Annotated in this window: 31 protein-coding genes and 1 pseudogene; 22 read left to right on the top strand and 10 right to left on the bottom strand. The window is 69.5% G+C overall.

The annotated features are described in order from the left end of the window. Window positions 1–1,638: TonB-dependent receptor (locus tag AAG801_RS13715; RefSeq protein WP_341888874.1), on the top strand; the 1,638-nt coding region annotated here is incomplete at its 5' end. After that, window positions 1,638–5,444 (top strand): response regulator, encoded by a 3,807-nt coding sequence (locus AAG801_RS13710; RefSeq protein WP_341888873.1) that lies wholly within the window; start codon window positions 1,638–1,640, stop codon window positions 5,442–5,444. The genes AAG801_RS13715 and AAG801_RS13710, both read left to right, overlap by 1 nt. Here AAG801_RS13710 and AAG801_RS13705 read toward each other — a convergent pair. The 6 genes from AAG801_RS13705 to AAG801_RS13680 are packed head-to-tail and all read right to left on the bottom strand — an operon-like array spanning window position 5,436 to window position 11,023. After that, window positions 5,436–5,642, bottom strand: coding sequence for a cysteine-rich CWC family protein (locus AAG801_RS13705; RefSeq protein WP_341888872.1), 207 nt, complete (start codon window positions 5,640–5,642; stop codon window positions 5,436–5,438). The two genes, AAG801_RS13710 and AAG801_RS13705, sit on opposite strands and share 9 nt — an antisense overlap. Window positions 5,643–5,652: 10 nt before the next feature. Beyond that, complete coding sequence (locus AAG801_RS13700) at window positions 5,653–7,197, bottom strand: malonyl-CoA synthase (RefSeq protein WP_341888871.1); 1,545 nt, start codon at window positions 7,195–7,197, stop codon at window positions 5,653–5,655. Window positions 7,198–7,217: 20 nt separating this feature from the next. Beyond that, entirely contained in the window at window positions 7,218–8,009 is a 792-nt protein-coding gene (locus AAG801_RS13695) for an enoyl-CoA hydratase/isomerase family protein (RefSeq protein ID WP_341888870.1), read from the bottom strand. A gap of 7 nt (window positions 8,010–8,016) precedes the next feature. Further along, window positions 8,017–9,009 (bottom strand): tripartite tricarboxylate transporter substrate binding protein, encoded by a 993-nt coding sequence (locus AAG801_RS13690; protein WP_341888869.1) that lies wholly within the window; start codon window positions 9,007–9,009, stop codon window positions 8,017–8,019. Between the two features lie 36 nt (window positions 9,010–9,045). Beyond that, complete coding sequence (locus AAG801_RS13685) at window positions 9,046–10,344, bottom strand: malonyl-CoA decarboxylase (RefSeq protein WP_341888868.1); 1,299 nt, start codon at window positions 10,342–10,344, stop codon at window positions 9,046–9,048. Next, on the bottom strand, window positions 10,334–11,023 hold the full coding sequence (locus AAG801_RS13680; protein ID WP_341888867.1) for a GntR family transcriptional regulator: 690 nt from the start codon (window positions 11,021–11,023) through the stop codon (window positions 10,334–10,336). The genes AAG801_RS13685 and AAG801_RS13680 overlap by 11 nt, the downstream gene beginning before the upstream one ends. Window positions 11,024–11,170: 147 nt before the next feature. Between AAG801_RS13680 and AAG801_RS13675 the strand changes: the two genes are divergently transcribed. The 10 genes from AAG801_RS13675 to AAG801_RS13630 all read left to right on the top strand — a co-directional run bounded on the left by AAG801_RS13675 (window position 11,171) and on the right by AAG801_RS13630 (window position 23,193). Next, complete coding sequence (locus AAG801_RS13675; RefSeq protein WP_341888866.1) at window positions 11,171–12,643, top strand: sigma 54-interacting transcriptional regulator; 1,473 nt, start codon at window positions 11,171–11,173, stop codon at window positions 12,641–12,643. Between the two features lie 74 nt (window positions 12,644–12,717). Beyond that, a complete protein-coding gene (locus AAG801_RS13670) occupies window positions 12,718–13,623 on the top strand; it encodes a transglycosylase SLT domain-containing protein (RefSeq protein ID WP_341888865.1) in 906 nt (301 codons plus the stop codon). Between the two features lie 104 nt (window positions 13,624–13,727). Next, the gene (locus tag AAG801_RS13665; protein WP_341888864.1) at window positions 13,728–14,927 is read left to right on the top strand and encodes a substrate-binding domain-containing protein; all 1,200 of its coding nucleotides are present in this window, start codon (window positions 13,728–13,730) and stop codon (window positions 14,925–14,927) included. A gap of 92 nt (window positions 14,928–15,019) precedes the next feature. After that, window positions 15,020–16,522, top strand: a complete 1,503-nt coding sequence (locus AAG801_RS13660; protein ID WP_341888863.1) for a hypothetical protein — start codon at window positions 15,020–15,022, stop codon at window positions 16,520–16,522. Window positions 16,523–16,530: 8 nt separating this feature from the next. Continuing rightward, window positions 16,531–17,289 (top strand): ABC transporter ATP-binding protein, encoded by a 759-nt coding sequence (locus AAG801_RS13655; protein ID WP_341888862.1) that lies wholly within the window; start codon window positions 16,531–16,533, stop codon window positions 17,287–17,289. Beyond that, window positions 17,286–18,020, top strand: coding sequence for an ABC transporter ATP-binding protein (locus AAG801_RS13650; RefSeq protein WP_341888861.1), 735 nt, complete (start codon window positions 17,286–17,288; stop codon window positions 18,018–18,020). The genes AAG801_RS13655 and AAG801_RS13650 overlap by 4 nt, the downstream gene beginning before the upstream one ends. Then, the gene (locus tag AAG801_RS13645) at window positions 18,017–19,042 is read left to right on the top strand and encodes a branched-chain amino acid ABC transporter permease (protein ID WP_341888860.1); all 1,026 of its coding nucleotides are present in this window, start codon (window positions 18,017–18,019) and stop codon (window positions 19,040–19,042) included. The genes AAG801_RS13650 and AAG801_RS13645 overlap by 4 nt, the downstream gene beginning before the upstream one ends. 5 nt (window positions 19,043–19,047) lie before the next feature. Next, on the top strand, window positions 19,048–20,133 hold the full coding sequence (locus AAG801_RS13640) for a branched-chain amino acid ABC transporter permease (protein ID WP_341888859.1): 1,086 nt from the start codon (window positions 19,048–19,050) through the stop codon (window positions 20,131–20,133). Beyond that, entirely contained in the window at window positions 20,130–22,343 is a 2,214-nt protein-coding gene (locus AAG801_RS13635) for a D-(-)-3-hydroxybutyrate oligomer hydrolase (protein ID WP_341888858.1), read from the top strand. The genes AAG801_RS13640 and AAG801_RS13635 overlap by 4 nt, the downstream gene beginning before the upstream one ends. 13 nt (window positions 22,344–22,356) lie before the next feature. Then, complete coding sequence (locus AAG801_RS13630; protein ID WP_341888857.1) at window positions 22,357–23,193, top strand: alpha/beta hydrolase; 837 nt, start codon at window positions 22,357–22,359, stop codon at window positions 23,191–23,193. 580 nt (window positions 23,194–23,773) lie between these two features. Here the strand turns inward: AAG801_RS13630 and AAG801_RS13625 are convergent. Then, a complete protein-coding gene (locus tag AAG801_RS13625) occupies window positions 23,774–24,886 on the bottom strand; it encodes an ABC transporter substrate-binding protein (protein WP_341888856.1) in 1,113 nt (370 codons plus the stop codon). 165 nt (window positions 24,887–25,051) lie between these two features. Between AAG801_RS13625 and uvrA the strand changes: the two genes are divergently transcribed. Continuing rightward, window positions 25,052–30,760 carry an excinuclease ABC subunit UvrA gene (gene uvrA / locus AAG801_RS13620; RefSeq protein WP_341888855.1) on the top strand — a complete coding sequence of 1,903 codons (5,709 nt, stop codon included), beginning with the start codon at window positions 25,052–25,054 and terminating at the stop codon, window positions 30,758–30,760. On the opposite strand, the gene AAG801_RS13615 is transcribed toward uvrA, so the two are convergent. The 3 genes from AAG801_RS13615 to zwf all read right to left on the bottom strand — a co-directional run bounded on the left by AAG801_RS13615 (window position 30,738) and on the right by zwf (window position 34,045). Beyond that, a complete protein-coding gene (locus AAG801_RS13615) occupies window positions 30,738–31,538 on the bottom strand; it encodes a cytochrome c (RefSeq protein WP_341888854.1) in 801 nt (266 codons plus the stop codon). The two genes, uvrA and AAG801_RS13615, sit on opposite strands and share 23 nt — an antisense overlap. A gap of 97 nt (window positions 31,539–31,635) precedes the next feature. Then, window positions 31,636–32,505: a MurR/RpiR family transcriptional regulator gene (locus AAG801_RS13610; RefSeq protein WP_341888853.1), complete on the bottom strand. Its 870-nt coding sequence runs from the start codon at window positions 32,503–32,505 to the stop codon at window positions 31,636–31,638. A 94-nt stretch (window positions 32,506–32,599) separates the two neighbouring features. Then, window positions 32,600–34,045, bottom strand: coding sequence for a glucose-6-phosphate dehydrogenase (zwf, locus tag AAG801_RS13605; protein ID WP_341888852.1), 1,446 nt, complete (start codon window positions 34,043–34,045; stop codon window positions 32,600–32,602). Window positions 34,046–34,352: 307 nt separating this feature from the next. Between zwf and AAG801_RS13600 the strand changes: the two genes are divergently transcribed. The 9 genes and pseudogenes from AAG801_RS13600 to AAG801_RS13560 all read left to right on the top strand — a co-directional run. Next, entirely contained in the window at window positions 34,353–35,657 is a 1,305-nt protein-coding gene (locus AAG801_RS13600) for a sugar ABC transporter substrate-binding protein (RefSeq protein ID WP_341888851.1), read from the top strand. A gap of 99 nt (window positions 35,658–35,756) precedes the next feature. Next, window positions 35,757–36,614 (top strand): sugar ABC transporter permease, encoded by an 858-nt coding sequence (locus AAG801_RS13595; protein WP_341888850.1) that lies wholly within the window; start codon window positions 35,757–35,759, stop codon window positions 36,612–36,614. Window positions 36,615–36,624: 10 nt separating this feature from the next. Beyond that, window positions 36,625–37,440 (top strand): carbohydrate ABC transporter permease, encoded by an 816-nt coding sequence (locus AAG801_RS13590; protein WP_341888849.1) that lies wholly within the window; start codon window positions 36,625–36,627, stop codon window positions 37,438–37,440. A gap of 19 nt (window positions 37,441–37,459) precedes the next feature. Next, complete coding sequence (locus tag AAG801_RS13585; protein WP_341888848.1) at window positions 37,460–38,521, top strand: ABC transporter ATP-binding protein; 1,062 nt, start codon at window positions 37,460–37,462, stop codon at window positions 38,519–38,521. A gap of 2 nt (window positions 38,522–38,523) precedes the next feature. Further along, entirely contained in the window at window positions 38,524–39,252 is a 729-nt protein-coding gene (locus AAG801_RS13580; RefSeq protein ID WP_341888847.1) for an SDR family oxidoreductase, read from the top strand. A 10-nt stretch (window positions 39,253–39,262) separates the two neighbouring features. Further along, window positions 39,263–40,648: a D-arabinitol 4-dehydrogenase gene (gene dalD, locus AAG801_RS13575; protein WP_341888846.1), complete on the top strand. Its 1,386-nt coding sequence runs from the start codon at window positions 39,263–39,265 to the stop codon at window positions 40,646–40,648. Between the two features lie 46 nt (window positions 40,649–40,694). Continuing rightward, entirely contained in the window at window positions 40,695–41,615 is a 921-nt protein-coding gene (locus AAG801_RS13570; RefSeq protein WP_341888845.1) for an AraC family transcriptional regulator, read from the top strand. Between the two features lie 85 nt (window positions 41,616–41,700). Continuing rightward, window positions 41,701–42,648 (top strand): transaldolase, encoded by a 948-nt coding sequence (gene tal / locus AAG801_RS13565; protein ID WP_341888844.1) that lies wholly within the window; start codon window positions 41,701–41,703, stop codon window positions 42,646–42,648. Next, window positions 42,648–43,408 (top strand): annotated as a pseudogene (locus AAG801_RS13560) (glucose-6-phosphate isomerase); the annotation flags it as partial. The gene tal and the pseudogene AAG801_RS13560, both read left to right, overlap by 1 nt.

Raw genomic sequence — 43,408 nt, 5'->3', positions numbered from 1 at the left:
ATCACCTGGACGAATGCGCCGGTGTCCCTGCTGAGCTTCGCGCGCGACACGCTCGACCGCACGCGGCAGATGGCCGTGGGTGGCGCGCACGAGGGTGAGCGCTGGCGCTGGAGTGCCGACCTGAGCCACACGAAGAGCATCAACCGGTTGTTCTTCTCCGGCCCGATCCACGCGGCCACGGCGGCCGAGTTCCGCCATGACCTGTCGGGCAGCGTGCCGTCCACCGGCGTGGCGGGAAGCGAACTGCTCGATCCGGCCAACCTGCGTGTCGCATCGCTCGCCTACCGCGTGCGCCCCTTCGAGGGCTCGCTCACGGCGACGCGGGTGGATGGCCACTGGGATGCCGGCCCCGGCGAGCTCGAAGGTGTTGCGATGGGCTGGCGGCGCGCCGACCGCCGTGCCGGCAATGCGCCGGGTCTGATCTTCGGCGACGTGCCGGTGGCCGGCCTGACGGCGGCCGACACCCCCGGACGAATGCAGCCTTCGCCCTTCGGCGACTTCCTCGACGGGCGCGCGCCCAGCGTCGGCGGCGTCCTGATCGCCGATCTCGGCGACGCGCGTGACCCCGACGCGCTGCGCCGTGCCTACGGGGTGACGGCGCCGCTGCCGACTGCCGGCGACCCGCTGGGGGTCTGGCACATCCGCGAGCGCAGCGACGCGATCTACCTGCGCAGCGACTGGGTGGTGCCGGCGCGTCGCATCGACGCCCAGCTGGGCCTGCGTGCAGTGCACACGCGCATGCAGCTCGACGGCTACCGCACGCTGCCCGCGAGCGGCGGCGTGGCGCCGCTGCAGGACGACACCGCCGCCACCGACTGGCTGCCCAGCGCCACGCTGCGGCAGGCGCTCGCGCAGGGCTGGCAGTGGCGCGCGGCGGCCTCGCGCAGCATCACCCGGCCGAACTTCGACCAGCTCTCGCCCTCGCTGCGCCTGCTGCGCAACCCGGTGGACCCGACGCTCAACCAGGGCGCCTCCGGCAATCCGGAGCTGCGGCCGGTGCGCTCGCACAACCTCGACCTGGCCATCGAGCGGCTCGCCGACACCGCGGATGCGATCGCGCTGACGCTGTTCTGGAAACAGGTCGACGGCTTCATCGCCAACGCCAGCCAGCCCGAGACCTACGAGGGCCAGACCTACCTGGTCAGCCGCCCGTACAACAGCGACCCGGCCCGGGTGCGCGGCGCAGAGCTTGCCTGGCTGCATTTCCTCGACGGCCTGGGAGGCGCCTGGCGCGGCCTCGGCGTGCAGGCCAACTACACCTTCGTCGACAGCAGCACGCCCGACCGGCGGCTCGCGCGCGAGGTGCCGCTGCAGAACCTCTCGCGCCACAGCCTCAACCTGATCGGCCTGTACGAGCGCGGCCCGTGGAGCGCCCGCCTGGCATGGAACTGGCGCAGCCGCTTCCTGTCCGGCGTGAGCAGCGTGGTGGGGCTCGGCGCGCTGCCGGTGTATACCCGTGCGCATGGATGGGTGGACGGGACGATTGCATGGAAGGCGAGCGAGCGGGTGACCCTGGCGCTGGAAGGCAGCAACCTCACGCGCACGCTGCGGCGCGCCGACCTCGGCACGCCGACGAGGCCGCAAGGGGCCTGGGTCAACGATCGGCAGCTGGGCGTGAGCCTGAGCGTGCAGCTCTGATGCGGGCCGCGCTCGCGCTGCTGCTGGCGGCGTGGATGTGGACGCCGGCCGCGCTCGCCGCGACGCTCGAGCAGTGGCGACGCGATGCCGCCGCGGTGCGCGTCCTCGCCGAGAACGACGTGCCGGCTGCGCGCGAGCGCGCACTCGCACTGCAGGCCGAGTTGCCAGCCGACGCGCTGCCGGCCGACCGCGTGCTGGCGATCAACCTGCTGGTGCGCATCGACACCTACCTTGGCGAGACCGAGGCGGCGGCGGCCGGCGCCGAGCGGGCCATCGAGATGGCACGCGCCGCCGGCGACCGGATCGGCGAGGCCGAGGCCGAGCTGAGCATGACCATCATCGCCGTCAACCAGGGGAACATCGAGCGCCTCGTGCAGGCGGCCACGCAGAGCGTGTCGCTGCTGCAGGGAGCCGGCCGCCCCGAGCTGCTCAGCGAGGCGCTGCTGCGCCTGGGCACGATGTACGGCCGCTTCGGCCAGCTCGACGACCAGGTCGCCTTCGCGGTGCAGGCCATGGATTTCGCGCAGCGCGAGGCGCATCCGATGGCGCAGGCCTACGCGCACCAGGCCATGGCCATCGCGTTCGACTTCACCGGGCGGCCTGACGAGGCCCGGCCGCACTACGAGCAGATGCTTCAGAGGGCCGCCGCCGGACACTCGCGACTGCTCGAAGCCTTCGGCATGCTCGGCGTGTCCGGCCAGCACCGGCTGAGGCAGGAGTACGCCGCCTCGCAGCGGCTGGCCGAGCAGGCCATCGAGATCTTCCGCGAGGTCGGTTCTCCGTTCGCCTACAACCACGCCGTCTTCAGCCTGGCCGATCTGCACCAGCAGCGCGGCGACCATGCCCGGGCGATCGATCTGTTCGACCAGATCATCCGCAGCTACGCCACGCGCCCGAACCGCATCGCGCAGTGGTATGCGCTGAACGCCCGCAGCGTCAGCCTCCAGGCCCTCGGCCGTCAGGAACCGGCGCGCGAGGATGCCGAGCGCGCCTACGCGCTGGCGCGCGAGGTCGGCTTCCCGCTCTACCTCAGCGAGAGCGCGCGCCGCATGGCGGCCATCGAGGCGCAGCAGGGCAACCACCAGCGTGCCTACCGCCTCTCGACCGAGGCCGCCGAGATGACCGCGAAGGCCTCGCGCGAACGCTCCAGCGTGCGCATCATGCAGCTGCTGCAGCGCTACCGCGACGAGAGCCGCGCGCGCGAGCTCGCGGAGCTGACGCGCCGCAGCGAGCAGCAGGGCGCCGAGATCGCGCGCCGGGAGCTGCAGCAGCGCTGGCTGTGGACCGTGCTCGGGGCCATCGGCGTGGTGCTGGCCGCGACCCTCGTGTTCACCGTGCGCCTGCGCAGCAAGCGCGAAGAGCTGGCCCGGCAGACGCGCATCCTGCGCTCGGTGCTCGACGGCATCGGCGACTCGGTGCTGGTGGCCGACGAACGCGGCGAGCTGCTGATGTACAACCCGGCGGCTGAGGCACTGGCCGGGCCCGGCCTGACGCTTGGCAAGAATGGCAACTGGCCGCAGCGCTTCGGCCTGTACCTGCCGGACCGCGTCACGCCGGTGCCGCTGCCGGACCTGCCGCTCGGGCGCGCGCGGCGCGGCGAGAACGTCGACAAGTTCGAGGTCTACATGCGGCGCGCCGGCGAGTCGGTCGACGAGGGGCACTGGCTGTCGGCGACGGCACGGCCCTTGCGCGACGAATCCGGCGCCGTGCGTGGTGCCGTGGCGATGTTCACCGATGTGACGGCGCGCCGCCAGGCCGAGGAGGCCGTGCGTGCCCTGGCCGCCGGGCTCGAGCGGCGCGTGCAGGAACGCACCGAGGCGCTGGAGCGCGCGCAGCGCACCGCGGAGGCTGCCACGCAGGCCAAGAGCGAGTTCCTCGCCACCATGAGCCACGAGATCCGCACGCCGATGAACGCCATTCTCGGCATGTCGTGGCTGGCGCTGCAGAGCGACCTCGACGCCCAGCAGCGCAACTACGTCGACAAGGTGCACCGCGCCGCCGAGTCGCTGCTGGTCATCATCAACGACATCCTCGACTTCTCGAAGATCGAGGCCGGCCGGCTGGAGATGGAGCGCATCCCGTTCCGGCTCGGCGAGGTGATGGACCAGTTCGCCAGCCTGGTGGGCATGCGCGCCGAGGAAAAGGGGCTGGAGCTGCTGTTCGAGCTGCCGCCAGCCCTGCCCGCGCTGGTGGGCGACCCGTCCCGACTCGGCCAGGTGCTGCTCAACCTCGGCAACAACGCCGTCAAGTTCACCGAGCGGGGCGAGGTGCGCGTGGTGGTCTCCGAGCTGTCGCGCGAGGCCGATGCCGTGACGCTGCGTTTCGAGGTGCACGACACCGGCATCGGCATCGACGACGCGCAGCGCGAGCGGCTGTTCCAGCCCTTCAGCCAGGCCGACGCATCGACCAGCCGCCGCTTCGGCGGCTCCGGGCTGGGCCTGGCGATCTGCCGCCACCTGGTCGGCATGATGGGCGGCGAGATCGGCGTCACCAGCACGCCGGGGCGTGGCAGCTGCTTCCACTTCAGCGCGCGCTTCGGGCTGGATGCGCAGCCGCAGCCCAGCCTGCCGCGCCTGAAGGCGCTGGACGGCGCGCGTGTGCTGGTCGTCGACGACCACCCCGGCGCCCGCGAGTTGCTGTGCGCGCTGGCCGAATCGCTGGGCATGCGGGCCGAGGCGCTGAGTGACGGGGTGCAGGCACTGCAGGCGGTGGTGCGTGCCGATGCCGCCGACCAGCCCTATCTGCTGCTGCTGCTCGACTGGCGCATGCCCGGCGTGGACGGCATCGACTGCGTGGCCCAGCTCGGCCGCACGGCGCTGCGCCACCGCGCGCCCACCGTGCTGATGGTGACGGCGTTCAGCCGCCACGAGGTGCAGCGCCGACTGGCCGCGCAGGATCTGAGTGTCGACGCGCTGCTCACCAAGCCGGTGACGGCCTCGGCGCTGTTCGATGCCTGCGCCGATGCACTCGGCGAGAGGATGCCGCACGTCAGCCGCGACGAGCGTCGCCACGACGAACTGCTCGCCCACCAGGCCGCGCTGGCCGGGGTGCACGTGCTGCTGGTGGAGGACAACACCATCAACCAGGAACTGGCGCGTGACCTGCTCGGCCGGGCCGGCGTGGTGGTCAGCGTGGCTGCCGACGGGCGCGAGGCATTGGCGGCGCTGGGGCGCGAACGCTACGACGCCGTGCTCATGGACTGCCAGATGCCGGTGCTCGACGGCTATGCCGCGACGCGGGAGTTGCGCCGCCGCCCCGAGCTGGACGACCTGCCGGTGATCGCCATGACCGCCAACGCGATGGCCGGCGACCGCGACAAGGTGCTGGAAGCCGGCATGAACGACCACGTGGCCAAGCCGATCCGCGTCGACGAGCTGTACGCCACGCTGGCGCGCTGGGTGCGGCCGGCCGCCGCATTGCCGGCCGCCGGCCCTGCGGACGTTTCCGAGTTCCCGGTTCTGCCGGGGCTGGACACACGCGCCGGGCTGGCCGGCGTGATGGGCAACCCGAGCCTGTACCGCCGGCTGCTGGTGATGTTCCGCGACCGCGAACGGGACTTCGGCAGCCGCTTCGCCATGGCGCGCCAGCAGGGTGACGGCGCTGCCTGCACACGCTTCGCCCATGACCTGAAGAGCGTCTCGGGCACGCTGGGCATGCCGGCGTTGCAGCGCGCCGCTGCGGCGCTGGAAGCCGCCTGCGACCACGACGCACCGGCGGAGGACGTCGAGCGCCTGCTCGACACCGCGATCCGCCAGCTCGAGCCCTTGCTCGAGGGCCTGGGCTCGCTCGAGTCCGCCTCAGCCTGAGGGCGTGGCGGCCGGCGCCTCGCCGGCCGCCAGGGCGCGCAGGCAGGCCAGGCACAGGCAGCCGTGGAACCGGGCCGCCAGTTCGGCTCGCAGCGCCGGTGTCAGGGCGAGCGTGGTGCAGGCGCAGGGCCCGGCGTCGCTCGCGTCGCCGATGCCGCAGTGGAACTCGCCGCCGCAGCGCGGGCAGCGTGACTCCATCTGCGGCCGATCAGGCACCGAACAGCCCCTTGTGCTGATCGCGCAGCAGGTTCTTCTGCACCTTGCCCATGGTGTTGCGCGGCAGCGCGTCGACCACGAAGCAGTGCTTGGGCACCTTGAAGTTGGCGATCCGGCCCTTGAGCTCGGCGACCAGTGCCGCCGCCTCGGGCTTCGCGCCGGGCCGGGCGACCACCACCGCCACCACGCCCTCGCCGAAGTCGGGGTGCGGCACGCCGATCACCGCGCTCTCGGCCACGCCATCCATCTCGTTGAGGTAGCCCTCGATCTCGGCCGGGTAGACGTTGTAGCCGCCGGTGATGATCAGGTCCTTGCTGCGGCCGACGATGGTGACGTAGCCGCGTTCGTCGATCTTGCCGACGTCGCCGGTCTTGAACCAGCCGTCCGCGGTGAACTCTTCCTTCGTCTTCTCCGGCATGCGCCAGTAGCCCTTGAAGACGTTCGGGCCCCTGACCTCGATGCCGCCGATCTCGCCGGTCGGGCAGGGCAGGCCCTTGTCGTCGCTGACGCGCACGCCCACGCCGGGCAGCGGGAAGCCGACCGTGCCGCCGCGGCGCTCGCCGTCCTGCGCGCGGTACGGGTTGGAGGTCAGCATCACTGTCTCGCTCATGCCGTAGCGCTCGACGATGGTGTGGCCGCTGCGCTCGCGGAACTGGTTGAAGGTCTCGATCAGCAGTGGCGCCGAACCGGCGACGAACAGGCGCATGTTGCGGCAGGCTTCGCGGCCGAAGCCGGGCTCGGCGAGCAGGCGCACGTAGAGCGTCGGCACGCCCATGAAGACGGTGGCCTCGGGCAGGCGGCGCACCACCGCGGCGGGGTCGAACTTCGAGAACCAGATCATCCTGCTTCCGTTGAGCAGCGCGCCATGCGAGGCGACGAACAGGCCGTGCACGTGGAAGATCGGCAGCACGTGGATCAGCACGTCGCCCTCGGTCCAGCCCCAGTAGTCCTTCAGCACCCGCGCGTTCGACAGCAGGTTGCCATGCGTCAGCATCGCGCCCTTGCTGCGCCCGGTGGTGCCGCTGGTGTAGAGGATGGCGGCCAGGTCGTCGGCCGCCTTCAGCGCCGGCACGTGGGTGTCGGCATGGTGCGCGGCGCGATCGAGCAGGGTGCCGCTGCGGTCTTCGTTGAGCGTGAAGACATGCTTCGTGCCGGCCTGGAAGGCGATCTTCGACACCCAGCCGAAGTTCCTGCCCGAGCACACCACCACGCCCGGCTCGGCATTGCCGACGAAGTACTCGATCTCGGCGGCCTGGTAGGCGGTGTTCAGCGGCAGGTACACGTAGCCGGCGCGCAGCACCGCGAGGTACAGCAGCAGGCCTTCGACCGATTTCTCGGTCTGCACCGCGACCCGGGTGCCCTCGGGCAGCTCCAGCGAGGCCAGCAGGTTGGCGATCTTCGCCGTGGCGCGCTCGAGGTCACCCCAGCTGTAGCACAGCGGCGCATCCGGGCCGTCGGCGGTCTCGATCGCGGTGCGATCCAGGTCGCGGGGGAAGGCGTCGCGCAGCGCGACGAACAGGTTCTGGTTGGTGCTCATCTCACGTCCCTCCGGCCGCGTCAGCCTCTCTGGAAGCGCGGCGTCCTCTTCTCGATGAAGGCCATCACGCCTTCGCGATGTTCTTCGCTGTCGGCATAGGCGTAGTGGGCCAGGCGCTCGGCCTCGAGCGGCCCGCCGGCGGCGATCTGCCGCAGCGTGCGCTTGTTGATGCGCGCCGCCTGCGGCGACAGCGCAGCCAGCGACTTCGCGCGCGCCAGCGTGTGCGCGGCGACCTCGGCATCCGGCACGACGGCATGCACGATGCCGTGCTGCAGCGCCGCGGCGGCGTTGAACAGCCGCGCCTCGAGCAGCATCTCGCGCAGCACCGCCATCGGTGCGACGCGCGACACCACCTGCAGCTCCTGCGGCGCCATCGGGAAGCCCAGCCGCGCGATAGGCGCGCCGAAGCGGCTGCCGTCGCCGCAGACGCGGATGTCGCAGCAGGCCGCGATCTCCAGCCCGCCGCCGATGCAGTTGCCCTCGATCTGCGCGTACAGCGGGATGTCGCAGTCGAGCATCGCGTGCAGCGCCGGCGCGACCACGTTCTCGTGGAAGTCGCGCAGCGACTCCTCCTCGAAGCGGAAGCTGGCGAACTCGACGATGTCGCCGCCGGCCGCGAAGTGCCCGTCGGCGCCGCGCACGATCACCGCGTGCGGCGCCTCGTCGGGCGGCAGGTCCTGCAGGTGCAGCATCAGCGCGTGCAGCTCGCGCCACATCGCGATGTCGATCGCGTTGAGCTTGGCCGGGTTGGCCAGCGTCAGGTGGGCGACGCCTTCGGCGTCGCCGCGCTCCAGCGTGATCGAGCCTGGCATGGGCGCACTAGTCCAGCTTGGCGCCGGAGGCCTTGACCACCTCGGCCCAGCGCTTGACCTCGTTGCCGACGAACTTGCCGAAGGCATCACCGTACAGGTTGGGAGTGTCGGCGCCCAGGCTGGTCCAGCTGGCCTTCAGCTCCTCGGAGTTCAGCGCCTTCTTCATCTCGGCCTGCATGGCATCGAGGGCCTCCTTCGGCGTGCCCTTGGGCGCCCACAGGCCATACCAGGTGGCAACCTGGTAGGTCGGCACGCCGCTCTCCTTCGCCGTGGGTACGGCGGGGAATCCGGGCGCGCGCTTGTCGCTGGCCACCGCGATGGCCTTGATTCGCCCGCCCTTGATGTGCGTGGCCGACGAGCCCAGCCCGTCGAACATCAAGTCGACCTGGCCGGCGATCAGGTCCTGCAGCGCCGGACCGGCGCCGCGGTAGGGAATGTGGGTGACGAAGGTCTTGGTCTGCAGCTTGAACAGCTCGCCGGCCAGGTGGTGCGAAGTGCCGTTGCCCGCCGAGGCGTAGTTCAGCTTGCCCGGGTTCTTGCGCATGTAGTCGAGCAGTCCCGGCAGGTCGCTGGCGGTCACGCGCTGCGGGTTGACCACGATCACCTGCGGAACGCTGGAGATCAGGCCGACCGGCACGAAGTCGGTCTCGATGCTGTAGTCGAGCCTGGGGTACATCGACGGAGCGATGGTGTGGTGCACTGCACCCATGAAGAAGGTGTAGCCGTCCGGCGCCGCCTTGGCCGCCACGCTCGCGCCCACCGTGCCGCCGGCGCCGCCCTTGTTGTCGATGACGAACTGCTTGCCCAGGTTCTTCGTCATCTGCGCGAACAGCGGCCGCGCGAAGGCGTCGGTGCCGCCGCCGGCGGGGAAGGGCACGACGATGGTCACCGGCTTGGTCGGCCAGGCCTGGGCAGCCGCCCAGGGCGAGGCGCCCAGGGCCCCGAGCGCGGCGAGTACCAGCGTGGCGCGGCGCAGGCGCGAGGTGAACGGTCGGGTCATGGTGTCTCCTTGCTTGTGGTGATGTGTGAGCGGGATTCAGAGCAGCGAGCTCAGGAGGCGTGACTGTGCCACTTCTCCCTGGACGAACTTCTCGTGATGCGTTTCGACCTTGTCGAGGTCGTACAGGTAGTTGACCATCATGCCGAAGGACTGGCGCAGCCCCTTGGCGGACAGGTCGCCGAGCGGGTCGAGGCGCTCGAGCCGCGCGCCGTTGTCGAGGTGGAAGCGGGCCACCGGATCGCCGCCGCCGGCGGTGGCGTGCCAGCCGAGGTAGTAGGCGGCCAGGCGCAGCAGCGCCTGCGCAGACTCCGGCGCCAGTGCGCGCAGCGTGGTGGCATGCGTGAGGCGGTCGAACTCGCCGTTGCAGGCGGCCGTGACCATGGCCAGTGCCTCCGTCAGGCGCTGCGCACGAGCCTTCGCCAGCCCCTCGCACGGCGCACCGGCGCGCACCCAGCGCGCGAAGCCGGGGATCGGCGACAGCGTGCAGAAGGTCTTGAGCTGCGGCAGTTCGCGCTTGAGTTCCTCGGCCACGCGCTTGATCAGGAAGTTGCCCAGCGACACACCCTTCAGCCCCGGCTGGCAGTTGCTGATCGAGTAGAACGCGGCGACCTTGAACTGGCTCGGCGGCAGCGGCGTCGAGGCCTTGTCGATCAGCGGCGCGATCGCCTCGGGCATCGTCGGCAGCAGCGCCACCTCGACGAAGATCAGCGGCTCGTCGGGCAGCTGCGGGTGGAAGAAGGCGAAGCAGCGGCGGTCGGGTTGCAGGCGGCGGCGCAGGTCGTCCCAGCCGTCGATCTGGTGCACCGCCTCGTGGTGGATGATCTGCTCGAGCAGCTGCGCCGGCGAGTTCCAGTCGACCCGCTTGAGCTGCAGGAAGCCGGGGTTGAACCAGCTCGACAGCAGGTGCAGGAAGTCGGCCTCGACGGCTTGCAGCTCGGGCTGCCTGTTCACGCGGGCGAGCAGGGCGCGGCGCATCGCGACGATGCTGCCGGTGCCGCCGGGCGTGCGGTTGATGCGGCGCAACAGTTCCTGCCGCGGCGGCTCGGCGAGCTGCGTCAGGCGCTGCAGGTTGGCGGCGCTGGGCGACTCGGCATAGGCCTGTGCGCTTTGCAGCACCGCCTTCGGGTCGGGGCTGAAGTCGCGCGACAGGCGCTCGAAGAAGGTCGACTGTGCGTCTTCCGGCAGCTCGCGGAAGCGCGCCACCAGGTCGCGCGCGATCGCCACGCTGTTGGCCTCGCCGCGCTCGGACAGCAGCCGCCGGCAGTCGATCAGCAGGCCGCGCAGATGGCGCGCGCCGTTGACCTTGCGTGCGGCGCTCTTCAGTTCATCCAGCATGGGGCGTCCCTTCCGTCTTCTCGTGCAGGCGCAGCGCCTTCAGCGCGGCGAGCTGGGCCATCAGGTGATCGTGCATGACACGCTCGGCGCGCGCGGCGTCGCGCTGCACGATGGCGTCGAGCAGCACGCGGTGCTCGTTGATCGAGGCCTCGATGCGCCCCGGCCAGTGCAGCTGGCGGCCGCGCAGCAGGCGCACGAAGCGGCGCAGGTCGCCGGTGGCCCGGTCCAGCCAGCGGTTGCCGGCCATCGCCTGCACGGTGCTGTGGAACTCGTGGTTGGCGCGGTAGTAGGCCTCGATGTCCCGGGCGGCGGCATGCTTCTCGAGCTGCTCGTGCAGGCGCTGCAGGCGGCGGATGTCGGCCTCGCTGGCCTTGCGGACGGCTTCGTAGGCGCAGCGGCCTTCGAGCAGCGCCATCACCGGCAGCAGCTCGTTGGCGTCGTCCTCGGACATTTCGGCGACCCGGCAGCCCTGGCGCGGCACCGGCACCACCAGCCCTTCCGCGGCCAGCACCTTCAGCGCCTCGCGCAGCGGCGTGCGGCTGATCTGCCAGTCGCGCGCCAGCGCCAGCTCGTCGATCCACTGCCCCGGGGCGAGCTGGCGCTCGAACACCATGCTCCGAAGGCGAGTGGCCACTTCCTCGTGAAGCGAGGAAGGGCGAAGAGGGATCGGATCGGCCATGTTGTGTGCCTCGACACCGGAAGAGATCACTCTACAATTACTAATTCATAATTACAACCACGGAAGAACCCGTGCAGTCCCTGGCCTGGGGGGTGTTGCCGCTGTCGGCTGCGGCTACAGTGTCCGACTTTCCGACAGCGAGTCCGCATGCCCGTCTCCCTGCCCGCACTCCCGCTCGATGCCGACAGCCTGCTGCGGCTTGCCGCGCAATCGATGTTCGACACCTTCGCGCAGACGGCGATGGGCATGATGGTGGTCGACCGGGCGCACCGCATCGTCTGGATCAGCGAGGGCTATAAGCGCTTTCTGCCGGCGCTCGGCCATGCCGAGGACGACTTCGTCGGCCGGCGTGTCGAGGAGGTGGTGCCGAACACGCTGATGGCGCAGGTCATCGAGAGCGGCCAGCCCATCCTCGTCGACCTGCTGACCAACCAGGCCGGCACCTTCCTGGTCAGCCGGCTGCCGCTGCGCGATGCGGGCGGAGAGGTGATCGGCGCGATGGGCATGGTGCTGCTTGACCACCCCGAGACCACGATGCAGCCGCTGATCGGCAAGTTCAGCCGCCTGCAGCGCGACCTCGACAACGCCCGCCAGCAGCTCGCCGAGCACCTCACGCGCGAGCGCCGGCCCAAGCACACCATTGCCAGCTTCATCGGTGCCAGCGCGCCGGCGATGGAGGTCAAGCGGCAGGCGCGCCGCGTCGCGCAGACCGACAGCACGGTGCTGCTGCTGGGTGAGACGGGCACCGGCAAGGAACTGCTCGCCCACGCCATCCACGCCGCCAGCGCACGCGCCGCCAGGCCCTTCGTCGGCGTCAACATCGCCGCGGTGCCCGACACGCTGCTCGAGGCCGAGTTCTTCGGCGTCGCCGCCGGCGCCTTCACCGGCGCCGACCGCAAGGGCCGCGACGGCAAGTTCAGGCTGGCCCATGGCGGCACGCTGTTCCTCGACGAGATCGGCGACATGCCGCTGCCGCTGCAGGCCAAGCTGCTGCGCGTGCTGCAGGAGCAGGAGGTCGAGCCGCTGGGCAGCAACCAGGTGCAGCACGTCGACGTGCGCGTGATCGCCGCGACCAGCCGCGACCTCGCGGCGATGGTGCGCGCCGGCAGCTTCCGCGCCGACCTGTTCTACCGCCTCAACGTGCTGCCGATCCGCCTGCCGCCGCTGCGCGATCGGCTGACCGACCTGGAGTCGCTGGCCGACGCGCTGGCCGACGACATCGCGCGGCGCAGCGGCATGCCGCACAAGGGCCTCGCGCCCGACGCGCTCGAGCTGCTGGCGCGCCAGCCCTGGCCGGGCAACATCCGCGAGCTGCGCAATGCGCTGGAGCAGGCCAGCCTGATGACCGACGACCCGGTGCTCGGCGCGCGGCACTTCGAGGCCGTGCTCGGCGCCGATGGCGCCGTGGTGGCCCTGCCGCCGGCGTCCGCGCCGGCGCCGGCCCCCGCCCTCGCCGCCGAGCCGCCGCGGGTGGCCGGCGTCAAGTCGCTGCCGCAGGCGGTGGCCGAGCTGGAGGCGCAGGCGATCCGCGAGGCGCTGGCCGCCACCGGCGGCAACAAGCTGGCCGCTTCGCGCATGCTCGGCATCTCGCGCGCGACCCTCTACGAGAAGCTGGCGTGATGAGCGGCGCACGCTTTCGGGCCGGGTACTGTCTGCAATTCATGCAGAAATGCCGGCGGATGTGTCCGGCGATCATGCAATCCGCAGCCTTGTTGATGGGCGCCGTGCTCTGGTCGGGCAACGCGCTGGCCGTGATCGCCTCGCCCGAGAGTGTCGAGGAGCGCAGCGTGCGCGCCCTGCTGCGCCGCGAGGCGCTGGGCTACGAGAACGGCGAGGGTGTCGAGCGCGACCCCATCAAGGCCGCCGAGTTGTACTGCCAGGCCGCCCGGCTGGGCGACGCCGAGGCGCAGTTCAACCTCGGCTGGATGTACGCCAACGGCCGCGGCGTCGAGCGCAGCGACGCCAATGCCGCCTTCTTCTTCCACGCTGCTGCCGAGCAGGGCCTGGAGCAGGCGGTGCGCATGCTCGCCAATGTGGGTGGGCCGCCGAACTACGTGCCGGAGTGCATGATCGATCGCGCCCCGCCGCAGATGGCGGCGCCGCAACCTCGCGCGCCGGCGACCTTGCCCGAGACGATCCCCGCGGACGCGCCGCGCCACATCGTCGAGATCGTCAAGCGGCATGCGCCGCAGTACCAGCTCTCGCCGGCGCTGGTGCTCGCGTTCATCAAGGTCGAGTCGAACTACGACGTGATCGCGCTGTCGCCGAAGAACGCCAAGGGCCTGATGCAGCTGATCCCCGACACCGCCGAGCGCTTCGGGGTGAGCCGCCCCTACGATGCCGAGCAGAACATCCGCGGTGGCATGGCCTACCTGCGCTGGCTGATGGCCTACTTCGAGGGCAACGTGCCCCTGGTGGCGGCGGCCTACAACGCCGGCGAAGGCGCGGTGAACCGCTACCGCGGCGTGCCGCCATACTCGGAAACGCGCGCCTACGTGAACCGCATCCTCGCCGGCTTCACGCGCCTGAACCATCCGTTCGATCCGAGTGTCTCCAAGCCGTCGCCGCAGATCCACCTGATGCGGGCCATGGGCCGCTGAGCGCGCCGCTCAGGGAAAACGCGGTGCCGCGTGGCACGTGGTTTGCCTTTGTCCGGGCATGGGCCAACGGTGCCCAGTTCGATCAATCACACGGAGACACCCGCATGCCGCACGCTCCCCGCCGACTCTGGCTCGGCGCCATCGCCGCTGCCGCCCTCGCCCTGCCCGCCATCGCGCTCGCGCAGGCCAAGGGCGAGATCCGCATCGCCCACGTCTACAGCAAGACCGGCCCGCTGGAGGCCTACGGCAAGCAGACCGCCACCGGCTTCATGATGGGCCTGGACTACGCCACCGGCGGCACGATGACCGTCGCGGGCAAGAAGCTGGTGGTCATCGAGAAGGACGACCAGGGCAAGCCCGACGTGGGCAAGAGCCTGCTGGCCGCCGCCTACGGCGATGACAAGGCCGACATCGCGGTGGGGCCGACGTCCTCCGGCGTGGCGCTGGCGCTGCTGCCGGTGGCCGAGGAGTACAAGAAGATCCTGCTCGTCGAGCCGGCGGTGGCCGATTCGATCACCGGCGACAAGTGGAACAGGTACATCTTCCGCACCGGCCGCAACAGCAGCCAGGACGCGATCAGCAACGCCGTCGCGCTCGACAAGGCCGGCACGAGCATCGCCACGCTGGCCCAGGACTATGCCTTCGGCCGCGACGGCGTGAAGGCCTTCAAGGACGCGGTCAAGAGCGCCAAGATCGTCCACGAGGAATACCTGCCGACCAACACCACCGACTTCACCGCCGGTGCGCAGCGCCTGATCGACAAGCTGAAGGACCAGCCAGGCCGCAAGGTGATCTTCATCATCTGGGCCGGCGCGGGCAACCCGTTCAAGATCGCCGACCTCGACCTCAAGCGCTACAACATCGAGATCGCCACCGGCGGCAACATCCTGCCGGCGATGGCCGCGTACAAGAACTTCCCCGGCATGGAAGGCGCGACCTACTACTACTTCGGCATCCCGAAGAACCCGGTCAACGAGTGGCTGGTCTCCAACCACTACAAGCAGTTCAAGAACCCGCCGGACTTCTTCACGGCCGGCGGCATGAGCGCGGCCATCGCAGTGGTCGAGGCGCTGAAGAAGAGCGCCGGCGACGCGAACACCGAGAAGCTCATCAAGACCATGGAAGGCATGAGCTTCGAGACGCCCAAGGGCAGGATGACCTTCCGCAAGGAAGACCACCAGGCCATGCAGGCGATGTACCACTTCAAGATCAAGGTGGACCCGGCCTTCGCATGGGGCGTGCCGGAGCTGGTGCGCGAGATCAAGCCGGAAGAGATGGCCGTGCCTATCCGCAACCGGCGTTAGGCCGGACGCCTGCGGCGCCGTCCTAACTCGTCTCGTTGGACCGGACGCTGGCGCGCCGGTCAACTCGCCGACTTTTCCGGGAGGACTCCGTGATGAAGTCTTTGCTGCTCGCGATCGCCGCGGCAGCGGCGGTCGCGTCGCCGGCGGCGTCCGCCTCCGGCGCGCTGCCGTCGCTGAACATCGACCCGGCTGCCATCACCGTCTCGGGCCTGTCCTCCGGCGGCTTCATGGCCAACCAGCTCGGCGTCGCGCACTCGGCCACCTTCAAGGGTGTGGGCGTGTTCGCCGCCGGGCCGTACATGTGCGCAGGGCACGCCAACTACACCGCGTGCATGTACAACGCGAGCATCTCCGCCTCGGCGCTGTCGACCCTGCAGGCCGACATCAACAACTGGAGCGGCACGGCGATCGATGCGAAGGCCGGCATCGCCGCGCAGAAGATCTTCCTGTTCGTCGGCAACAGCGACTACACCGTCGGGCCGAACCCGGTGCTGGCGCTGCAGACGCAGTACCAGAACAACGGCGTGCCGGCCGCCAATCTTCAGCTCGTGCGCCGTGCGAGCACTGCGCATGTCTTCCCGACCGACTTCGACGCCAGCGGCAACAACGCCTGCAGCAGCAGCGCCTCGCCCTACATCGCCAACTGCGGCTACGACGGCGCGAAGGCCGTGCTGTCGATGTTCTACGGCACGCTGAACCCGCGCAATGACGCGCCTTCGGCCGCGAACTACATCGAGTTCGACCAGACCGCGTTCACCACCAACCCCGGCGTCGCCGCCAACGGCTGGGTCTACGTGCCCAGCGACTGCGCCGCCGGTGCCAGCTGCCGGCTGCATATCGCGCTGCACGGCTGCCAGCAGACCTACGCGACGATCGGCGACCGCTTCCTCAAGAACACCGGCTACACGCGCTGGGCCGACAGCAACCGCATCGTCGTGCTGTTCCCGCAGGCGCGTGTGGACAACACCAGCCGCACCACCGCCGCCAGCGGCTCGCTGGCCAACCCGAACGGCTGCTGGGACTGGATCGGCTGGTACGGCAGCAACTTCGCGCAGCGCAGCGGCGCGCAGGTGGCGGCGATCAAGGCGATGGTCGACCGTCTCGCTTCCGGCAACACCGGCGGCGGAGGGGGTGGTGGCGGCGGCGGCTCGGCACTGCCCGCGCCGAGCGGCGTCGGCACTTCGGGGGCGACGGCCAGCAGCATGGTGATCGCCTGGGGCGCGGTGAGCGGTGCGAGTGGCTACAACGTCTACCGCAACGGCACGCGTGTCAATCCGACGCTCGTCGCCGGCACCAGCTACACCGACAGCGGCCTCGCCCCGGCCACCACCTACAGCTGGACGCTGCGCGCGGTGGATGCCAACGGCGCCGAGGGCGCCACGTCCGCGCCCGCCTCCGGCACCACGACCAGCACGGCGGCGCTGTGCTTCAGCGCGTCGAACTACGCGCAGACCGCCGCCGGCCGCGCGACGCAGCGTTTCGGCATCGCCTACGCGAACGGGTCGAACCAGAACCTGGGCCTGTGGAACGTGTTCGTGACCACCACGCTGAAGCAGACGGCGCCGAACTACTTCGTGATCGGCACCTGCCCCTGAACACCTTCATGCTCGAGACGAAAGACCTCACCATCCGCTTCGGCGGCCACGTGGCCGTCGACCGCGTGTCGTGCCGCTTCACGCCGGGCACGCTGACGGCCATCGTCGGGCCGAACGGCGCCGGCAAGACGACCTACTTCAACCTGATCTCGGGGCAGTTGCGTGCGAGCGCGGGCTCGGTGCACCTGAACGGCCACGACATCACGAACGAAGGCGCACCGCAGCGGACGCACCGCGGCCTCGGCCGCGCCTTTCAGCTCACTCAACTGTTCCCCAACCTGTCGGTGCTAGAGAACGTGCGCCTGGCCGTTCAGTCGCGCCGCCGCGAGGGGCTGAACCTGTGGTCGGTGTGGAGCGATCACCGCAACACGCTGGAGCGCGCCCACGCGCTGGTCGACCGCGTCAAGCTGGCCGATCGCGCCGATGCGCCCGCGGCCAGCCTGCCGCACGGCGACCAGCGCAAGCTCGAGGTGGCGATGCTGATGGCGCTGGAACCCAGCGTCTACATGTTCGACGAGCCCACCGCCGGCATGAGCGTCGACGACGTGCCGGTGGTGCTGGACCTGATCCGCGCGCTCAAGCAGCAGCGCAACAAGACCATCCTGCTGGTCGAGCACAAGATGGACGTGGTGCGCGAGCTGGCCGACCGCATCATCGTGCTGCACAACGGCCAGCTCGTCGCCGATGGCGAGCCGGAGGCGGTGATCGCCTCGCCCGTCGTGCAGCAGGCCTACCTCGGCACCAGCACGGTGGAGGAGGCTGCATGAGCGCGCTGCTCGAGATGAACGGCGTGCACACGCACATCGGCAGCTACCACATCCTGCACGGTGTCGACCTCGCGGTGCCCACCGGCCAGGTGACCATGCTGCTCGGCCGCAACGGCGCCGGCAAGACGACCACGCTGCGCACGATCATGGGCCTGTGGCAGGCCTCGGCCGGCACGGTCAGCTTCGACGGCCAGGCCATCCAGCGCCGCGCCACACCCGACATCGCGCAGCTCGGCATCGCCTACGTGCCCGAGAGCATGGGCATCTTCGGCGACCTCACGGTGCGCGAGAACCTGCTGCTCGCCGCGCGCGGCGCGAAGCGCCTGGACGACATCGACACGAAGCGGCTGGAGTGGATCTTCGGCCTGTTCCCGGCGCTGAAGAAGTTCTGGCTCTACCCGGCCGGCAAGCTCTCCGGCGGGCAGAAGCAGATGCTGGCGATTGCGCGGGCGATCGTCGAGCCGCGCCGGCTGCTGCTGATCGACGAGCCGAGCAAGGGCCTGGCGCCGGCGATCGTCGCCAACCTGATTGCCGCTTTACGCGAGCTGAAGGCGACGCAGACCACCGTGCTGCTGGTCGAGCAGAACTTCGCCATGGCGCGTGCGCTGGGCGACACGGTGGCGGTGATGGACGACGGGCGTGTGGTGCACGCCGGCGCCATGAAGGAACTGGTCGAGAACGAAGGTCTGCAGCAACGACTGCTCGGCCTGTCGCTGGGAGCGCATCAATGAACACCGCCGTCGCACCCGCGACCGCAGCGGCCGCCGCCGTGCCGAAGGCAGCCTTCGACTGGCTGCCGCTGGCGCTCGTGCCCTTGCTCGCGCTGCTCGCCCTGCCGCTGGTCGGCTCGCCCTCGACCTGGTTGACGCTCACGGTCGCCGGCCTGGCGATGGGCATGATCGTCTTCGTCACCGCCTCCGGCCTGACGCTGGTCTTCGGCCTGATGGACGTGCTGAACTTCGGCCACGGCGTGTTCATCGCCTTCGGCGCCTACGTGGCCACCACGGTGTTCGCCGGCATGGCCGACTGGACCTCGGTCGACAGCCTCGTGCGCAACCTCGGCGCGGTGTTCGCCGCGATGATCGCTGCGATGGTGCTGGCCGGTGCGATCGGCTGGGCCTTCGAGCGCGTGATGGTGCGGCCGGTCTACGGCCAGCACTTGAAGCAGATCCTCATCACGATGGGCGGCATGATCATCGGCGAGGAGCTGATCAAGGTGATCTGGGGCCCGGAGCAGCGCCCGCTGGCGCTGCCCGAGGCGCTGCGCGGCTCGCTGCTGATCGGCGATGCGGCCATCGGCAAGTACCGCGTGCTCGCGGTGGCCATCGGTGCCGTCGTGCTCGTCGCGATGCTGTGGGCGCTGAACCGCACCAAGATCGGCCTGCTGGTGCGCGCCGGCGTGCAGGACCGCGAGATGGTCGAGGCGCTGGGCTACCGCATCCGCCGCCTGTTCGTCGGCGTGTTCGTGGTCGGCTCGGCGCTGGCGGGCCTGGGCGGCGTGATGTGGGGGCTGTTCCAGCAGAACGTCATCCCGCAGCTCGGCGCGCAGGTCAACGTGCTGATCTTCATCGTCATCATCATCGGCGGCCTGGGCTCGACGCTGGGCTGCTTCGTCGGCGCGCTGCTGGTCGGCCTGCTGGTCAACTACACCGGCTTCGTTGCGCCGGTGTTCACCGCCTTCGCGAGCATCGCGCTGATGGTGGCGGTGCTGCTGTGGCGGCCGCAGGGCCTCTACCCCGTGGCCAACCGGTGAGCGCCATGTTGAGCAGACTCCTGTCACACGACATGCCGCGCAGCCGCTGGCTGGCGCTGATCCTCATCGCCATCGTGCTGGCGCTGGCCTTCACGCCCTTCCTCTTTCCTGGCACGAAGGCCCTGAACGTCGCCGCGAAGATCATCGTCTTCATCGTGCTGGTGGCCAGCTTCGACCTGCTGCTCGGCTACACCGGCATCGTCAGCTTCGCGCACACCATGTTCTTCGGCATCGGCGCCTACGGCGTGGCGATCGCCAGCACGCGCATGGGCGAGGGCTGGGGCGCGCTGGCGGTCGGCACCGGCGCGGCGCTGCTGGTGTCGCTGGGCCTGTCCTTGCTGATCGGCCTGGCCTCCTTGCGCGTGAAGGCGATCTTCTTCGCGATGATCACGCTGGCCGTGGCCTCCGCGTTCCTGACCCTGGCCTCGCAGCTGTCGGATTTCACCGGCGGCGAGGACGGCCTGAACTTCAAGGTGCCCGAGGCGCTGCAGCCCGGCACGCAGTACCTCGAGGCCCCGCTGCTCGGCGCCTCGATCGACGGCCGCTTCCTGACCTACTACCTGCTGTTCTTCGTCGCGCTGGTGCTGGTGCTGGCGATGCTGCGCATCGTCAACTCGCCGTTCGGGCGTGTGCTGCAGGCGATCCGCGAGAACGACTTCCGCGCCGAGGCGATCGGCTACCGCACCGTGGTGTGGCGCACCATCGCCTCGGTGCTGTCGGCGCTGTTCGCCACGCTGGCCGGTTGCCTGCTCGCGCTGTGGCTGCGCTACCAGGGGCCGGACACCTCACTGTCCTTCGAGATCATGCTCGACATCCTGCTCATCGTCGTGATCGGCGGGATGGGCACGGTCTACGGCGCGGTGATCGGCTCGGTGCTGTTCGTCATCGCGCAGAACTACCTGCAGGACCTGCTGCGCCTCGGCGCGGGCGCGCTGGAGGGCGTGCCGCTGCTGGCCGCGCTGGTCTCGCCCGATCGCTGGCTGCTCTGGCTGGGCCTGCTGTTCGTGCTCTCGGTCTATCACTTCCCCACCGGCGTGGTGGGGCGCCTGCGCGCGCTGCGCACCCGAACCACCCGAGGAGACAAGACATGACAAGAAGCAGACACCTCATCGCACCGCTGGCCGCGGCCGCATTCGCCGCGGCTTGCGGCGGCGGCGGCAACGAGGCCACCAACGAAGCCGCTGCCGAAGCCGCGGCGGACACGCGCGCGACGGCGCAGCACGCCGGCAGCAGCAGCGGACGCAGCGATCGCGGCCCGCGCGCCGTGTTCAACCGCCTGCCCGACTTCGTCGTCGCCGGCAGCGTGCGTTCGACGAGCTACGACGGCGCCAGCGACGACCTGCTCACCGCCGGCCTCGGCCGCACCGGCCTGGCCAGCGCGGTGCCGCCGGCCTACGTCGATGCGCTTGCGCCCACGGCGGCCGAACTGCGTCGCGCGGCGATCTACAACAACTACCGCGCCATCGTCGACATGACGGCAGCCGGTGGCTACGGAACGCTCTACGGCCCGAACGTCGCCGCCGACGGCACGGTGACGGCCGGCGAGGGCCGCATCGCCGGCACCGAAGTGCTCGCCTACAGCAAGGGTGCCGATGGCGGCGCCGCGTCGCAGAACGTGGTGCTGATGGTGCAGATCCCCGCGCACTTCAACCCGAAGAAGCCTTGCATCGTGACGGCCACCTCGTCGGGCTCGCGTGGCGTGTACGGCGGCATCAGCACCGGCGAGTGGGGCCTCAAGCGCGGCTGTGCGGTGGCCTACACCGACAAGGGCACCGGCGCGTCGACGCACGACCTCGGCGCCGACACCGTGCCGCTGATCGACGGCACGCGCACCACGGCCACGGCGGCCGGCGCTGCCGCGCAGTTCCGCGCACCGCTGGACGCCGCGCAACTCGCCGCCTTCAACGCCGCGGCGCCCGGCCGTTACGCCTTCAAGCACGCCCACTCGCAGCGCAACCCCGAGAAGGACTGGGGCCGCTTCACGCTGCAGGCGATCGAGTTCGCCTACTGGGCGCTGAACGACCGCTACGGCCTGTCGTTGCCGCACGGCAAGACCCTGCGCACCATCCGCCCGGCCAACACGACGGTGATCGCCTCGTCGATCAGCAACGGCGGCCACGCCGCGCTGGCCGCCGCCGAGCAGGACCGCGAGCGGCTGATCGACGGGGTCGCCGTCTCCGAGCCCTCGGTCGAACTGCCGCCGGACGCCGGTGTCGCCGTCAAGCGCGGCGGTGTCAAGCAGTTCGGCGGCAAGCTGCTGTTCGACTACACCACCCAGGCCAACCTGCTGCAGAGCTGCGCCTCGCTGTCTGCCGCGGTGGCCGACGCGCCGGGCAAGGCCTTCATCGTCGCTGCGTTCGCGGCCAATCGCTGCGCCTCGTTGAAGCTCAAGGGCGTGCTGACGGCGGACACGCTGGCCGCCCAGGCCGACGAGGCGCTCGCACTGCTCGGCGCGTACGGGTGGGAGCCGGAGTCGGCGGTGCTGCATGCCTCGCTGGCCGCCTTCGAGGTGGCGCCGGCGGTGGCGGTGACCTATGCCAACGCGCTGGCCCGTGCCAGCGTGGCCGACCGCCTGTGCGGCTTCAGCTTCGCGGCGGTCAATGCCAACTTCACCGTCGGTGCGCTGGCGCCGGCGGCGCTGGCCGGCATGGCCGCCACCGGCAACGGCGTGCCGCCGTCCTCCGGTGTGCAACTGATCAACGACCGCAGCCCCGGTGCGCCGTTGCGCGACCTGGTCTCGCTGTCGCCGTCGACCTTCGTGCAAGACTTCAACCTCGACGGCGCGCTGTGCCTGCGCGGCCTGCTGACCGGAACCGATGCACAGGCGCTGGCGCTGCAGCAGGGCGTGGCCGAGACGCTGCGCAACGGCAACCTGCAGCGCAAGCCGGCGATCATCGTGCACGGTCGCGCCGACGCGCTGATCCCGGTGAACCACAGTTCGCGGCCCTACACGGCGCTGAACAAGCGTGTCGAGGGCCGGCACAGCAGGCTGTCGTACATCGAGGTGACGAACGCGCAGCACTTCGACACCTTCATCGGCCTGCCGACGCTGCTGGGTGGCTACGACACCCGCTACATCCCGCTGCACGTCTACCTGAACCGCGCGCTCGACGCGATGTGGGACCACCTGCGCCACGGCCAGCCGCTGCCGGAGAGCCAGGTGCTGCGCACCGTGCCGCGCGGCGGCACGCCTGGCGCCGCGCCGGCGATCACCGAGGCCAACGTGCCGCCGATCCCGCGCCGGCCGGCGGCAGGCGATGCAATCCGCATGCATGGCAACACCCTGGTCGTGCCCGACTGAAATACGAGGCGAGATGAGCTTCACGTCGAACTACATCCGTTGCGAGGGCCGCGAGCTCCACTACACCGAGTGGGGCGCGCAGCATGCCGAGACGGTGATCGCCTGGCACGGGCTGGCGCGCACCGGCCGCGACATGGACGACATCGCCGCGCACCTGTCGCAGCGCTACCGCGTGGTCTGTCCCGACACGATCGGGCGCGGGCTCAGCCAGTGGAGCCCGCTGCCCGAGCAGGAGTACTGCCTGGCGTTCTACGTGAAGCTCGCCGCCGCGCTGGTGGACGCACTCGGCATCGAGCGCTTCCACTGGCTCGGCACCTCGATGGGCGGCGCGATCGGCCTGGTGGCGGCCGCCACGACCCTGCACGACCGGATCCGCCGGCTGGTGCTCAACGACAACGGCCCTCAGCTTGCCGATGCGGCGATCCAGCGCATTCGCAGCTATGCAGGCAGCCCGGCCGCCTTCGCGACGGTCAGCGAGCTGGAGCAGTACTTCCGCAGCGTCTACAAGCCCTATGGCTGGTTGAGCGACGCGCAGTGGCGACGCCTGACCGAGACCTCGACGCGCCGCCTGCCCGACGGCCGCGTGACGCCGCACTACGACCCGGCGATGGTGATGCAGTTCACCCACCACGAGAACGACTACCTGCGCTGGGACGAGTGGGACAGGCTCGACATCCCGGTGCTGTGCCTGCGCGGCGAGGACTCCGACCTGCTGCTGCGCGAGACCGCGGAAGCCATGCGCAACCGCGGTCCGCGGGCGGTGGTGGTCGAGATCGCCGGTTGCGGCCACGCGCCGGCGCTGAACACGCCTGAGCAGTTCGCCTTGGTCGAGCGCTTCCTCGCCGGCTGACATCAGTCTCCGGGAGAAGCCTCGGGAGATCACACGAGCGGCCGGCGGTTCGCGGTCCTGAGCTGAAGTTCGACGTCTGCTTTGCGGGTTGAGGTCGGAGCGGCAAAGGCGCGCCCGGGCAGGCTGCGGCGCGTCGCCTCGGCGGTCGGCGCTGCGCACCGACTCCCCTGCGATGCTCGGTCTCATGGCCCCGTCGCCGAACTCACTTCGTTCGCTGCGCTCACTCCGTTCACACAACCGCGACGAGTCAGACAACGAAGCGCGCTGGCGCGCGCGGCCACGAGCCCTGTGCTTCTCGGCGCCTCAGAGGCGCGCCTCCACCTGCCCGGGCGCGCCTTTGCTGAACCGGTGGTGGCATGCCGGGCAGCGCCTGCCGCGATGCGCTCTACGCATGCATGAAAGCAGACGCCCAGGAACTTCAGCCCAGGGCCGCGAACCGCCGCTCGCCCGCTTGACTCCACGACTCCGTGGTCGTGGATCGGCAGATCTTTCCGAGAGCCGGTCCTTCAGCGGACGTGCCGTTCGTGTCAATCGGCCCGGGGCAGGTGGAGCGGACTTCGGCGATGAACCCGATGCGCGCTCAGCGCCGGAACTTGCCGTCCGGGCCGATGATGGACAGGTCGACGAACTCCAGGCCAGTGTGGTCGTTGGCGCTGTAGCTGACCTCCAGCCCGCCGATGTCGACCTTGTTCATCGTCTCCAGCGCCTGCTGGATCTTCGCGCGCGACGGGCTCGGGCCGGCGCGCTTGAGCGCGGCGACCAGCACCTTGGCGGCGGCATAGCCCTCGAGCATCGCCGGCGTCACGCCGTCCAGCCCCTTGGCCACGGCGAAGTCGTTCGCCTCCTTGACGATCGGCGCCGACAGCGAACGTTCGTAGGGGAACACCTGCGTGACGATGACACCGCGCGCGTTCTCCTTCAGCGACTTGACGAAGCCGCCCGAGGCGTTGTTCGAGAAGGTGACGATCTGCGCGCGCGAGCCGGCCTTGCGGATCGCGTCGACACCGTCGGCCACCGTGTTGCCCGAGCCGATGAACAGTACCGCCTGCACGCCCGAACTGGCCACCAGCGGCGCGATCTTCGTGAAGTCCCACTTGGAGCGGTCGAACTTCTCGATGAACACCGGGTTCTTGGCCACCGCCGTGAAGCCCTTCTTGGCGCCTTCGAGCAGGTCGGCGCCGAAGCTGTCGTCGACGTGGATCACGCCGATGCGGTCCATGCCGATCAGGCTGAGGTGCTGCACCGCGCGCTCGGCCTCGCGCTGGTAGGTGGCGCGCACGTTGAACACCCATGGATTGACCGGCGCGTGCAGAACCATCGCGCCGGTCGACGGAGCGATCAGCGGCACCTTGTATTCGGCCAGCAACGGCATGATCGCCTGGGTGTGCGGCGTGCCGCGTGACAGGAACAGCGCTGCCACGTTCTTCTCGGCAATCAGCACCTTGGCATTCTGGGCGGCGAGCTTGGGATCGAACTTGTCGTCCATCGAGATCAGTTCGATCTTCTGGCCGTTCACGCCGCCCTGGGCGTTGGTGGCGTCGATGTACAGCTTGGCGCCGTCGGCCACTTCCTTGACGCCTGCGGCGACCGGGCCGGTGAAGCCGGAGGTCTGGCCGATCAGGATCTGCGCGCCCGCGGACGCCGAGATGCACAGGCCCACGATGGCAGCCAGCCACTGCGCGAGTCGATTCATGGAGGTCTCCTGGAACGGCGCCCCAACGCACCGCAGACCGCGAGTGTGATCCTTCGCCGGTGCCGGGAAAGCCCGGAACTGGCCGTGCTGCGTGCGCTAAATCACGCGGCCCGGCCAAGGAATCCCCGCGCTCTCTAGAATCTCTGCCCTTCGCCCTGGAACCCCATGGACAGCAGCAATCCGATCGACCAGGACAGCGGCCGCGGCACGATCCGCATCCGCGGTGCGCGCCAGCACAACCTGAAGAACCTCGACCTCGACATCCGCACCGGCGAGATGACGGTGGTCACCGGGCCGAGCGGCTCGGGCAAGTCGAGCCTGGTGTTCGACACGCTGTATGCCGAAGGGCAGCGGCGCTACGTCGAGACCTTCAGCGCCTACGCACGCCAGTTCCTCGACCGCATGGACCGCCCGGCGGTCGACCGGGTCGACGGCGTGCCGCCGGCGATCGCGATCGACCAGACGAATCCGGTGCGCAGCTCGCGCTCGACGGTCGGCACGATGACCGAGCTGAACGACCACCTGAAGCTGCTGTTCGCGCGCGCTGCCGAGCTGTTCGACAGGCAGACCGCGCAGCGCGTGCGGCACGACTCGCCGGAGACGATCTACGCCGAGCTGATGGCGCGCACGAAGGAGGGCGATCCGCGCCTGGTGATCACCTTCCCGGTGGAACTGCCGGCCGGCACCCCCTCGGCCGACATCGAACAATGGCTGGCGGCCAGCGGCTTCACGCGCGTTCAGGCGCAGCGCGAGGTGGCCTCGCCGACGGGCCCGCGCACGCTGCTCGATGTGGTCGCCGACCGCTTCCGTTTGCAGGGCACGGAGAAGGTCCGCGCCATCGAAGCGATCGAGATGGCGCTCAAGCGCGGCAGCGGACGGCTCAACGTCTACGCGATGAAGGAAGAAGGCGAGCCCGACCTCTGGCGGTTCTCCACCGGCCTGCACTGCCCCGACAGCGACATCCGCTACGCCGACCCGCAGCCGGCGCTGTTCAGCTTCAACTCCGCCTACGGCGCCTGCGACACCTGCCGCGGCTTCGGCCGCGTGATCGGCGTGGACTACGGCCTGGTCATCCCCGACCACCGCAAGACGCTGCGCTCCGGTGCGATCAAGCCGATGCAGACGCCGGCCTGGAAGGAGTGCCAGGACGACCTGCTCAAGTACGGCGGCGAGGCCGGCATCCCGCGCGACACGCCCTGGTCTGCGCTCACCGAGGCGCAGCGCGACTGGGTGATCAACGGCTCGCCGAACTGGAAGGGCAACTGGAACAAGCAGTGGTACGGCGTCAAGCGCTTCTTCGAATACCTCGAATCGAAGGCCTACAAGATGCACATCCGCGTGCTCTTGTCGAAGTACCGCAGCTACACGCCCTGCCACGTGTGCGGCGGCGCGCGGCTGAAGACCGAGGCGCTGCTGTGGCGCCTGGGCGGCAAGGACGACGCCGATGCGGTGCTGGCACCTGACAAGCGCTTCCTGCCGCAGGGCGTGCAATGGTCGCACGCGCAACTCGAGGCGCTGCCCGGCCTGACGGTGCACGACCTGATGCTGATCCCGATTGAGCGGCTGCACCGCTTCTTCGACCGCATCTCGCTGCCGTCGAGCCTGCTCGACGAGGCGCTGAAGCTGCTGCTCGACGAGATCCGCACGCGGCTGAAGTACCTGTGCGACGTCGGCATCGGCTACCTGACGCTGGACCGGCAGAGCCGCACGCTGTCCGGCGGCGAGGTGCAGCGCATCAACCTGACCACGGCGCTCGGCACATCCCTCGTCAACACCATGTTCGTGCTCGACGAGCCGAGCATCGGCCTGCACCCGCGCGACATGAACCGCATCGTCGAGGCGATGCACCGGCTGCGCGACGCCGGCAACACGCTGGTGGTCGTCGAGCACGACCCGGCGGTGATGCTCGCCGCCGATCGCCTGATCGACATGGGCCCGGGACCGGGCGAGCGCGGCGGCACGATCGTGTTCGACGGCACGCCGGAGGCGATACGCGCGGCCGACACGCTGACCGGCGCCTACCTCGGCGGCCGCAAGCACGTCAGCATGGGCATCAAGCGGCTGATGTCGCCGTCCACGCCCAAGCTGATCGTCGAGGGCGCGCGCGAGCACAACCTGAAGGACGTGACGGTCGAGTTCCCGCTGCAGCACCTGGTGTGTGTCACCGGCGTGTCGGGTTCGGGCAAGAGCACGCTGATGCAGGACGTGCTGTTCCCGGCCCTGCAGCGCCATTTCGGCAAGGCCACCGAAACCCCCGGCGAGCACGACCGCCTGCTCGGCGCCGAGTGGCTGGCCGACGCGGTGTTCGTCGACCAGTCGCCGATCGGCAAGACGGCGCGCTCGAATCCGGCCAGCTACGTTGGCGCCTTCGACGAGATCCGCAAACTGTTCGCGCAGGCGCCGCTGGCGCTGCAGCGCGGCTACGGCCCCGGCATGTTCAGCTTCAACGCCGGCGACGGCCGCTGCCCGACCTGCGGCGGCTCGGGCTTCGAGCATGTGGAGATGCAGTTCCTCAGCGATGTCTATCTGCGTTGCCAGGACTGCGACGGCCGCCGCTACCGCACCGAGATCCTCGACGTGAAGATCGACCGCCGCCTGCCCGGCGACGTGATCCGCGACCTGTCGGTGGCCGACGTGCTGGAGCTCACCGTCAGCGAGGCGGTGCAGTTGTTCCGCGACGACCGCGAGGTGCTGCGTGTGCTGCAGCCGATCGTCGACGTGGGCCTCGAGTACGTGAAGCTCGGCCAGCCGGTGCCGACGCTCTCCGGCGGCGAGGCGCAGCGCCTGAAGCTGGCGGGCTTCCTTGCCGAGGCGCAGGGCGGCCCGTCGCAGGCGCTGGCCCGCAAGGGCACGCTGTACCTGTTCGACGAGCCGACCACCGGCCTGCACTTCGACGACATCGCCAAGCTGATGCGCGCCTTCCGCAAGCTGCTCGACGCGGGGCATTCGATCGTCGTCATCGAGCACAACCTCGACGTGATCCGCGCCAGCGACTGGCTGATCGACCTCGGGCCCGAGGGCGGCGATGCTGGCGGCCTGGTCGTGTGCACCGGCACGCCGGAAGAGGTGAAGCGGCACCCCACGTCGTTCACCGGCAAGGCGCTGGCCGACTACGAGCGGGCCATCGGCATCGGCGTGCCGGTGGCCGAGGAAGGGCTGCCGCTGCAGAGCCTGCTGAAGCGCTCGCGCGACGAACGCCGCATGTCCGAGGAAGTGATCCGCATCGTCAACGCGCGCGAGCACAACCTCAAGTCGCTCGATGTCGACATCCCGCGCGGCAAGTTCAGCGTCATCACCGGCGTGTCGGGCTCGGGCAAGAGCACGCTGGCCTTCGACATCCTCTTCAATGAAGGGCAGCGGCGCTATCTCGAATCCTTGAATGCCTATGCGCGCAGCATCGTGCAGCCGGCGGGGCGGCCGGAGGTGGATGCGGTGTATGGCATTCCGCCGACGGTGGCGATCGAGCAACGCCTCTCGCGCGGCGGCCGCAAGAGCACGGTGGCGACGACCACCGAGGTCTGGCACTTCCTGCGCCTGCTCTACGTGAAGCTGGGCCTGCAGCACTGCACGAAAGATGGCGCGCCGGTCAAGCCGCAGAGTGCCGAGAGCATTGCCGCGCAACTGCTGCGCGACCACAAGGGCCAGCACGTCGGCCTGATGGCGCCGCTGGTAGTGAACCGCAAGGGCGTCTATACCGACCTCGCCAAGTGGGCCAAGGCGCGCGGCCACACGCACCTGCGCGTCGACGGCGAGTTCCTCGAGGTCGACCCCTGGCCGCGGCTGGACCGCTTCAAGGAGCACACGCTGGAGCTGCCGGTCGGCGACCTGGTCGTCTCGGCGGACAACGAGGCCGAGCTGCGCAGCCTGCTGGCCAAGGCGCTGGAGGTCGGCAAGGGCGTGATGCACCTGCTCGCGCCGCTGGACGGGCTGAAGGGTGCGATGCTCGCCGGCATGCCGACGGCGCACATCGGCACGCTGAAGGTGTTCTCGACCAAGCGCGCCTGCCCGGTCTGTGGCACCAGCTACCCCGAGCTGGACCCGCGCATGTTCAGCTACAACAGCAAGCACGGCTGGTGCACCACCTGCGTGGGCACCGGCCTGGCGCTGACGCGCGAGCAGCGCAAGGCCTACGACGACAGCAAGCGCGACGACGACGACAAGGGCCGCGAGCAGAGCTTTCCGTCCGAGGAGCCCGAGGTCGAGGGGGTGATCGACGCGCCCTGCCCGGACTGCCATGGCACGCGGCTGAACGCCGCCTCGCGCGGCGTCACCTTCGAGAACGAGGCGATCACCGCGCTGGCGCAGATGAGCGTGTCGGACTGCCGGATGTGGATCGAATCGCTGAAGCTGGTCGGTCGTGACGCCGATATCGCGCGTGACGTGATCACCGAGATCACCAGCCGACTCGAGTTCCTCGAGGAGGTCGGCCTCGGCTACCTGACGCTGGACCGCGCCGCGCCCACGCTCTCCGGCGGCGAGGCGCAGCGCATCCGCCTGGCGGCGCAGCTCGGCAGCAACCTGCAGGGTGTCTGCTACGTGCTCGACGAGCCCACCATCGGCCTGCACCCGCGCGACAACCAGATCCTGCTCGACGCGCTGCACAAGCTGGGCGACAAGGGCAACACGCTGGTGGTGGTGGAGCACGACGAGGACACCATCCGCCGCGCCGACCACATCATCGACATCGGCCCCGGCGCCGGCAAGCGTGGCGGCCGGCTGGTCGCCGAGGGCGGCACGGCGGCGCTGGCCGCGCATGCCGATTCGGTGACCGGGCGCTTTCTCGCCCACCCGATGCGCCACCCGCTGAACCCGCGGCGCGCGGTGGCCAAGGGCGGTGAGCAACTGGTGCTGCGCGGCGCATCGCTGCACAACCTGAAGAATCTCGACGTGCCGGTGCCCTTGAAGCGCCTGGTCGCGGTGACCGGCGTCAGCGGCTCGGGCAAGTCCACGCTGGCGCGCGACGTGCTGCTGGCCAACCTGCAATTCGTCAACGTGCGCGGCTCGAAGCCGAACTGGCAGGGGTGCAGCAGCATCGAGGGCTGGCAACAGATCGACCGTGTGCTCGAGGTCGACCAGACGCCGATCGGCAAGACGCCGCGTTCCTGCCCGGCCACCTACATCGGCTTCTGGGACGTCATCCGCCGCCTGTTCGCCGACACGCTGGAGGCCAAGGCGCGCGGCTACGCGCCGGCGCGCTTCAGCTTCAACACCGGCGACGGCCGCTGCCCGGCCTGCGAAGGGCAGGGCCTGCGCACCATCGAGATGAGCTTCCTGCCCGACGTGAAGGTGCCCTGCGACGTCTGCCACGGCCAGCGCTTCAACGCCGAGACGCTCGCCGTCACCTGGCGCGGCAGGAACATCGGCGAGGTGCTGACGATGGAGATCGACGAGGCGGTCGAGTTCTTCGCCTCGATGCCGGCGATCGCCCACCCGCTGCAACTGCTCAAGGACGTCGGCCTGGGTTACCTGACGCTCGGCCAGCCCTCACCGACGCTCTCCGGCGGCGAGGCGCAGCGCATCAAGCTGGTGACCGAGTTGACCAAGGTGCGCGACGACGTGACCCGGCGCGGCAACAAGGCGCCGCACACGCTCTACGTGCTCGACGAACCGACGGTGGGCCTGCACATGGCCGACGTGGAGAAGCTGATCCGCGTGCTGCACCGGCTGGTGGATGGCGGCCACAGCGTGGTGGTGATCGAGCACGATCTCGACGTGATCGCGGAAGCTGACTGGATCATCGACCTCGGTCCCGAAGGCGGTGGCCGCGGCGGCAGCATCGTCGCCACCTGCCCGCCGGAAGCGCTGGTGGCTCTGAAGGCCAGCCACACCGGCGCGGCGCTGAAGCCGGTGCTCAGCCCCGGCGCCGGCGGCTGAGGCCGGCGACGGCGGCGCCCAGCGCCGCCAGCCAGCCCAGGCCGAGTGCGCCGCCGCCGTCGTCGCTGCCGCCGGCAGGCGGAGGGGGCGGCGTCGTGCCGCTGGCCACGCCGTTGAGCGCCACGCTGCGCGTGAAGGTCGTGCTCGACGCGCCCTGGCGCAGCGTGAAGTCCAGCGACGCCGTGTGACCGGCCGTGTCGGGCGACGAAAAGCCGAGGCTGACGCGGCAGCTTGCGCCGGCTGCCAGGGTCTGCGTGTCGCAGGTGTCCGAACTGCGCGTGAAGCGCGCGGCGCCGCTGCCGCTGATCGCCACCGAGACCACGGTCAAGGTCTCGTCGACGGCCACCGCGTGGCGCAGGTCGACGTTCTGCGCTGCGCTCGGCGTGTTCACCGCGCTCGCGCTGAAGTCGAGCGCGGTGGCGCTGGTGCGCGGCGTGTCGGCGATGTAGGCGGACAGGTCGCGTACCTGCTGCAGCGTGAGCACGTTGTTGAACTGCGCCATGGCATCGACGCCGCCGGTGATCGCAACGACCAGTGCCCCGAACGCGTCGTCGAAGGCGAGGGCGGCAAGCGGGTCGTTGTTGCCGCTGAGCATCGCGCGGCGCGACTGCACGCTGTGGCAGCCCGAGCAGTTGGCCGAGAAGGTCCGGCCGGTCTCGGCCATCGTGTTGTCGAACAGTGCCCGGCCGGCGACCGGATCGTCGGCCGTCTGCGCGGCGGCCGGAAGTGTCAGCAGGGCGGCGAGGGCGATGGCAGCGGTGCGCAGGCGGTACGGCATGGGGCGAGGCAGGGTGGCAATGCCGGCGATTTCATCGCGGGACGGCCACGCCGTGGGCCTGCCAAGGTGACCAGTTGTGTACGGCGCGGCCGCCTGTCTACTCCGGCCGCGCGTAGCGCTTCGCCCGCAGGTTCTTCTTGATCTCCTGCAGCATCGGCCGCAGCTCGCCGGGCAGGCGCAGCGCCACCGCCGTGGTCAGGATGTCGATCACCATCAGGTGCAGCAGGCGCGACACCATCGGGCTGTAGCGGTCGTAGTCCTCGGGGTGGTCGACGGCGAGCAGGATCTGCGCCGCGCCGCCCTGGCCCATCTGCGCGAGCGGCGAGCCGCTGGCGCTGATGACGATGGTGGTGGCGCCCTTGCGGCGCGCGATCTCGGCGACGTCGATCAGGTCGCGGCTGCGCCCCGAGTTGCTGATGATCACCGCGCAGTCGCCCGGCTCGAGCATGGTCGCACTCATCACCTGCACATGGCCGTCGCTCACCGCGGCCGCGTGCACGCCGAGGCGGAAGAACTTGTGCTGCGCGTCCTGCGCGACGATGCCGGAGTTGCCGACGCCGTAGAACTCGATGCGCTTGCCGTTCCTGCCGGCTTCCGTCAGCGCGATGATGGCGCGCTCGAAGGCATGGCTGGCGGCATCGTTGCGGTACTTGAGCAGCGCGCTGACCGCGTTGTCGATCACCTTGACGATGATGTCGGCGGTCTTGTCGTCCTCGTCGACCGCACGGTGCACGAAGGGCACGCCCTCGTTGACGCTGCCGGCCAGCTTGCGCTTGAAGTCGGCCAGGCCGTCATAGCCGACGCTGCGGCAGAAGCGCACCACCGTCGGCTTGCTGACGTGCGAGCGCTCGGCCAGCTCGGCCACCGGCAGAGTCGCGAAGCTGCGCGGGTCGCTCAGCAGCAGCTTGGCCACACGCTGCTCGGCCGGCGGCAGGGCCGGGATCGAAGCCTTGATGCGGTCGAGCATCACCGGCTCACGCGGGCCGCAGCGCCGGGCCGCTCCCAAGCAAGGCCCGATCCCCTCGGGGGATCGATGCGTGTACCCACGCGGCGAGGGGCCCTCACTGCTCTTCGGCCCAGGCGAAGCCGTCCCGGGCCACCAGCGCGCTCGCCGCCGCGGGGCCCCAGGTGCCGGCGGCGTAGGGCCGCGGGCCGGTGCTGTCGCGCGACCAGGCGTTGAGGATGGGCTCGACCCAGCGCCAGGCCTGCTCCTGCTCGTCGCTGCGCACGAACAGGTTCAGCTTGCCGGCGATCGCGTCGAGCAGCAGGCGTTCGTAGCCGCCGACGCGGTTCTCCGCGAAGGCCTTGTCGAAGTCGAGATCGAGGAACACCGGCGCCAGCGCGTCGCTCTGCCCCGAGCCCTTGGCGGCCAGCAGGTGCAGCTCCAGGCCGTCTTCCGGCTGCAGCTTGATGACCAGCTTGTTCGGCTGGTTCAGCCCCGGAAAGATGCTGTGCGGCGTGGGCCTGAAGTTGACGACGATCTGCGCGTCGCGCGCCGCCAGGCGCTTGCCGGTGCGCAGATAGAAGGGCACGCCGGCCCAGCGCCAGTTCTGGATCTCGGTGCGCAGCGCGACGAAGGTCTCGGTGGCGCTGCCCGCCGGCACCTTGATCTCGTCGAGATAGGCCGTCGCGGGGCTGCCATCGCAGTTGCCGGCGCGGTACTGGCCACGGATCACGTCGCGTGCCACGCTCTCGTCGGTGAAGGGCTTGAGCGAGCGCAGCACCTTGAGCTTCTCGTCGCGGATCGCATCGGCGTCGTTGCGGCTGGGCGGCTCCATCGCCACCATGGTCAGCAACTGCAGCGCGTGGTTCTGGATCATGTCGCGCAAGGCGCCGGTGCGGTCGTAGAAGTCGCCGCGCGTGCCCACGCCGATGCTCTCGGCCAGCGTGATCTGGATGTTGGCAATGCTCTCGCGCCGCCACAGCGGCTCGAACAGCGCGTTGCCGAAGCGCAGCGCCATCAGGTTCTGCACCGCCGCCTTGCCGAGGTAGTGGTCGATGCGCAGCGCCTGGTCTTCGCGGAAGGCGCCGCGCACCACGCGGTTGATCTCCAGCGCGCTGGCCAGGTCGTGGCCGAGTGGCTTCTCCAGCACCACGCGCACCTTCGGCCCGTTCAGGCCGACGTTGCCGAGCTGCTCGACGATCTGCGGGAACAGGTGCGGACTGGTGGCCAGGAACAGCACCACCGTGTCGGCGTCGCGCGACCCGATCCAGTCCTTCAGCCCGGCATAGTGCTCGGGCAGCGAGAGGTCCATGCGGCGGTAGTGCAGCAGCTCGGCGAAGCGGGCGAACTCCTCGTCGCTCGGGCGCTTGGCGCTCTCCACCTCGACGAAGCGTTCCTTGATGAAGTGGCGGTAGTCGTCGTCGCTGCGCTCGTCACGCGCCACCGACAGGATGCGGCCGCCGGACGGCAGCTTGCCGTGGCGGAAGGCCTGGAACAGCGCGGGCATCAGCTTGCGCCAGGTGAGGTCGCCGGTGCCGCCGAAGAAGACGAGGTCGAAGGACATGTCGATGGGCCCGGTGTCGACCGGGATGTAACTTTGTTTCTGCTTGGATGATGCATGAGTTTCTTTTTGGGGTCAATGCAAGCCCAGTGTTTGCGGCAAGCCCGTCCTGTAGTTACGGCCCAGAGGGTTCCGGACGCGCTCCAACGACGCTGGTTGCAGCTTCTTGGGGAAACCACTAGCCATTGGTGCAAAGAAGTACAGACACCTGTCCCGAAAGTATCAACGAGCGAAACGGGTGGGGCCTAAATTTCCGCTGCCGTCGTGACCGCCGTCACCGGGATTCGAACCACACCAAGGAGACAAGACCATGAAGCTGAAGGCTTCCCTTTCGCTGATCTTCGGCCTGAGCGCGGCGGTCGCCGCGTCGGCCGGCGATCTCGTCATCGCCACCGTCAACAACGGCCACATGATCGAGATGCAGAAGCTCACGCCGCACTTCGAGAAGGCCAATCCCGGCGTCAAGGTCAAGTGGGTCACGCTGGAGGAAGGCACGCTGCGTTCGCGCGTCACCACCGACATCGCCACCAAGGGCGGCCAGTTCGACGTGATGACCATCGGCATGTACGAGACGCCGATCTGGGGCAAGAAGGGCTGGCTCAACGAACTGAAGATGGACGCTGCCTACGACGTCGACGACCTGCTGCCGGCGATGCGCAACGGCCTGTCGGTCGACGGCAAGCTGTACGCCGCGCCCTTCTACGGCGAGAGCTCGATGCTGATGTACCGCAAGGACCTGACTGACAAGGCCGGCATCAAGTTCGCCGAACGCCCGACCTGGAACGAGGTGCGCGATGCCGCCGCCAAGATCCACGACCCGAAGAACGGCGTCTACGGCATCTGCCTGCGCGGCAAGCCGGGCTGGGGCGACAACATGGCCTTCCTGTCGACGATGGCCAACAGCTTCGGCGCGCAGTGGTTCGACATGTCGTGGAAGCCGCAGCTCGAGAGCAAGCCCTGGAAGGACGCCGTCACCTTCTACGTCGACCTGCTGAAGAACTACGGCCCGCCCGGCTCGAGCGCGAACAGCTTCAACGAGATCCTGGCGCTGTACAACGAAGGCAAGTGCGGCATGTGGATCGACGCGACCATCGCCGCCTCCTTCATCACCGACCCGAAGCAGAGCAAGGTGGCCGACAAGGTGGCCTTCGCGCAGGGCCCGCAGGCGGTGACCACCAAGGGCGCCAACTGGCTGTGGGCCTGGGCGCTGGGCATCCCGGCCAGCACCAAGAACGCCGCCGACGCGCAGAAGTTCATCGCCTGGGCGACCTCGAAGGACTACATCAACCTGGTCGCCAAGGAGAAGGGCTGGGCGGCGGTGCCGACCGGCACGCGCAAGTCGACCTACGCGAACCCCGAGTTCACGAAGGCCGCCAAGTTCGCCGCAGCCGAGAAGGCGGCGATCGACAGCGCCAACCCGAACGACAGCACGCTGCCCAAGAGCCCCTACGTGGGCGTGCAGTTCGCGGCCATCCCGGAGTTCCAGGCGATAGGCATCGCGGTGGGCCAGCAGATGAGCGCGGCACTGGCCGGCAAGGTCACGGTCGATGCGGCGCTGAAGGCCTCGCAGGCCGCGGCGGACCGCGAGATGCGCAAGGGCGGGTATTACAAGTAGCCCCCCCGAAGCGCCTGCGGCGCTCCCCCCCAGGGGGGCGCCGCCAGCGGCCCGGCAGAGCCGGTTCCGCGGCGACTGCTTGATCTGCGAGGACTCGCGATGAACAGACTCTTGCCCCGCGCGCTGATGGCGCCTGCGGTGGTCACGCTCTTCCTGTGGATGATCGTGCCGCTGGTGATGACGATCTACTTCTCGGTCGTCCGCTACAACCTGATGCAGCCAGGCCCGAAGGACTTCCTCGGCCTGGCGAACTTCGAGTACTTCGTCACCGACCCCGACTTCGGTCCCTCGGTCATGAACACGCTGATGCTGCTCGGCTCGGTGATCGCCATCACCGTGATCCTCGGCGTGGCGCTGGCGCTGCTGGTCAACGAGAGCTTCCCGGGCCGCGGCATCGTGCGCGTGCTGCTGATCTCGCCCTTCTTCGTGATGCCCACGGCCAACGCGCTGCTGTGGAAGCACATGATGATGAATCCGGTCTACGGCGTGCTCGCGCAGGTCTCGCTGTTCTTCGGCATGGCGCCGATGGACTGGCTGACCGACCACCCGCTGTTCGCGGTGATCCTGATGGTGTCGTGGCAGTGGCTGCCATTCGCCTGCCTGATCTTCATCACCTCGCTGCAGTCGCTCGACCGCGACCAGATGGAAGCCGCCGGCATGGACGGCGCCAACGCGCTGCAGAAGTTCTGGTTCCTCACCCTGCCGCACCTGGGCCGGCCGATCGCCGTCGTCGTGATGATCGAGATGATCTTCCTGATGAGCGTGTTCGCCGAGATCTTCACCACCACCGGCGGCGGGCCGGGCAACGAGAGCACCAACGTCGCCTTCCTGATCTTCAAGCAGGCGCTGATGAACTTCGACGTCGGCGTGGCTTCGGCCGGCGCCCTGTTCGCCGTCGTTCTCGCCAACATCGCCGCGGTGTTCCTGATCCGCATGATCGGCAAGAACCTCGACTGAGGACGACACCATGAAGAACCTCGCCCTGATCCTGCGCACCGTGGTCGCCTGGTCGGTCACGCTGCTGATCGTCTTCCCGCTGATCTGGCTGGTGCTGACCGCCTTCAAGACCGAGCAGCAGGCCATCGCCATCCCGCCGCAGCTCTTCTTCACGCCGACGATGGAGAGCTTCCACGAGGTCGACGAACGCAGCGACTACTTCCTGTTCGCGAAGAACTCCGTCATCACCAGCGTCGTGTCGACCCTGCTGGGCCTGCTGATCGCCGCGCCGGCGGCCTACTCGATGGCCTTCTTCCGCACGAAGCGCACGCGCGACATCCTGATGTGGATGCTGTCGACGAAGATGATGCCCGCGGTGGGCGCCCTGGTGCCGATCTACGTGATGGCGCAGACCGCCGGCATGCTGGATACGCTGACCGGGTTGATCATCGTCTTCACGCTGTCCAACCTGCCGATCATGGTGTGGATGCTGTACTCGGGCTTCAAGGACATCCCGCCCGACATCCTCGAAGCGGCGCGCATGGACGGCGCCAGCATCTGGGGCGAGTTCCTGCACGTGATCCGCCCGCTGGCAATGGGCACGCTGGCCTCGACCGGCCTGCTGTGCCTGGTGCTGAGCTGGAACGAGGCGTTCTGGTCCTTGAACCTGAGCTCGGCCAAGGCCGGCACGCTGGCCACGCTGATCGCCTCGTACTCCAGCCCCGAGGGCCTGTTCTGGGCCAAGTTGTCGGCCGCCTCGCTGATGGCCATCGCGCCCATCGTCGTGGTCGGCTGGTTCAGCCAGAAGCAACTGGTCCAGGGCCTGACCTTCGGCGCGGTCAAGTAAGGAACACGGGAGACACACCATGGCCTACCTCGAACTCAAGGGCGTCGAGAAGTTCTTCGGCAGCCATCGCGCCATCAAGGGCGTGAACCTGCAGATCCAGAAGGGCGAGTTCGTCGTCTTCGTCGGGCCCTCGGGTTGCGGCAAGTCGACGCTGCTACGCATGATCGCCGGGCTGACCGAGATCGACGGCGGCACGATCGAGCTCGACGGGCGCGACATCACCAAGCTGTCGTCGTCCAAGCGCGACCTGGCGATGGTGTTCCAGAGCTACGCGCTCTACCCGCACATGAGCGTGTTCGACAACATGTCCTTCGCGCTGCGGCTGGCCAACGTCGACAAGGCGGTGATCAAGGAGAAGGTCGGCCGCGCCGCCGAGATCCTCAACCTCACCCAGTACCTCGAGCGCACGCCGAAGGAACTGTCCGGCGGCCAGCGCCAGCGTGTGGCGATCGGCCGCGCGATCGTGCGTGCGCCCAAGGTGTTCCTGTTCGACGAGCCGCTGTCCAACCTCGATGCCGCGCTGCGTGGCCAGACGCGGGTGGAGATCGCCAAGCTGCACCGCGACCTCGGTGCGACGACGATCTACGTGACGCACGACCAGGTCGAGGCGATGACGCTGGCCGACCGCGTGGTCGTGCTGCGCGACGGCGCGATCGAGCAGGTCGGCTCGCCGCTGGAGCTGTACGACAGGCCGGCCAACCAGTTCGTCGCCCAGTTCATCGGCACGCCGCAGATGAACGTGATCGACACCGCCAGGCTGCCCGGCCTGCGCGAGGTGGTCGGCGCGGCGAACGCGCCGGACGGCTTCATCGGCGTGCGGCCGGAGAATGTGCTGGTGCGCGCCGCCGGTGCCGGCAAGCTCAGCGGGCGTGTCGAGCTGATCGAGCAACTCGGCGCCGACACCTTGATCTACACCCACGTGGGCAACGGCGATGGTCGGGGCGTGCAGATCGTCGCGCGCCAGTCCGAGCGCACCCAGCTGCACCCGGGCGACCCGGTCGGGCTGGACATCGCGCCGGCCTCCTTCCACCTGTTCGACCGCCAGGGCCACACCGTCGCCGCCCAGGCCGGGAGGACGTGACCGTGGCCGGGTCACTTCAAGGGCAGGTGGCCGCCATCACCGGCGCGGCCTCCGGCATCGGCCTGGCCAGCGCCGAGGCGATGCTGGCCGCCGGCGCTCGCGTCGTGCTGATCGATCGTGATGCGCAGCGGCTCGCCGCGGTGTGCGAGCGGCTCGGCGAACATGCGCTGCCGCTGGTGCTGGACCTGCTCGACCCGGCGGCCTGCAAGACGCTGCTGCCGCGCGTTCTGGCGCTGGCCGGCCGGCTCGACGTCTTCCACGCCAATGCCGGGCTGTACGTTGGCGGTGACCTGGTCGATGCCGACGTCGACGCGATCGACCGCATGCTCCACCTCAACGTCAACGTCGTGATGAAGAACGTTCACGACGTGCTGCCGCACATGATCGCGCGAGGCTGCGGCGACATCATCGTCACCAGTTCGCTCGCCGCGCACTACCCGACGCCCTGGGAGCCGGTCTATGCCGCCTCCAAGTGGGCGATCGACTGCTTCGTGCAGACCGTGCGGCGCCAGGTTTTCAAGCACGGCATCCGCGTCGGTGCGATCTCGCCCGGCCCGGTGATCACCGCGTTGCTGTCCGACTGGCCGGCCGAGAAGCTGAAGGAGGCACGCGAGTCCGGCAGCCTGATCGAGGCCAGCGAGGTCGCCCAGGTGGTGATGTTCATGCTGACCCGCCCGCGCGGCATGACGATCCGCGACGTGGTCATGCTGCCCACCCACTTCGACCTCTAGGCGAGAAGCGATGAACACGATGCTGCACCTGGGCCTGGGTTCGTTCCACCGTGCCCATCAGGCCGTCTACCTGCACGAGCTGATCAAGAGCGGCGACACGTCCTGGACGCTGGCCGGCGGCAACACCCGAGCCGACATGGCCGAGACGATGGCGGCGCTGGCGGCGCAGGGCGGTGCCTACATGCTCGAGACGATCTCGCCGGCCGGCGAACACCGCTACGAACGCATCGCCTCGATCCGCCAGGTGATTCCCTACAGCGCCGACCTGGCCGGGCTGATCGCCGAGGGCGCGAAGGCGTCGACGAAGATCATCTCGTTCACCGTCACCGAGGCGGGCTACTACCTCGACGCGAAGAACCGGCTCGACCTGAACTTCGCCGACCTGGCCGCCGATCTGCAGGCCGCGAAGGCAGGGCGCCCCGGCAGCACGATCTACGCCGCGCTCACCGCCATCCTGCGCGCACGCATGGACAGCGGCGCCGGGCCGGTGACGCTGCTGAACTGCGACAACCTGCGCCACAACGGCGAGCGCTCGCGCAGCGGCCTGCTGCAGTTCGTCGAACTGCTCGGCGACACCGGGCTGCGCGACTGGATCGAGGCCAACACGACCAGCCCGAACGCCATGGTCGACCGCATCACGCCACGCCCGACGCCGGATGTTCGAGCACGTGTGCTCTCCGCCACCGGCGTCGACGACCCCGCCGCGCTGATGGGCGAGAGCTTCATCCAGTGGGTGATCGAGGACCGCTTCGCCGCCGGCCGACCGGCCTGGGAGACCGTCGGCGTGGAGATGGTGGCTTCAGTCGACCCTTACGAAGAAGCCAAGATACGCCTGCTCAACGCCACGCACAGCTGCATCGCCTGGGCCGGCACGCTGGCCGGGTACCTCTACATCCACGAAGGCACGCACGACGCCGAGATCCGCAAGCTCGCGTTCGACTACGTCACCGACGACACCATTCCCTGCCTGACTCCCAGCCCGATCGACCTGGCCGCCTACCGCGACATCGTGCTCGACCGCTTCAGCAACCCGGCCATCCGCGACACCAACCAGCGCGTGGCGATGGACGGCTACAGCAAGATCCCCGGTTTCATCGTGCCGACCCTTCGCGAGCGGCTGGCGGCGAACGCCTCGATCGCCAGCGTGGCGATGCTGCCGGCGCTGTTCCTTGCCTACCTGCAGCGCTGGCACCGCGGGCAGATCCCGTATGTCTACCAGGACCAGGCGATGGACCCGGCCGCGGCGCACGCCATCTGCGAAGCCGCCGACCCCGTGGCCGCCTTCGCCGCGGACAGGGTATTGTTCGGAACGCTGGCCGGCGAGGAGCGCCTGGTGACCGCGCTGCACGACGCGAGTGCACGCGTGGCCGACTTCGTGCGCCGGCGCAGCCCCTGATGGCGACGCCAATTCGACGAACTCGCGACGATTCCGAAAGACCCCGATGGCCCTGCAGCGCACCCGCAGCCCGGAGCTGGAGCACGACGTCGGCCGCACGCCGAACCTCGGCTACGAACCGGCCGGCACCTACGGCTTCGTGCGTTTCCTCGAACACGGCTTCCCGAACCCGCTGGTGCGCTGGCACTACCACGAGGAGTACGAGCTGCACCTGATCGTGGAGACACGCGGCAAGGTGTTCGTCGGCGACTACATCGGCCACTTCGAGCCCGGCCACCTGGTGCTGACCGGTCCGCGCCTGCCGCACAACTGGATCTCGACCGACGTGCCGGAGGGCGGCGTGGCGCTGCGCGACATGGTGCTGCAGTTCGGCGATGCGCCGCTGCGCCAGGCGGCCGCGATGATCCCGGAGCTGGCCGAAGCCCTGCCGCTGCTCGAACGCGCCCGCCACGGCGTGGAGTTCTTCGGCCTGAGCGCGACGGCGCGCGAGCACATCGAGCGCGTGCGCGAGGCGCACGGGCTGCAGCGGCTGGCCGAGTTCGCCGCGCTGCTCGACCAGCTGGTGCGCTGCAACGACTACCGGCTGCTGTCCACCGTGCAGCTGCAGAGCTTCGACGACGAGGCCGCACTGGCGCGCATCAGCGGCATCGTCGACTTCCTCACCGAGCACTACGCCGAGAACTTCTCGATGGCCGACCTGTGCGCGCGGCTGGGCATGACGGAGAGCAGTTTCTCGCGCTACTTCCGCCGCGCCACCGGCAACAGCTACACCGACTTCGTCAACCGGCTGCGCATCAACAAGGCCTGCCAGCTGCTGATGGAGACCGACCGCTACATCACCAACGTCTGCTACGACGTCGGCTTCAACAACGTGGCCAACTTCAACCGCCGCTTCCTGCAGATCAAGGGCATGACGCCCAAGGAGTTCCGCCGCCAGGCCGAAGCGCGCTTCGGCGCCGGTGCCTGAGTGCACGCCGCGGTTTCCTTGCGGTTACGGCCGGCGGGCGGGTTCTAATAGGCGCTCCGGCGCCCGCCGGGCCACGCCCTCCGCCATGAACCAGCTCGATCAGCTCAAGCAGCACACCATCGTCGTCGCCGACACCGGCAACTTCAAGCAGCTCGCACAGTTCGCGCCGCGCGACGCGACCACCAACCCTTCGCTCATCCTCAAGGCGGTGCAGCAGCCCGACTACGCGCCGCTGCTGGCCGAGACGGTGGCGGCGCACAAGGGCCAGCCGCTGGAGGAGATCGTCGACCACGTGCTGGTGCGCTTCGGCCGCGAGATCCTCAAGGTGGTGCCGGGGCGCGTCTCGACCGAGGTCGACGCACGCCTGAGCTTCGACACCGCCGCCACGGTGGCGCGCGCGCGCCGCATCACGGCGATGTACGAAGACGCCGGCATCGGCCGCGAGCGGGTGCTGATCAAGATCGCGTCCACCTGGGAGGGCATCCAGGCGGCGCGCATCCTCGAGCACGAGCGCATCCACTGCAACCTGACGCTGCTGTTCTCGTTCTGCCAGGCGGTGGCCTGCGGTGAGGCCGGTGTGCGGCTGATCTCGCCCTTCGTCGGCCGCATCTACGACTGGCACAGGAAGTCGGCCGGAAGTTCGTGGGACGAAGCCGCGAATGCGGGTGCCAACGACCCCGGCGTGAAGTCGGTGGCGCAGATCTACACCTACTACAAGAAGTTCGGTGTCGACACCGAGGTGATGGGGGCGAGCTTCCGCAACGTCGGCCAGATCGTCGCGCTGGCCGGCTGCGACCTGCTGACCATCAGCCCCGAGCTGCTGGCGCAGCTGCAGGGCAGCGAGGCGCCTGTCCAGCGCGCCCTCGACCCGGCAGCCGCGGCCAAGGCCGCCGTGCATGCGGCGACCTTCAACGAAGCCAGCTTCCGCTGGGCACTCAACGAGGATGCGATGGCCACCGAGAAGCTGGCCGAGGGCATCCGTGCCTTCGCGGCCGACGCGGTGAAGCTGGACCGGATGATCGAGGGGATGTGATGGACACACCACGCTGTGATCGGACCGAAGCCTGGGCTGCGCTCGCCGGCCACTACGAGGCCCATGGCCGCGACTTCGACGTCCGCGAGGCCTTCGCGCGTGACGCTGGGCGCTTCGCCGCGCTGAGCGTCGAGGCGCCGGAAGTCTTCGCCGACCTGTCGAAGAACCGCGTCGACACCGCGACGCTGAAGTTCCTGCTCGACCTGGCGCGCGAATGCCGGCTCGAAGAGCGGCGTGACGCGATGCTCGCCGGCGAACCGATCAACCACACCGAAGGCCGCGCCGTGCTGCACACCGCGCTGCGTGCGCCGGCCGGGCAGGGCGCGCACAGTGCCGAGGTGCACGGCGTGCTCGACGCCATGCTCGCCTGGGCCGAGACGGTGCGCGACACCGCGACCAGCGGCATCCGCCACGTCGTCAACATCGGCATCGGCGGCAGCGATCTCGGGCCGCAGATGGTGGTGCCGGCGCTGGACGCATTTGTGCACCCGGGCCTCCAGTTCCACTTCGTCGCCAACGTCGACGGCCACGACATCACGCCGGTGCTGCGCGGGCTGAAGCCGGCCGAGACGCTGTTCATCATCGCCAGCAAGACCTTCACGACGCAGGAGACGATGGCCAACGCGCATGTGGCGCGGGCCTGGTTCCTCGCGAACTCGGGAAGCGAGGGCGGCGCCGACATATCGAAGCACTTCGCCGCCACCACCACCAACGTGAAGGCGGCGGCCGAGTTCGGCATCAGCACCACCTTCGGCTTCTG

Source organism: Variovorax sp. YR752 (genome assembly GCF_943372545.1).
This window is presented reverse-complemented; position numbering and strand designations above follow the sequence as displayed.

What these genes read in the sequence shown, in the direction of transcription:
- AAG801_RS13700 (WP_341888871.1), bottom strand. Translation starts at nt 7,197, where the DNA reads ATGAGCACCAACCAGAACCTGTTCGTCGCGCTGCGCGACGCCTTCCCC.
- AAG801_RS13615 (WP_341888854.1), bottom strand. Translation starts at nt 31,538, where the DNA reads ATGCCGTACCGCCTGCGCACCGCTGCCATCGCCCTCGCCGCCCTGCTG.
- AAG801_RS13695 (WP_341888870.1), bottom strand. Translation starts at nt 8,009, where the DNA reads ATGCCAGGCTCGATCACGCTGGAGCGCGGCGACGCCGAAGGCGTCGCC.
- AAG801_RS13585 (WP_341888848.1), top strand. Translation starts at nt 37,460, where the DNA reads ATGGCCTACCTCGAACTCAAGGGCGTCGAGAAGTTCTTCGGCAGCCAT.
- AAG801_RS13640 (WP_341888859.1), top strand. Translation starts at nt 19,048, where the DNA reads ATGTTGAGCAGACTCCTGTCACACGACATGCCGCGCAGCCGCTGGCTG.
- AAG801_RS13670 (WP_341888865.1), top strand. Translation starts at nt 12,718, where the DNA reads ATGCAATCCGCAGCCTTGTTGATGGGCGCCGTGCTCTGGTCGGGCAAC.
- AAG801_RS13595 (WP_341888850.1), top strand. Translation starts at nt 35,757, where the DNA reads ATGAACAGACTCTTGCCCCGCGCGCTGATGGCGCCTGCGGTGGTCACG.
- AAG801_RS13600 (WP_341888851.1), top strand. Translation starts at nt 34,353, where the DNA reads ATGAAGCTGAAGGCTTCCCTTTCGCTGATCTTCGGCCTGAGCGCGGCG.
- AAG801_RS13690 (WP_341888869.1), bottom strand. Translation starts at nt 9,009, where the DNA reads ATGACCCGACCGTTCACCTCGCGCCTGCGCCGCGCCACGCTGGTACTC.
- AAG801_RS13685 (WP_341888868.1), bottom strand. Translation starts at nt 10,344, where the DNA reads ATGCTGGATGAACTGAAGAGCGCCGCACGCAAGGTCAACGGCGCGCGC.
- AAG801_RS13705 (WP_341888872.1), bottom strand. Translation starts at nt 5,642, where the DNA reads ATGGAGTCACGCTGCCCGCGCTGCGGCGGCGAGTTCCACTGCGGCATC.
- AAG801_RS13650 (WP_341888861.1), top strand. Translation starts at nt 17,286, where the DNA reads ATGAGCGCGCTGCTCGAGATGAACGGCGTGCACACGCACATCGGCAGC.
- zwf (WP_341888852.1), bottom strand. Translation starts at nt 34,045, where the DNA reads ATGTCCTTCGACCTCGTCTTCTTCGGCGGCACCGGCGACCTCACCTGG.
- AAG801_RS13680 (WP_341888867.1), bottom strand. Translation starts at nt 11,023, where the DNA reads ATGGCCGATCCGATCCCTCTTCGCCCTTCCTCGCTTCACGAGGAAGTG.
- AAG801_RS13630 (WP_341888857.1), top strand. Translation starts at nt 22,357, where the DNA reads ATGAGCTTCACGTCGAACTACATCCGTTGCGAGGGCCGCGAGCTCCAC.
- AAG801_RS13570 (WP_341888845.1), top strand. Translation starts at nt 40,695, where the DNA reads ATGGCCCTGCAGCGCACCCGCAGCCCGGAGCTGGAGCACGACGTCGGC.
- tal (WP_341888844.1), top strand. Translation starts at nt 41,701, where the DNA reads ATGAACCAGCTCGATCAGCTCAAGCAGCACACCATCGTCGTCGCCGAC.
- AAG801_RS13660 (WP_341888863.1), top strand. Translation starts at nt 15,020, where the DNA reads ATGAAGTCTTTGCTGCTCGCGATCGCCGCGGCAGCGGCGGTCGCGTCG.
- AAG801_RS13675 (WP_341888866.1), top strand. Translation starts at nt 11,171, where the DNA reads ATGCCCGTCTCCCTGCCCGCACTCCCGCTCGATGCCGACAGCCTGCTG.
- AAG801_RS13655 (WP_341888862.1), top strand. Translation starts at nt 16,531, where the DNA reads ATGCTCGAGACGAAAGACCTCACCATCCGCTTCGGCGGCCACGTGGCC.
- uvrA (WP_341888855.1), top strand. Translation starts at nt 25,052, where the DNA reads ATGGACAGCAGCAATCCGATCGACCAGGACAGCGGCCGCGGCACGATC.
- AAG801_RS13645 (WP_341888860.1), top strand. Translation starts at nt 18,017, where the DNA reads ATGAACACCGCCGTCGCACCCGCGACCGCAGCGGCCGCCGCCGTGCCG.
- AAG801_RS13610 (WP_341888853.1), bottom strand. Translation starts at nt 32,505, where the DNA reads ATGCTCGACCGCATCAAGGCTTCGATCCCGGCCCTGCCGCCGGCCGAG.
- AAG801_RS13710 (WP_341888873.1), top strand. Translation starts at nt 1,638, where the DNA reads ATGCGGGCCGCGCTCGCGCTGCTGCTGGCGGCGTGGATGTGGACGCCG.
- dalD (WP_341888846.1), top strand. Translation starts at nt 39,263, where the DNA reads ATGAACACGATGCTGCACCTGGGCCTGGGTTCGTTCCACCGTGCCCAT.
- AAG801_RS13590 (WP_341888849.1), top strand. Translation starts at nt 36,625, where the DNA reads ATGAAGAACCTCGCCCTGATCCTGCGCACCGTGGTCGCCTGGTCGGTC.
- AAG801_RS13665 (WP_341888864.1), top strand. Translation starts at nt 13,728, where the DNA reads ATGCCGCACGCTCCCCGCCGACTCTGGCTCGGCGCCATCGCCGCTGCC.
- AAG801_RS13635 (WP_341888858.1), top strand. Translation starts at nt 20,130, where the DNA reads ATGACAAGAAGCAGACACCTCATCGCACCGCTGGCCGCGGCCGCATTC.
- AAG801_RS13625 (WP_341888856.1), bottom strand. Translation starts at nt 24,886, where the DNA reads ATGAATCGACTCGCGCAGTGGCTGGCTGCCATCGTGGGCCTGTGCATC.